Source organism: Planctomycetaceae bacterium, assembly GCA_041398825.1.
In the GTDB taxonomy this organism is placed as follows: Bacteria; Planctomycetota; Planctomycetia; order Planctomycetales; family Planctomycetaceae; genus F1-80-MAGs062.
In genome coordinates this window covers 115,343-173,013 of record JAWKTX010000004.1, presented here as the reverse complement: position 1 = coordinate 173,013, position 57,671 = coordinate 115,343, and the positions used below count along the sequence as shown (strand labels likewise).

The window sequence follows — 57,671 nt, the reverse complement described above, 5'->3', positions numbered from 1 at the left end:
TTCAAGGTTCTTATTCACGACCGGGCTACCGGAGTTGCCACCAATAATGTCTGCGGTGCTCACAAAGTTCAGCCGAGTGTTTGGATTCAGGCTTGGCCTGGCTTTCTTCCACGATTCGGGGAGCGTGTAGTCGGCCTGTCCCGCATGCTTTTCTTCGTGTTCGTAAGCACCGCCAATGGTCGTCATGGGGGCAATCGTCTTTCCGTCCTGTTCATAACTCCTGACCGGGCCAAATGAAAGCCGCAGGGTGAAGGTGGCATCCGGATAGTTCGAGGTGCCTTCGGTTGCAAATCGGGCTTCTGCAATCTTTGCATAGGCCTGTTTTTCTTTCTCAGCGATCTCATCGTTGATCTTTCGCACACGATGGATTTCAGGCAACACAGTGCGTGCCAGTTGAATCAGGGGATCCTCGCTCGCCTGCAGGCCATTGATTCCAGCGGATACAGCCGCCTTCCTCTGAGCAACATCTTTCAGTTTTGTTCCACGCACCAATTCCGCCGCTCGATCCGCGGGACTCTTGCCAGCCAGAATTTGCTGACAAAGCTCGTCATCAGCACCACGCAGTTCCAGCGTTCGAGCGATGGAATCGGCCAGCAAGACCTGCTCGAGGTCTTCATAAATGGGGGCTTCTGAATACAGTTGCTGCAACAGAGATTCTCGACCAGCATCTGCATACTCCGGTAGACGCTTCGCCGACGGTTTCTGATCTTCCTCAATCATTTCAACGAGCGTCTCGGCAATGCCAAACAACTGCGAACGCAGAGAGATTTCCTGACCAAGCAGTTTTGCTCTTTGTGCTGACGTTTCTTCGATCGTCTTCCAGGCTTCTGCTAGTGGTTTCAGTTGATCATCTGAGTTAATCTTTTCCAGAAGCGCTTTCTCGGCAGCGGTTTTCATTGCGAACGTTGCCGGGTCCTGCAGACCACCCAGCATGCCCAGTCGGGCCTTCCTGGAATTCTGGATTCCAAACAGATCTTCTCTGGCACGACGGGCATTCTCGGTGCTGCGGAGTCCAAATTGTTGCAGGACAATTTCTGTGCGACGCAAACTGTTCAGCACATATGGCATGTAGTGATCTCGCTGATAACGAAGTGCAGCGGTTGTGTAGATGCGATTTGTGCGGGCCGGGTTTCCGGACACGAAGACCAGTTCATTTTCTTCGGGGCCATTGGCGGACCATTTGAGAAAGTGGCTGGTCGTCGCTGGTTTTCCATTGTCGTAGACACGAAAAATACACGCGTCCAGGCAAAAACGAGGATATTCGAAATTGTCTGCGTCGCCGCCAAAGAATGCGGCAGAGGTTTCAGGAGCCCAGACAAGTCGCACGTCCGTGTACTTCCGGTACTGGTAAAGATGGTACCGAGCACCGCCAAACAGCGTGACCACGTTGCTGCGAAGCCCGGAGGCATCCAGCGCATTCTTTTCGATGTCGGCGATCACGGCTCGGCGCGCCGCAACCGCATCTTCGGTCGACATGTCTGTGGTCACAGACGCGTTGACTTCTGCAGTCACGTCTTTGATGGCCACCAGTTGATTGAGCTCCAGGTCCGGCGCCTTGAGCTCTTCTTCGGTCGTTTTCGCAAGAAACCCGTTTTCCATGATGTTTCGTTCAGGGGTCGACAATTTGTACAGAGTGTCAGAACCCACGTGATGATTGGTCAGCACAAGCCCGTTGCTCGAGACAAACGAGCCCGATCCACCGATGTTGAATCGCACACACGACATCATCAGCTCCTTCGCCCACTCATCGCTGGGCTCGAAACCGTATGTTGTTTTCAGGTACTCTTTGGGAAGGTCCGTAAACAACCACATGCCCTCGTCTGCCACTGCGGGGGCGTGATGCGAAGGGCACACGGACGCCAGGAAGAGGACGACGATCCCGGCAAAAGTGAGAATGCGTCGGCACTCTGAGACTATGTTTTTCATGCGATGTCCTGAGCTGCTGATCATCGATTTCGGTGGACATGAGATTGTCATGGAACGTCCTTCAGGAAGAATCACAAACGGAAGTCAAAATCGAAAACCGTCGCGAGTGGAGATGTTTCAACAGTCTGAATCAGGGAGTTCTTTCTGAGGCTGCCATGCAAAACCCGCATCGTGAATTGTTCGACAGCCATGCGGGCATTTTCTGCGATTGCCGCAGAAACTCAATCGAAGTGACCCGTTGATGGAAAAAGATGCCGCCTGATCGGCTGGCGAGCACTGCACGAAAGTGCCGATGGTGTCCAGAAGACCGGCATTTCGGGTCGTCCGAGTTCTCAGGTTTCACTGCGATCACCGTGAATTGCATTGAACTGTTGAACAATGTCTTCAGAATACGACCTGCGCAAGTACCCAGACTTCCATCATGGTGCCACGCAGGCTGAGAGATTTTGCGATGCCTGAACGAAATACACCGCCCCAGTCAGAATCCGGCGATCCAGCAAATTGTTCGTGGGCTACGTACAGCGACGAGCGTTTACTGAAGATGCGCATGTGCAATCTGGGGATCCGCCTCCAGGGAACCGTTCTTGAGCCACGTATCGAACGGCTTTATGAGGAATTGGAGTCTCGGGGAATTGATTTTCGGCCACACTGCTGGGTCTCTGATGAATGGTTTTCCCCGGATGGAATCCCGGGAATTGCGATCCCGTTCTATCTGTTGCATCCGCGACTGTCTCGACTCGAAAAAAAACAAATGCTCGAGGTCGAGGGCGGCACCGAAGAAACCTGTATGCGTATTCTGCGCCACGAGGCAGGGCATACGATTGATACTGCCTACCGCCTGTCTCGCCGGAAACGCTGGCAGCAGCTCTTTGGGAAACGGTCGGCTCCCTATCCAAAACTCTACCAGCCGCGTCCTTACAGCCGCAGCTATGTCCGGCATTTCGACAAATGGTACGCTCAAAGTCATCCTGCGGAAGATTTTGCCGAAACCTTTGCCGTCTGGCTCAAGCCCAGATCGGGCTGGAAACAAAGATATAAGGGCTGGCCCGCACTGAAAAAGCTGCAGTATGTAGATGATCTGATGCAGGAAATTGGGCATTCGAAGCCCCAGCTTTCATCACGACAACAGATTGATCCCATCAAGACCATTCGCAAGACTCTGGGCGAACACTACTCCGCGCGGCGGGATTACTACGGGATTGAGCAGAATACGTTTTACGACTGCGAGCTGCTTCGATTGTTCTCGAACGCACCCCGTCATCGTAACAAGCCGTCGGCCGCAGTCTTTCTGCAACAGAATCGCGCGGAGTTCCGTCGTCACATCGCCGACTGGACGGGGCAGTATCAGTACACGGTCGACGAAATCCTTCGAGAGATCATTCAGCGTTGCCGCGAATTAGGCCTGCGAGTTGATAAGTCACCAACGAAGACCCGTCAGGAAGCGCTCGTTATGCTGACAGTTCAGATCATGAACTGCCTCAAGGATGGCTACCACAAGGTGGCGTTATGAGACCGTTGCGGATTGTCGTTCTGGTCCATGCCGATCTGGTTCCGCCTGATTCCATGGAAGGCTACACGGACGAAGAAATCCTGGAATGGAAGACCGAGTTCGATGTTCTGCATACGCTTCGCGAAATGGGCCATGATGCACATCCGGTCGGCGTTAGTGACGATCTGGGCGTCATGCGCCGAAGTATCACCGAACAAAAGCCGCACATCGTGTTCAATCTGCTTGAGGAATTCCGCGGTGTGCCGGTGTTTGACTCTCACATCGTAAGCTACCTGGTGCTGATCCAGCAAAAGTTCACAGGCTGCAATCCGCGCGGACTGATGCTGGCACACGACAAGGTTCTCAGCAAACAGATCTTAAGTTACCACCGAATTCCGACTCCCCGATTCTGCGTGTTCCCCATCGGGCGGGAGGTTCGAAAACCCGCCAAACTCCACTATCCCCTGTTTATTAAGTCGGCCACAGAAGACGCCTCACACGGACTTTCTCAGTCTTCAATCGTTCGTACCGAAGAAGAGCTTCGGGAACGTGTTCGGTATATCCACGAAGAAGTTCATACGGCCGCACTTTGCGAAGAGTTCATCGAAGGTCGCGAGCTGTACGTTGGGATCATTGGGAATTCCAAATTGAAAACGTTTCCCATCTGGGAACTCAAGTTCGACAAGAACAAAGAAAAGATACCTCTCATCGCGACGCGCGAGGCCAAATGGGATCCGGACTTCCAGAAGAAGTACGGCGTCATGACGTACGAAGCGACGGACCTCACACCGGCCTTGGCGCGGCGAATTGAACAGATCTGCAAACGCACTTACCGCGGGTTGTTTCAATCCGGGTATTCTCGCATCGACCTGCGAGTGACGGATGATGAACGTGTCTATGTGCTGGAGGCCAACCCAAATCCGAATCTGTCGTTTGGTGAAGACTTCGCGGAATCCGGCGAAGCTGCAGGCCTGAAGTACGACGCATTACTCGCACGCATCATTCGGCTGGGACTCAGCTATGATCCGGGAAAACCTCAGTAAAGCTTTCTCCTCGGTTTGAGCCGCCTGTAAAACGGACGGAGTCGCTCAAATCCTCGAGTTGCCTTCACCACGCGGGTGGAAGGTTCGCAGAGCCAGCGAGGCCCGGTTAAACTGACGCCTGATTTTCAGGCAAACCATTGATCGACTTGCGGCACCTTTTCCAGCGGATCGATGGTCAGTGCTGTTTCCAACCCTTCGTGGCTTCTTATGTCCGATCAACTTTCAAACCGTGACCAGATTCCCGCATCGACGAGTTCGGATGCGGGACAGGCGCATGGACAATCTGTGTTTCAGTCGTGCGCTGTGACGGTCCAGCTGCTGTTGTCGGCGCTGACGAAACTGGAATCCAGCGCACAGTTTCTTCAGGCGAAACCTCTTGATACGCGTGAATGGTTTGACCTGCTGAGGCAAAAGCTGGCACCGCAACTGGGCGAACAGGCCTGGTTGGTCGTGGCAGTTGTTGGTGGTACCAATATTGGCAAGAGTGTCGTCTTCAATCACCTGGCTGGCTGCAAAGCCAGTGCCAGTAGTCCACTGGCTTCAGGAACAAAGCATCCCGTCTGCCTGGTTCCGCAGAATTTTTCGGAGCAGCATTCGCTGCAATCCGTCTTTCCTGATTTCGACCTGCGATCGTGGCATGACGCAGATGAAGCATTGCAGGAAACGGACGCCAATCTTTTGTTCTGGCGAACAGCTCCGGAACTACCACCATCGCTGCTGGTGCTGGATACGCCCGATATCGACAGCGATGCGCGAGTCAACTGGCTGCGCGCTGACGCTGTGCGTCGCAGCGCGGATGTCCTCATCGCAGTGCTCACCCAGCAGAAATACAACGATGCTGCGGTCAAAGAATTCTTTCGAAAGGCGGGTTCTGAAGACAAGGCGGTCATCGTCGTCTTCAATCAGTGTCTGATCCCGGAAGACGAAGAATACTGGCCGATCTGGGTGAAGACTTTCTGTGACGAAACTGGTATTCAACCTGACGCATTGTTCATTGCACCAGGCGATCGTCGGGCAGCTGACGAACTTCGGCTTCCGTTTTTCGAACGTCCCTGGCCCGTGCCGGATGGCTGGGGCGCAGACCAGGTACCGGTCGATGATGTGCCCCACGATCTATCGGCGGAATTGGCGAGGCTCCGTTTTCGTGAAATCCGTATGCGGACATTGAAAGGATCGCTGCACGAGATCCTGAATGAATCCCGGGGCTTGCCGAACTGGCTGCGCGAACTTAGCGCGGCAAGTCGCGAGCTGGCGACGACGTCGGAACGTCTGACATCCGAAACCGCCCTGAAGATCAGGAACTGGCCCGCGCCAGCCAACAGTGAAATCGTTCGTCACATTCGCGATTGGTGGCAACATCGCCAGCACGGCTGGGCTCGCCGAGTGAATGGGTTTTACAACACGATCGGTGCAGGGATCCTCTGGCCACTCAGGGCAGCCAGAAATGCAATTTCAGGAGAGCCTGTTCCTCCCATGCAGGAATATCGGCAGCGCGAGTGGTCGGCCGTTCTGGAAGTTGTGGAAGAACTGTTCGACAAACTTCAGTGGATGGCGGAGTCGGGGAATCATTTGATTCGTCCGAGAATCGAATCCGTTCTCGAAGGCGCCTCAAGATCGGACCTGATTCGTCAGTTGAAATCCATGCATGAACAGATTGATTTCGACAGCGAGCTGTCCACAGTTGTCGAAAATCAGATGACTCGTTTTCGTGAAGACAGCCCTGAAGTTTTTAAGCTTTACGGGCAGCTCAACAATGTTAGTGCCGCGGTGAGACCCGTCACGAGCGTAGTGATGTTCACAATTGGATTCGGTCCCGCCGGGGAAGTCGTTGCTCCATTCGTTGCGGACGCAGCAGCTCAGGCCGTTGTTCATGTGGTTGCGGATGTGGCTGGTGGGGCCACAGCGGCCCTGGCGGGTGAAGCCGCTGTTTCAAACGCTGCAAGTACAGGATCTGGTTTACTTCAGGCGTGGTTTAATCAGTTACATTCGGCGTTCATGGCTCGGCGGGCAGAGTGGCTGACTCAACTGATCCATTCCGAACTGCTGGGAACGTTGCCTGAAGAGCTGCGGGCTGCCGCCACCCTGACGCAATCAGACGAATACAGAACTGTTGTTGGATTGAAGGATCAACTTGCAACCATTGTCAGAGAGCTGTAAAGAGCCGTGTGGACAAGTTGGAGAGAGCCGATACCCTTGCGCACGCGAACAACCTGGCATCGGAGTGTCACACTTCAGGAATCCTTGCCCAGGAATTGGCCTTCGGAAACGAACCGGGAATTATCCGGCACTTCCTCGTGACTTCGAGAGTTGATACCGTCATCCACGCTCTGCTCGAAATCCAGCGATCGTCCGTCAAGCAATCAGGAGTGTTTTGTGACTACAGAATCTGCTGCCCATCAAGCCCGAAAAGACAATCCCGGTCTGGCTTTGGGGCTCCTGGGCGTGATGATTTTACTGGCTCTGCCGGCAACCGTTTACTCTGCCGCTGGTGCAACGGACGAATTGTCAACCAGGGGCAGGCCACTGCTGGAACGGTTTCAGCGGCTGGATGCCAATCGCGATGGCAAACTTACTCCGGCGGAATTGCCCCGCCCCGATATTTTTGGTCGGCTTGATGCAGATAAGAATGGGGAAGTGACTCTGGAGGAAGCTCGCGCTGGCGTTGTTGCCGGTGTCTTGAAGCGAATGGAGATGAAAGAGCAAATTCCAGGTCCTTCCGTGAAACCGTCACCGAGGCCGGACAGTGTCGGGGCCACTGTCGATGCAGCAGATTCGGTTCGCAAAGGGCCTGATCTCTTATCCCCCGGAGAACATGGTGTAGGCGATCTGGTTGCTGATCTCCAGATTGAGGACATCGATGGTTCTTCGCAAAAATTGAGTCAGCTTCTGAGTGATCCGCGGGAACCGCACAGCCTTGTCGTGTTCGCAATGACCAGTACCAGCTGTCCTTTAAGCAGGAAATACCTGCCGACACTTGCCCGGTTGTCCCATGAATACTCTTCGCGCGGCGTTCAGTTTGTCTGCGTGAATCCGATGGCAAGCGATAAACGCTCCGATATTGATACTGCTCGTAAGACTCTGGCAGAAGGTTGCCTTTATCTGATTGACCCGGATGAAGCCGTGGCCGAAGCCATTGGGGCGGCATCTACCACCGATGTCATTGTCGTTGACCGTTCACGAACAGTGGTATTCCATGGCGCAGTTGATGATCAGTATGGTCTGGGATATTCGCATGACGCCCCGCGAAAGAGCTTTCTGTCGGACGCCCTGGAGGCTTTGTTGGCAGATCGTCAGCCTCTGGTCACGGCGACAGATGCTCCGGGGTGCCTGCTGAATTGGGTGCTTGAACCATCGGATGCGAATCATTTGCATCCGAATGAGTCTGTCGTCACCTGGCACGGAAGAATCTCGCGGCTCATGCAGCGGCACTGTGTTGAATGTCACCGCGATGGTGGCGTGGCTCCATTTTCGCTTGAAAGTTACGCGGATGTCGTGGCTCATGCTCCCATGATCCGTGACGTTGTCGCTCGCGGTGTGATGCCACCATGGTTTGCTGCACGTTCGGACAACGATGCAGGGGATTCTGCTTCGGGTGAACTTCTCCCAGGTTCCCGGCAACATAGTCCGTGGATCAATGATCGATCGCTGTCTGCGTCTGAACGTCAGGATTTGCTTGCCTGGATTTCCGGCAATCGAGCCGAAGGAAACCCAATGGATGCCGTGATCCCAAAAACTTATCCGAACGAATGGGCGATTGGTGAGCCGGACGCAATCTTTGAATTTAAGTATCCGGTTGCCGTGAAGGCTACGGGGACCATGCCATATCAGAATGTTGTTGTGGAAACAAATCTCCCGGAAGACAAGTGGGTGAAGGCAATCGAAGTTCGTCCGGGAGCACCTGAAGTCGTTCATCACGTTCTCGTGTTCGTTCAGGATGGCGATGGCAGTACTCGCGATTCCATTGCGGACGAAAGTCGTGGTTACTGGGGTATCTACGTCCCCGGCAACAGTACTCTGACGTATCCGGACGGATACGGAAAAAAGTTGCCTCGCCATGCACGGTTGCGGTTTCAAATGCATTACACCCCTAACGGTGCGGCTACGACCGACCAGACTCGGATCGGTCTTGTCTATGCTGAACATCCTCCGAAGCATGAAGTGAAAGTGACCGGCATCGTCAATCCCCGCTTACGAATTCCCCCAGGCGCGGACAATCATCGTGAAGTGGCGAAGCTACTGGTGCCCGCGGATGCAAAAGTGCTTGCATTTCTGCCACACATGCATCTGCGTGGAAAGGCTGCGCGATTTGAATTGGTATCGAACCGATCCACGACGACGCTTCTGGATATCCCCCGATACGATTTCAACTGGCAATTGCTTTACCGGTACGCGGAACCATTGCAGGTCCATCGCGGCGATCAGATCGTATTTACGGCATGGTTCGACAATAGTTCCGACAATCCCGCGAATCCTGATCCGAACAGGACTGTTCGTTGGGGGCCGCAAACGACTGACGAAATGCACCTGGGTTATGTTGAATATATCCTGGACTAAGAAATCTCTGACGATTACGGTCGCGCTTGCTTTGAAGTGTCAGGCCCGTTCCATTCGTACGGCCGCCTGAAAAGCTCCTTCGATTCCTGGGTTCATGACGCCCGGGCCATCAGAATTCTCCGACTTCAGGTCGCTTCTCGGCGGGAAAACAGTACTCGTCATGAGATTTCACAGACGTCGTCTGCTGCGTGAGATTTCAATCTTAAGACAAGCCGACTAACATCCGTTTCCGTACGTTTCTGTTTCGCGCTGCACACGCTGCAGTGTTTCGTTCATCAGTGAAATCGTCCAGTCATGACCGAGCAAGTTCGACGGGAAGGCCCCGTTACTCAGTTCATCAATCACCACTACCGTCACTTCAACGCGGCGTCTCTTGTGGACGCTGCCAACGGCTATCGGAAACATCTTGAATCCGTTGGAAGTATGATGGTGTGCCTTGCAGGCGCGATGAGTACCGCTGAACTGGGATTGTCACTTGCGGAAATGATCCGGCAGGACAAGATTCAATTGATCTGTTGTACGGGGGCGAATCTTGAAGAAGACGTCTTCAATCTGGTGGCGCACGACTACTACGAGCGAGTCCCGCACTATCGCGAACTGACTCCACAGGACGAACAAGCTCTGCTGGATCGCCACATGAATCGTGTGACAGACACCTGCATTCCTGAAGCCGAGGCCATGCGGCGGATGGAATCGGCGATGCTGGAAGTCTGGACAGCTGCAGATCAGGCCGGCGAAAGATATTTTCCTCATGAATTCTTCTGGCAGGTCCTCCGCAGTGGCAAGTATGCGGAGTTCTACCAGATCGACCCAAAGGATTCGTGGATGCTGGCCGCGGCCGAAAAGAACATTCCCATCGTTGTTCCTGGCTGGGAAGATTCCACGCTTGGAAACATGTATGCAGCGGCAGTAATTCGCGGCGATGTCAGGAATGTCCATACCGTGCGAACAGGCATTGAGTACATGACCTGGCTGGCAGAGTTCTACTCGAAAACATCTGAAACAAGCCAGATCGGCATGTTTCAGATTGGCGGCGGGATTGCCGGTGACTTTCCGATTTGCGTTGTTCCGATGCTCCATCAGGATCTGGAACGAACCAATGTTCCGTTGTGGGGTTACTTCTGTCAGATCAGCGATTCGACAACCAGTTACGGCAGCTATTCAGGCGCAGTCCCCAATGAAAAAATCACCTGGGGAAAACTTGGAGTGGAAACACCGAAGTACATCATCGAATCGGACGCGACCATTGTCGCACCTTTGATTTTTGCACATGTGCTGGGATGGTGATCCATGGCAAAAAGGAAATCACAGACGGACGCCTCAAAAGCGGAAGACCCTGCCAGCGGCTCAGTCTCTATTGAAGCTGCCATGGAGGAACTGGGGGAGATTGTTGCGCGTCTTGAATCAGGCAAAGAATCGCTCGACGATTCGCTGCAGTCGTTTGAACGCGGTATGACGTTGCTGCGCCAATGTCACCGTCGGCTCGATGGGGCTGCCCAGCGAATTGAGATTGTGACGCGACTGGGGGATTCACCGGAGGAAATAGAAACCGAATCGTTTGACGGAAGTTCATCGCTCAATCGCACGGAGACCGGGACTGCGAGCTCTTCAAACCCAAAGTCGGGGGCCAAAAAGAACAAAAGTTCGGAAGATGCGAATATCGATGACGATCCGCTGGATTCCGCGGGACGGCGCCTGTTTTGAAAGCTGCGAAGGGATTGGGGAGCCATTCTGCACGCATTGAGAGTGACCGTTCAAAACTCATGTCTTGCCGCATTCCTCAGCGCACCCTATGATTCGGCATGCAATTCGCTGAAGAGTGTTCAGTATGTCAAACTGTCAGTGTGACGGGGCGATTGGGTTGTGTGGAAAATGACAATTGACGGTAATTCGCGGGCTTGATGGGGGCAATCCTCCGGTGGACTGGTAGTGTCAGAATCGACATGTCAGGTCTCGGGTGGACTCGGTTTGAAAGAGATCCGGAAAAATGTCCGAGCGGTCAGCATTTGACCGCTAAAGTTGTCAAATGGCCGGAAAGCGATTTCTTGATGATATGTAACCGGCAAACGCGTGGTTGAAGGTCGAAAGCCAAAAGCCGCGAAGGGTTCTGAATTTGTTCGACCGGCATGACTGGTCAGAAACCAAAGCGAAGAGGAAGTCGAATGTACGAACGCTTTACCGACCGTGCACGAAAAGTGATGCAACTGGCCAACCAGGAGGCGCAGCGGTTCAATCACGAATACATCGGAACAGAACACATTTTGCTGGGCCTCGTCAAAGAAGGGTCCGGGGTTGCTGCCAACGTCCTGAAGAATCTGGACGTCGATCTGCGCAAAATTCGAATCGAAGTCGAAAAGATCGTTCAAACTGGCCCCGACATGGTCACGATGGGCAAGCTTCCTCAAACACCTCGCGCGAAGAAGGTGATTGAGTACGCGATGGACGAAGCCCGCAACCTGAATCACAACTACGTCGGCACAGAACACCTTTTGCTGGGCCTGCTTCGGGAGCAGGAAGGCGTCGCTGCACAGGTTCTGATGAACCTTGGCATGAAGCTCGAAGATGTTCGCGATGAAGTACTGAATCTGCTTGGCCACGGGATGGAAGCCGCCGAAGCAGGGTCGGAAGAACGTGGTGGTGCGGCCGGACCACAAAAAGGTGGCTCACGAAGCAAAACGCCCGCACTGGACAGTTTTGGCCGTGACCTCACCGAACTAGCCCGTCAAAAGAAACTTGACCCGGTCATCGGGCGTGAACGCGAAATTGAACGAGTCATTCAGATCCTTTGCCGTCGCCAGAAAAACAACCCTGTCCTCCTCGGTGAAGCAGGTGTTGGAAAAACGGCGATCGTCGAAGGTTTTGCTCAGATGGTGGTCGATGGCAACGTGCCGGACATCCTCGCGGATCGTCGCATCATTGTGCTCGACCTGGCAATGATGGTTGCCGGAACAAAGTATCGAGGCCAATTCGAAGAGCGGATCAAGGCTGTGATGAACGAAGTTCGTCGCGCTCGTAACACAATCCTGTTCATCGATGAATTGCACACTCTGGTGGGAGCAGGCGGAGCTGAAGGCGCCATTGATGCGTCCAATGTGCTGAAACCTGCCCTCAGCCGCGGCGAGCTGCAGTGTATCGGTGCGACCACGCTGGATGAGTACCGCAAATACATCGAAAAAGACGGTGCTCTGGAACGCCGTTTCCAGACCGTAATGGTCGAACCTCCAACACCGGATCAGGCGGTCGAAATTCTAAAGGGACTTCGCGATCGTTACGAAGAGCACCATCGCGTCCAGATCACGGACGACGCCCTGGAAACAGCCGTCGAAATGTCGTCGCGCTACATCACAGCTCGCTGCCTGCCCGACAAAGCTATCGACGTGATAGACGAGGCAGGTGCTCGCGTCCGTCTCAAGTCTATGGTGCGTCCACCAGATCTGAAGGAACTGGAAGAAGAGATTCAGCGTCTGAATCAATCGAAAGAAGATGCGGTCGCAGAACAGAAGTTTGAAAAGGCTGCGTCCTTCCGTGATCAGGCCGACAAGCTGCGACGCAAGAAAGATCAACTCACCGAAGAATGGCGGGAAAAGTCCCGCCAGACCGATGGTGTCGTGGACGCAGAAGTCGTTGCGGAAGTGGTTGCAAAAATGACCGGCATTCCGCTGACACGCCTGTCCAGCGAAGACGCCGTGCGGCTGCTCCAGATGGAGCAGGAGCTGCACAAACGCGTCATCAGCCAGGAAGAAGCCATCAAGCAGGTTTGTCGAGCTGTCCGTCGCAGTCGCAGCGGCTTGAAAGATCCAAAACGCCCAACGGGAGCGTTCCTGTTTTCGGGCCCAACAGGTGTGGGTAAGACGCTTCTTGCGAAAACTCTTGCCGAATTTATGTTTGGGAATGAAGACAGCCTGATCCAGATTGACATGTCGGAATACATGGAAAAGCACAATGTCAGTCGACTCATCGGTGCTCCTCCGGGGTACGTCGGATTTGAAGAAGGCGGTCAGCTGACTGAGAAGATTCGCCGTCGTCCCTACGCCGTCGTGCTGCTGGACGAAATCGAAAAGGCACATCCAGACGTCTTCAACATGCTTCTTCAGATTATGGAAGAAGGCCATCTGACAGATAGTTTTGGTCGCCGAGTCGACTTCAAGAACGTCGTGCTGATCATGACTACCAACGCTGGTGCCAGCAAAATGGCACACGGTGGAAGCATGGGGCTGCATACGCTTCGGGAAAAGGACACCGAGAAAACGTATGACGAAATGAAAACTCACCTGATGCATGAACTGCAGCGTCAGTTCAAGCCGGAGTTCCTGGGGCGACTCGACGAAGTCGTTGTCTTCCGCAAGCTGACTCGCGTTGAACTCATGGAGATCGTCGATATCGAGCTCAAGAAGGTCTACGACCGATTGAGAGAACGAGGCAAACGTCTCGAACTCTCCGACGAGGCTCGTGGCTTTATCATCGACAAGGGCGAAGCAGACGACGGGCTCGACTATGGTGCCCGCCCGTTGCGACGAAGCGTCGAACGATTTATCGAAGATCCGTTGTCCGAAGAATTGCTGCGTGGCACGTTCGATGGTCAAAACGTCATCCGCGTTTCTGTTAAAGAGGTCGGCGATCAGAAACAGTTGAATTTCGACGGCGCCAGTGAAGACGAGACACCTGCAGAGACGGTTGCTGCTGCTGCCGAAGAGTAGCCAGGTGGTCTTTAGTTCTTAAACGTTCAGGGCTTCGTGGCAGTCGCTATGAAGCCCTTTGCTTTTCCATGACCGACTGTTGATTACAATTCACAGGTCACCTGTCGTCCTCGGGTCGTCAGCGATCTACCCGGACGGCTTCACCCAAAAGAGTTCACGCAAGGAATGTCTATCAATGACGGGCTACACCGTACATACCGGTACCAGTAAGAAGTTTGTCAGTGGTTGGGATCGAGTCTTCGGCAGCAGCGAAGAAGCCTCCAGCCAGCCGAAGGCTGCAAAGTCAAAAACAAAAAAGCAGCCGGATAAGTCCACGTCTGCCAAGGCGACCGGGAAATCACCGACGAGGAAAAAGTAGTTGCAGCAGGTCTCCAGAATGGAAGACGGAGAGTCTCTATGTTAACTGATGCCAGTCGTGCACGCGATTTCCCCTCCCTCGCCGATCGCGTGTACCTGAATACCGCCGCGGAAGGCATACCACCACTGGTGGTTCGCGATGCATTGACGCAGTACTTCGCGGACAAGCAGCTGGGGATGGATGGGCGCGAACCCCATTTCGAGCAGTTATCACAGCTCAAGAGTCTGATCGGGGAGTTCTACGGACTTAGTCCGAGCGAAACCGCTGTCTGCTCCTGTTCATCCGAGGCCTACAATCTGGCAGCGATCGCGATGCAACTTCAGGAGGGAGACGAGGTCGTTGTGAACGATCTTGATTTCCCCGCAGGCGTAACCCCCTGGATGCAGGCTTCAAATCCAGCCACCGTGAAGGTCTGGCGATCCCGAAATGGGGCTCTGTTTGTTGATGATCTCAAACCATTGCTCTCCTCAAGGACCAGGCTTGTCACGACGTCTCTGGTCAGCTTCTTCAATGGATTCCTGCTGCCTCTGGATCAGGTGAGGGAAGTTGTTCGGTCATCCTCCGATGCGCTCTTAAGTGTTGACGTCACACAAGCGCTCGGTCGAATTCCACTTGAGCTGTCCGACGTCGACTTGATCGTGAGTTCCACACACAAATGGATTCTTGCGAGTCACGGTGGAGGGCTGGTGGGCGTTCCTTCGTCCCGATCGAGTCAGCTAACGGTACCCGCCGGTGGCTGGCTGCATCTTCAGGATGCATTCGCGGCGGATCGGTTCGAACGGCCGGCAACCAGCCTGCCCGGCGCTGCTGGCTTCGCCGTTGGGATGCCAAACTTTCCCGCAGTCTATGCCATTCGCGCAGCGCTCGACTACATTCGTTCGGTGGGTGTTCAGGCAATCGCAGATGCCTCAGCACCGCTAGTGCAGCATTGCATCACCGAACTGAGTCGAATGCCAATCGATTTATTGACACCCGTCGACCAACCGATCGCTGGTATCATCGCGTTCCGACATCCAGATGCAGACCAAATTCACAAGCAGTTGCTTCAAAAGAATATCCATGTCATGGCCCACGCCGGTCGGCTACGGATTGCAATCCATGGATATAACACCCATTCGGATATCGAGTTTCTGTTGGGATCCCTCAGAGAACTTGTCTGAGCGAATGGCTCTGAACGGCGACACCCGGAATTTCAGAGCTGATGGCTGTCACTCCTTTCGGACTATGTGAGAGTGCCAGACTCCTTTCATCTGTGTTGCCTCTTTCCCGATGGCCTGCCATCATCCAACAAGTTCCTGTCAACAAACGGCATGATAAGTTCGTCGCACACACACTCTGCCCTCTCATCGACTGCACCGCGGATCAACATGTTCAGAATATCTCAGGCTGTTTTTTTCCTCGTTCTGTTTCTGACACCCAGGGTCGATGCTGACATCATCTATCAGGTTGTTCCGTATTCGGGCTTTGCACCCGGCTACGGACTGGAAAGCGGCTTCATCACAACCGATGGCACAATCGGGCAAATTGATGCCTCACACATTGTTGCTTTTGAATTTCGGTTTCACACTCCTTCGAACAACTACGTCGTGGACTCGACTAATCATGCTCTGGTTTATTTTGACAACTCCGATGCAGAGCTGGTGGCCACACCAACAAGCCTCGACTTCCATGCAGCCACCAGTGGTTCTCTAGGGGATGACCTTGTATTTGGCGACATCTTTCAATCCATCACATTTGGCTCCAGTAGCCAGTCGACGCATGGATTTGTGGAACTGTTTGGTGATTTCGATATTTCGACATCTCACCCCGCAGGCCCCGGACAAATATTGAATATCGCGAATGCCGCTGTCCCTGAACCATCGTTTGCCGTGGCTCTTGCCGCGATTCTCGTCATTCTTCGCAGAGGACTTGACCGCACGGCGACGGAGCTGTCCTGACAATTCTCAGCCCCTCATCGGTTTCCTGAAAATCAACATCCTCGCTGCCTCGAAGCAAGCCCATTCGCTTGAAGCGGGCTCTATGGGAACACAATTACGGACACGCCTTGCCCCGGAAACTTGTCCAGCTGTGTGAGCATGACAGCCCCCTGCTCCAGGGTGACGGTGTCACTGATCAGTTTCTGAGGTGCCAACTGCCCCGAAGTGATCATTCCAAGCATACGCCCGTACTCATACGACTGCATTCCATGGCTTCCCAGCAATTCCAGCTCATTGGCGATCACAGCGGACATCGGAATGGGTGGGTCACTTTCTTCACCAAGCATCAAACCCACCTGAACATGTCGCCCGCGTTTCGCCAGACTTCTCACTGAATTCCAGCATGTTTGTCGGCTGCCAAACGCGTCGATTGAAACATTTGCTCCGGCTCCTGTAATTGAACGCACGCGTTGTACAACGTCATGTTTCGTTGAGTCAATCAGTTCTTCTGCTCCACAGGACCTGGCCATCTGCAATCGTGATTGCTGGACATCGATCGCGATGACCCGCGCACCCATGGCTGTTGCAATCATCACAGCAGAAAGTCCGACACCACCGCAACCGTGAATCGCCACCCAGTCTCCGGGTTTGGTACGGCCCTGATGCACAACTGCCCGGAAGGAAGTTGCAAATCGACAGCCCAGACTTGCAGCTGTCACAAAATCAATAGACGGGGGCAATGCAACAAGGTTGACATCGGCATGACGTATCAAAACGAACTCAGCAAAGGCTCCCCACTGAGTGAAACCTGGTTGCGTGTATTGGTCACAAATGTGCTGATGTCCGGATTCACACTGAGAGCAGATGCCGCATCCGCAACAAAACGGAACAGTCACTCGATCTCCTGGCTTCCAGCGAGTTACAGCGGAACCTGTGGTGTGAATCACTCCGGCAAGTTCATGTCCGGGCACATGGGGCAGCTGGACGTCACTGTCATGCCCCATCCATCCATGCCAGTCGCTTCGACAAATGCCGCATGCTGCGACTCGAATGATAACCCCATCCGGTCCCGGTGAAGGAACTGCGACGTCGCGGATCTGTAGCGCCGTTTGATACTGTTCGAAAACAGCGGCCTTCATAATTGTCTCCTGATTTCAGTCGTCTGATGCCGTTGTTGAAACGACTTTAGTCAACTTTTGATTTCAAAGTAATTGCACGCGGTTTCCGGCACATCTCTTCCCAAATACGGACGCTACTTTGGCACACCAACACCGTTGGACACTAACATAATCGTTCCCCGGCCCGTTCCACTCCGCCGGATATTGCCCAATACGGACCTTATCGATTGAAATTCGCAGGAAATAATCATGCCCCAATTTGTTCTACCCATCTTGAACGCCTGCCGTCGTCGCGTCTCCTGCCGACCGGTTGTTGTGTGCCTGGCGATGATCACATGGTCGACGGCTCAAGCGCAGACGAACCGGGCCGGAACTCAGGAGAATACATCGGCTCCGGGCGGGGTTTTTCACGAAGCCACTCGCACGGATCTTTTCATCAGCGGAATCTATCCGCACCTGACCACCTACGGCGTGTACAGCGAAAACGGTGGCCATTTCAAGCCGGGACACAATGAATGCGGCATCGGAGGCATCGTTCCATGGGCTGGAAAACTGTGGATGGTGAACTATGCACCTCACATGCCCAGAGGCAGCGAGCACAAGCTGTTTTCGGTTGATCCCGATTTGTCAAAGCCGATGACCATCCATCCAGAAAGTGTGGGCGGAACTCCGGCAGGACGCATGATTCACGAAGAATCGCAGCAACTGCTGATCGCTCATTACCTGATCGATGCCCAGGGCCATGTCAGAACAATTTCACCGGCGGACATGCCGATTCGAGTCACCGCGATTGCACGGCACCTGACCGATCCGGCCAATATGGTCTACTACATCGACATGGAAGGCAGCATCTGGGAAGCCAACGTGCAAACTCTGGCCGTTCAGCGACTGTTCAAAAAGCCGGTTCCGGGCTGGCACGGCAAAGGCGGGTATACGTCTCAGGGCCGCCTGGTTATTTCCAACAACGGTGAACTGCATGTCGGCGATTACAAGGATGTGTTGGTCGGTGGAAAAGCGACGAATGCGGAAGAACGAGGAGTGCTGGCGGAATTCAACGGCACGAACTGGAAAATCATCGAACGTCGTCAGTTTACGGAAGTGACCGGCCCGAAAGGAATCACCGGCGGCAGCGATGGCAATGACCCGCTGTGGACCATGGGCTGGGATCGTCGCAGTGTGAGACTCAAAGTGCTCGACAACGGTCAGTGGCACACGTACCTGTTGCCGAAAGCTGCCTACTGCAACGATGCCAGTCACGGCTGGTACACCGAATGGCCTCGTATTCGTGAAATCACCGATGGTCGCTGGATGATGGATATGCACGGCATGTTCTACAACTTTCCGCCGACATTCAGTGCACAGAATTCTGCGGGGATCACACCCATTGGCAGCCATCTCCGATACGTTCCGGACTTCTGCAACTGGAATGGCCGACTTGTGCTGGCGACCGACGAAACAAGCATTCAGGAAAACAAACTGGCCGGACAGCCTCAGTCCAATCTTTGGTTTGGCCGTTTCGAAGACCTGAAAACGTGGGGCCCCGCCAGTGGCTACGGCGGACCGTGGGTTGAAGACGACGTGAAAGCCGGTGTTCCTTCCGATCCGTTTCTGGTGGCCGGATTTCAGCGACGAGTTCTCCATCTGGCCACGGGCCGTCGCAGTCCATTGGTGCCAGCAGACATGCTGCGAGCGACCGATCAACAGCAGATTCACCGCCTGTCGGACGAACTGGCCACGCTGCCGCGCGTCACCGTGGATCGAGGTGACTGGCATCAGGCGGCTCATGGTTTTTCGTTTGAGATCGATCAGCCTGTGACCGTGTACCTGGCGGTTGATCGACGAGGATCACCAAAGCTGAATCCAGAATGGAAGCTGACGGAACTTAGTCTGACTTGGGGAGCGAAACACGAGACCGACGTGGTGTATTCGCAAAGCTTCCCCAAAGGCACTGTGCACATTCCCGGGAACCCGACGGAGCATTCCCGGAATGCCTTCGGCATGCCTCACATGGCGTTTGTGAAAGGCACATTGCCAACCGTCGATATCACACCATCCAAAGGGGCGACTGTCACAAGACCGCAGACCGTGTCCACAAAAACTGACGCCACTGTTCCGGTGGCATTCACCGTGCAGATTGACCATGCAGGAAACGGGCTGTGGACCGACTTCAAAACGATTGCCGTTGAGAACGATGGTTACGTGGCCGAATTGCTACCGGCAGATCTGGATGCCGTCTGGCTGCGAATTGTTGCTGACCGCGACTGCACTGCGACGGCTCAACTGCATCAGACGTCGGATTACCCCGCCGCGAAATCATTATCGTCGGATGCCGACCTGTTTGCCGGACTGGCTGATGCAGCTTCTACAGACAGCCATAGTGCTGTGATCTACGCCGCCAAACGCAACCGCAATCTGCGAGTCATCACTGACAAGGGAAAGTTCTTCGAATTCACCAAAGCCGGTTTTGAATTCAAGGTCGATGAATCTGACGCCAAACTGGCCGAACTGATTAGAACAGAAACGGAATTCGCCGTGGACGACGCGTCCGTTATTCTCATGCATAAGGGTGTGCGTCGGCGACTGCCCAAAGGGGGCTCAGCTTTCGATCGGCCTTTCGCCGTCGCCGGCAGCATCACTGGCGCGTGGCCGCGAGCGACTCGCGAAGTAGAATCGGAACGCCATCTTGCCAATATCCACGGCACGTTTTACGAAGTACCTCTGGTCATCAATGGCCAGCCTCCCGCCTTCGATCAGATGCGTCCTGTTGCCAGCCACAACAAACGCATTATGGACTACTGCACATGGAATGGGCTGCTGGTGCTTGCCGGTGTCAGCAAATCCGCCACAGCGAATCCGCACATCTTTGCGTCGTCTGATGACAAAACCGCACTGTGGTTTGGAGGAATCGACGACCTCTGGAAACTCGGCAAACCCGTGGGCATCGGCGGTCCATGGAAGAACTCCGCCGTAATCGCAGGCGAACCTTCGGACCCTTACCTGATGACCGGCTACGATCACAAACAGTTGACGCTGACCGCCTCGACTGACACGACGATAACCATCGAAGTCGACATCGACCACCAAAGTGGCTGGCACACCTATCGCACCGTTTCGCTAATAGCCGACGAAACATTCACGTTCATATTCCCGCCCGAATTCAGTGCTCACTGGGTACGCTTCGTTTCCAGCAAAAGCTGCACCGCGACGGCCACCCTGGAATATAAGTAACGAGACCCGTTTGATTGGCTGAAACGACCTCGGTTGCGATTGAGGAAATCTGCGCGTCCAGCACGTTCTGAAGATTGTTGAACAAGGTTCTGTGATGCCGTCTGCTGTACTCAGAGCAGTCGAAATAGCGAGGCGGTGCCGGAAAGGCTGCCGCAGATGTGCCCCGGTCTTCGAAGTGACCAGCTTTCTTGAACGCCGATTTGGACTCGACGAACCCCGGTTTAGAGGTCGCACAAGATGGCTCAACCACAAGCAGCGGATCCTGATTTGGTCGCCGCAGGATCACAGGATGGTGAATCTGTTCGCCGGGATACAACCCTTTGGGAACGTGCTGGTGCACCGTGACGCGATCGTCAAATAAGCCCTGTTGATGCTGCCGTTTCCGGCACCGCTGAAAATCCTGCTGCAGGCCAATCCCCGATCTCCGGCGAGGGTGCATCCTGGTGACTCAGAATCCTCGCGGCGTTGTCGCATTGAGCACTCACATTCAACACCATGCCTCGATTTTGCTCACCGGGGGATGGCTGGCACGCATCGCCCGGCTCTGAAGAAGACGCGTCGGTATCTGCGGCGAACTTGCGGGTGATAGCCTCGATCAGGTGGTGCGATTCATCGCTGAGCCGAGGTACGCATTCGAGTCTGATCAGTCGCTCGTCAGCGTGTTTCGTTTCGGAGCCGATGGATTGCCGACGACTGATCGCAACGAGCAGCTTTCGACTTTCGAAACGCCCGATTGCCCCAGCTAATTGGAGACGTTAACCGGGATTTGGTAGTGGACTATTTCTTTCTTGATTCGTTCAGTTCCTTCATTGCAGCACTCAGCTGATCCATCGAATACTTGTTGGCGGGCTTAAAGAAAGCCAGCATTTTCTGAGATTGCTCAGAGTCGTTGTACCCAAGGCCGACAATCGTGATTTTTGTTTTCGTATCTGAAACCGGTGTGAAGTAGAAGATCGACCACGTATCTTTCGCAGCTTCCGCAAATGGAAATCCTCTGGGAAAACCAGTGGCCTTCAGAGAGATCATGCGTTTTGGGTCGTAACAAAGAATCGTGTTTTCAATTGTATTCTCATCGCCAAGTTCACCGTTCTCACTGTAGTTGGCCCTCCACTTCCCACCTACTTTGAAGTTTATGTCGGCAAGTGGTGCAACCCATGATTGAAGCCCCTCGGTGGTTGTGAATGCATTCCAGATGTCGTCCACGCCTGCATCAATTTCCACTTCAAACACCTCACGCGTTTCCTGAGCGACAACTGCAGAGGAAATTGCCAGCGTTGCCGTCACTGCCAAAATCAGACGTTGAATCATGAGTAATTCTTCTCTTGTATTGAAAGTCGTTGAACCGGGGCATGCCCTGGACGATTTCCCTGTGCTGTCCCAATGCTGGCAGGAAACAGCTCTAGTTCAGCTTCAGGTTATCAGCCTCGGACATACTCAGAGGCATGGGAGACTACGAACGAAATATACTCGCCGCTGATACCGGATGGCACTGTGGATACAACTTCCATTGCGGATCCCGGCAGTTTCGAAGTTCTCCACAACCGGAGTCCACTTGAACGGCCAGCTTCTTCGCGATGACTGCCGCCTGATCTCAGGAAATAAACATGTTGCGAAGACCGATATTCACATATTGCGAATCCCATTCGCCACCACGCTGCTTCTCAGTCAACGCCTGACGTTTTCTGATGGTGGTCTGCTGATAAAAGCCAGTAGACGCGGGATCACGGCTGGGTCGTGTGGCCATTCTGAAATCACTTGAATCCAACGGGCCGCATCTAGTCTCGAACAATGGTCGCCGCCGGTGCTGACTCGTGTACCAGACAACGGTCTTCGCTGTCCGGTCTTCGATCATCCATTGCAGTTCGAATGCTTCATCCGCATCCAACCACCGCCGCTGGAATGGCGTCTGTCATCAACGCCCGCCCCGCTGCCTCGTCGCGAATCCACTCACAACTGAGCCCATTACCGATCCCCGCTCACTCGGAAGAACTCGTCCCAAAGCGACCTAATGCCAGCCGACACCCCACTGAAAGCAGTGCTCTGATATTCAATCCACCAAATCGCGCAAAAGAAAAGCCCGAACATCGCTCCGGGCTCCTTGAACAAAAGATTAGAACTCGGCTTCGCGATTTTCTAATCCACTATGGTTACCCTGCGAATAAGGCTATTGACCAGCTTGGATCGCTGCAATCATTCGATGTCCAACAGGGTCAAGCTAACAATTGCCACGCCACTACCGCGGTGGACACGACAAGAGCGGCAACGAAAAAGAGTTTCCATATCGCGTTGGATATGGGGCTGCAACGTTTCTCGCGGCAGACCCGTTTGCCAATGGGCCAATCGCAGATTCCGCATTCTTGCACAAGACACTCGACATCGTTACCACAGCAATAACATTCGCTCATTCTAGATCATCCAATGAATTAGTGTGTGAAACAATTTCTGTTCGCCTGTTCCGAACAATTCTTGGCGATTTCTTGTAAGAACGGATCACAACCTCTTCAATGCAATTCGCACCGGAACCCGCTATGCGTCAAAGCCAGAGGCTGGCGTGCGAAGCCGATGCAACACCCCAGGTAGTATAACGACTTGCGATCTATGCAACGCAGGATGCTGGTGTATAGATCGAGCGTTGAACTTTGCCGCTTGGCGAGTGCTTGCGGCTCGGTTGTTTGCTTGCGGGATTCATCACGATAATGGATCCGCTGCGGAGCAGTTTACCGAAGGGGCAACGGGTTGTCACCCTGGGAATGGCGATTTAACGGTGGTTCGGTTCCGGCGGATTTTGGGATTGATTCGGATGCGACAGTTGTTCGAGCAACGATTGAGGCTGCATCCTCGAAGTGGCGTAGCGGCGAAGAGATCGGTTTCTGTTTTGAAACGATCTGAACATCGATTTGTGTTGTTCGAGACGCTGTCATTCATCCGGCTCCCGCGATCGAAACGATGCTGGTCTCGCATCGCTTCGAAAGATGTCTCGCTGTCTGCATGGCCCGTTTGTCGAAGTGCGGGCTGGCTGGAGCCTGTGAATATTGCGCAAACGGAGGCGGGGCCGACTGCAATTCGTTGTAGAGTGAATCGCCGTTCGCTACTTGGCGATGAAACCTGGGCAAACGGAGCAACTGCAAAACGCGTCCTAATGAAAACGGTGCCTGACACCTCTTGTGTCTCTTCGTACCGAAGTCATCGAAGCAACAGATGACCGCCCGCTGCGAATGAAAGTAGCACGCACCGAGGCTTCGCGGCAAGTGCATCCGCCGGATCGCAACTTCGTCAGTGGTGTGTTATGGACGACGAAATTCGATCGCCTGGCTCCACTTCGACTGATAGAGGCTGCCTGCTTCTCCACGGATGGCACGAACCCAGGCTTTGTAACGCCCGCCTGGCAGCGTCCAAGGAAGCTGCCAATCAGTATCTACCAGAAATTTTTCGTGGACAATACGTTTTCGCGCGGCCGAATGATCACCCCAATAATCGATCCACAATTCGTAATGCGTCGCCCCTTTGACGGGAGCCCAGCTCAGGGTTCCCGCCACCAGACGGGCAACTGTTGGCGGACCGATAGTCAGTTGTTGCGCATTGCTCCAGAACGACTGACTGCCATCGGAATAATGCGCACGGACCCGGATCTCGTACGTCCCAACGGAAAGCTGTGAATCAACGCGGTGACTGATGGTTGTGATCCCATCTGCCTGATAGATCGGCGTGGTGTGCCCTGCCTCTGTCACCTGGATTTCATAGGCGACCGGCGAATTGCCTGAGGCAGCCGGTGTCCATGTGATGAAGGGGGTCGCATCCGCTGTTGGCTCGGCGGACGATGTGATCGTCGGGGCCGGGTGTGGAATCATGAGGTCCACCGGGGTCGACCAACCGGACGTTCTTCCGTCTGTGAAGCTCGATCGCAGTCGAACGTCGTACATCCCGGGCGTCAGGTTGGTACGTGTGGCGATCTGCGTTCTGGTGAGTTTCCCCCAGCGATTGATGAACTGACCGGAATCTCTCCGCCAGATTTCTATTGTGTACAATGCCGGAAGCGCGGAAGAGTCCCACGCGATTGTTTCTCGGTCTGCGCGAACGTTGGTTGGAGCCACCAGCATCTTAAGATTCGTCCCGGAACCCCATTCCGTCAGCACTCGGTTTCCTCGGTATGCGCGAACAAAAACCTTGTAATCATTGGCCCGCAGGGCCGTTGCAATCTGATGATGAACGTTGGGGATATTGACAGCACGATACGTCGAGGTGGATTGGCCGGCAGCAACAATTCGCACTTCGTAGGACGTCGCATGCTCCACGGCTGGCCAGAGAATCTCAAAGTGCTGCGATGTCTGCTCGCCTGAACCACTGGTCAATTCAATGGGAGCTCCGACCACATCAAAATTGACACCCTGGCTCCAGGCACTGAATTCTCCGTTCTTCAGTCGTGAGCGAACCCAAACAGTATGATGACCGTGCCCAAGTGGCGATTCAGCCGTGAATAAACTGGAAGTCAGGTGTGTTTCGTACAGGACTCGCGTTTTTGAATCTCGGTTGGTAACCCAGATCTCGTCGTAAAGTGCGTCTGCGGGACGAGACCATGCGAAGGAAGGAATGGCGGACGTTGTTTTGGCCGCATGCCAGTAGACAATCGGTGTTTCGCCGACGGACACATCAACCGCCTTGCTCCATCGGGACAATTCTCCAAACAATGTGATGACTCGGACGGATACGCGATAAGCCGTGCTGGTCAGCTCTTCGTCCAGTTCCAGTGATGCTTTCTCAACACGCCGTTGAATGGTCGGAGCAGCCGGATTGGAAAGATCTTTCAGCCACACGTCGTACTGCACAGCCGCCCCCGTTTCCTGCCAGGTCACAATGGATTTGCCGTTCTGCACATTGATGGAAACATCGTTCAGGACGGGGGTCTGGGTATCCGTGCGAATTCGAAACAACTCGTATCCGGTTTCCGGCAGGGCGGCATTGAACACAATGCTGTCTTCGTGCTGAACGAATTCTGCGTCAGGCGGAATCAGCAGCTTGTCCGCAAACCGAGGCAGCACCGAGTAAGTACCTTCCGGTGTCCCGTCGGTCTTCCAAAGTCGACGATACCCAGTGTTCGGGTCGGTTTTCGTGAGATACAGAAAACGATCTCCGTTCGGACCGGAAATCCGCTGCAGTCGTTCTTCGGACCGTCCGAGCGAGTAGCCATTATTTCCGTGCCAAATCGTTGGTCCTTCGTGGAGCAGTGTTACGTCTGCGGTTGTGATGTCGTATGACTGTAGGGAAAAAGTGGCGGTTCCATCATCATACCGTGCAGTCGTGAAGAGTATCCTGTCATCCGCAAGTTTCAGATCCACCACTTGCTGGAACTGCAGCTCATACGGAGACACCACGATCTCTGCTTCAAGCTTGTCGTTGATCCGAAAAACAGCCTGTGCCATTGTTTTGACATCAGGTTCCTGCGACACAGAAATATAGGCTGTAAAGTAGATCTCGTTGGTGGGGAGGTCATGCTCGACGATTGACGGCCAATTGAGTTCCCGACCTTTCATATCATGACGAATCCACACTGGCGACTCAGAAGTTTCTGTGACAGCAAACAACCGGCTATTTGTTCCGGAACCGTTAACCTCAGTCCAGGCCGTTGTTGTCCTTGACGCAATCAGTTGGCTGCCCCAGTCAGGTTCGGCAGTGTCCCAGATGCGAATCGTCCCTTCCTTCGTACCGTCGGTTTTCCAAATCTCCGCTTTCTCGGCGGACCGGGAACGGAATGTAAACAGCACTTCACCCTTGAAATTATGCATTGACGTTTGGGCGTATCCGAACGTGTCGCCCGAGGGCAGTTCTTTGACCAGCTGTGTCCCGCGAGGTGTTCCGTCTGTCACCCACAATCCCGGCGTTTGGCCGCCGTCCAGCAGATAGAATTGCCCATTTGGTGCGGCAATAGCCGTCATGCCACCGGAATTGATTCCTTCAGCCAACTCACCCAGGAACTGAAAAGTACCCGCGTCGATACTCCAGAATTCATAACCAAGCAACCGATCGCTGTTGTTCAGATGCTCGTAATAATGTGTCCATAGCATGCCCAATGCTTTGTCGGTGCCAGAAAAGAGCTGAATTCCACCAAAACCGTAGGCACCAAATCTGTCGTCCGCAGAGACAACCTGCTGTACTCCGTCCTCAGGATCAATACTGACCAGACCAAGATCGAAATCCCAGCCGTACAGCGTGTCGCCAATCGTAGTCAAAGGCCGAATCTGTGGAGAATTCGGTCCGGTCCCGGTTCCGAAATTGAACAGTTCTACCTCCTGACTGGTTGTGAGCGAGATTGCGTTCAGACTTACGGGTTGTTGATCGTTTCCCGACAGATGCAGCAGTTGACCATTCACGAAACCAGCAACCAATGGATGTCTCCCATTATACGGTGATGGGCTCCTGGTCCATGTTGCTCCCTTGTCTGTGGAATATTGAATGATGGCAGAACCGTAGTGTCTGCCCCAGGTCTCTTCGAACCCAAACAGCACGATGGCACGGTCATTGTCGATCTCCACGCCGCTGAACCAGAAATCCTTTTCGCGATAAAGAACTGAAACTTCTTTTGTCGAATTACTGAATCTCAACAGATCATTGCCACTTGAAAACAGCACGCCATCGTCGCTTAGGGCGAGGGCCGAATACGAGATCGGCCAGTCTCCAAACATGATTGCACTTGCCGCCCCCGTTCTCCTGTCCACGTACCAGGCCTCGCGAATTTCACCGTTCCACACCCGAAGAATGACTCCATTCTTCGTCTGCCCATAGACCCTGTCGACCACGATGGGATTTCTGGTTTCATGATTAACAACTCTGTACGTCCCTTTGGCCGTGCCATCGGTGATCAGCACCTCTAACCGATCATTGCCGTACGGCGGATACCTGGCGGAATACGTGAATGTCGCGAGCCCTGCTTTTTCATTCGCAAACTTGAGTGACTCATCTGTGGTCGCAAGCAGCGTCATCGGACTTCTGCCAGCCAGGTCGATGGAATACAACTGTTGCGAGAATGACTCAGGGTCCGGAAATGTCAGAAGCAGGTGCGTTTGAGTGGCGATCAGCATGGTTGGTTGTGACTGCAGAAGTGCCTCTGCCCTGAACAGCCTTGTTCCCGAGGCTGTTCCGTCGGACTCCCAAATCCGCTCCTGAAAATCTTCGTCCGGTGCAACGAAGAAGAACCTGCCATTCGCCTGCGTTAAGTGCTGTATCCGGTGAGTTCTTTGCCCCGTGGATTCTCCGAACACAACTTGTGTTGTGTTGCCATCCGTTCGGTACAGCTGCTCGCTCCCACGATCGTCTGTAGCAACAAAGTAGGCAGCTCCATCAAACTCAATCAGATCGTGAACTTTGGACGACAACGGCCCCGGGCGATCGGTGACCTTCACAGTTCCGGATTGTGTTCCGTCGGTCATCCATAATTCACTTCCATCTTCAATGCGGTCCACAGCGAAGAAAAGACGATCATCGACTTCCACAAAGTTGAAACCACTTGTGTCCTGCGACACTTCATCGTATAGCCGCGACGTGTCTGTTTCTGTGACCAATTCTATCAGCGAGTTGGTCAATAGCTGACGGACCTGCAAGGGCATCACGAATGGAATCGATGACATCTTTACCGCCTAACGCCCGCCATCACCGGGTGGCGGGAGTAAAGCTTCCATTTCAAATCCGCTGGCCACCGCCACTCCGGTGCATGGCATGGTTCGTCAGCTTTGGGGAGCACCGACGACCGCTGCGATGGCGTCAGCGAGTTCGGCGTTGGTGGTTACCAAAGTAATAGTATCGACATTCAAATACGGTCTAGCAATCAGAGTTTCTATTGATTCGATGAAGTTTGCGATTGAGCACCGACCGTACCCACACGCCAAGCACGCAGCAGCAATCGTTCGGCACGATGCGGCAGCCAGCTGACGGATGGCGTTTTCATAAGCGGATCGAATGAAGTCGCAGTTGGTGTCGTAGAACGCATCGATTGCGACCGCATTCGCGATGGCCTTGTACGTCGATCCACATGGAGGCGCCAACACCGCACTGCCGGGCTCGATGAATCTTTGACCTGTTGATCGCAAGTGACGATGGAGAAAATCTTGCATCTCAGTGCCGTAGCGAAGAAGGAATGCACCGCCAACGCCGCCGGACAGGTTGAGATTCGGATTGGCAGAGCAGATCAACCCATCGGCTTTTGCGTCGAGGATGTCAGCAATGGATACGTGCCATCGAGTCATTAGATTTTGCTGACGAACGTTTCGCATCAGCGGGTCGGCGCGAGCGACGTTGATTTCAAAAATCGACCCGACCGCCGACTCCGTTGCATGGTACGCCCAACATGGGCGCGGACTTGTGGGGTGAAAGTCCCCTGTACGAAAACGGGACTCATTGAGGAAGTAGTTTGCCAAATGTTTCTTTGTGGGTGAAGGATGAGGCGAGGGCAACTGCGGTGAGGTGACGATCCGTGGGGAGGAAGCCTGCGAAGGGGTGCGGCCTCGTTGCTCTTCTTTGGGGCCGGGTTTGACAATCGCCACCTTGGAGTGCGGAGACTTGTCGCCGCTTTGGATTCTTCTGACAAACGATCTTCGAAAGGGGGGGCTATTCCGGAAGCATTTACGACAACACGCGAGGCACCCAATCTTCGTTGAATCTGGCGATCGGCAGAAGCGAAGGTCCCTGGGCGTGTCACGGAACTGACAGGAATTCTGGCCGAGGTCTGCCGCGTCAGTCAATTTTAACCTGCCGCTCGCGGAAACTCGACGTGGTGAATCAAAGCCAAAGCTGCGACAAGTCGCCGCACTCCAAACGACAAGCTGGCGCTGCCCCGTTGGCGATCCTCGGCATAAGAAGTCTTCACCGCGTCAAGCAGATCACACGTCGCAACCGCGGCGTGTCGATGTCTCATCGTTTCACGGAACTGCGTCGCTACTTTCAGGGTTGAGTGGGTTACTTTCGTCTCGTGCCGAACAAAACGTACTTCGCGGAACTCGACAAGTGGATTCGCCGCCGCATCCGGGCTTGCTACTGGAAGCAATGGCGAGGCGTCCGCACGAGGATCGCGAACCTGCGTCAACTCGGCGTGACAGAAGACGAAGCCGTGACTCACGGCTGCAGTCGCAAAGGTCCGTGGACGCTGTCGTCCAGCAAAGCCGTGCACGAAGCACTGTCGCTGGACTATCTCGCTCAGGAAGGATTAGTCAGCCTGTTCACAATCTGGCAGACACTCACTGCGAAAGATCTGAACCGCCCGGTGCGGACCCGCATGTCGGGTGGTGTGGGAGGGGCTCAGCCCCAAGGCTGACCCCTATGCCGATTTTGGTTCTGTCGCGTTCAGTAACGGTTCGCATTCAGCTTTGCATTCCGCGGTTGTTGCGGTTGGATTATAGCTTGGAATTCGACCAACAAGTTCCGGAAACGCGGAATTCAAGGCCGCCCACCCTGCGGTGCGACGATGCATTTCATCGGATGCCAACAGTGATTGGACGAATGGTAGTTCGCGTCGAATGTCGAAGCCACGTCGGTTGAGTTCAAGCAATAGTATGTTGGGAGTCAGGCAGGCAGGATCATGGAGTTCGCCTTCCAATTGTTCATCGGTCATGCGATCAAATCGTCGTGACATCCACTTGAGGCAGACGATGAGAGGCATCTGTCCAATCATCGCACCCACTACGAGTCCAACTGGGGCACCCACAACACAACCGAGTATGCCAAGCGTGTTCCAGCCAGTTGATCCGAAAACGACCGCGCCAACCAAAGCGCCAATCAATCGAATTAGGTCAAACAGGGTTAACATACCATTGACGGTAAAGCGGTCTTAGCGACAGAACGCCCGCCATCAGCGGATGGCGGGAGAAAAGGATCCAGGTCAAGACGCGAACTACCGCCATTCCGCTGCATGGCTTGGTTAGTGCGATTCTTCTTGTTCTTTAACCAAGCTCTGAATTGCTGGCCGAGCGTATGCAACGCTACACGTCGAAGGCCAATTTATGAAGTTAAAACATTCTGTTGTGACTGCCAAAGATGAACTGCTCTGGAGTCAGTCCCCAATAATCTTGGTCATATCCGACGCAAGTCGATCCGTTACCAACATTTTCTGAAACTGTAACGTAACACTTGGCCCCGGAGGACGGATCATTGAACTGCCAGATCCAATAGAATGCTTCATTGTAAATCTCTGCTGTACGCAGGAACTTTAGGTGAGAGGCCTTAATCTTTGCTCCGTCGCCAACCTCCATGTTGAGGTACTCGAGTATGTCGAACATAGGTCGAGGCGCGGACGCCGCAGTGTTGTTGGGCAGTGGAGGAAAATCTATTTCCAACTCCGCCAACTCTTCGTTTGATTCCGGCAGTTTCATTTCAAATGTGGCTCCGACCAATCGCTGAAGAACAATGGTTTTGCACTAACTCTTCATTATCTTCCTACTGCGCGTGATATCCTGATATTGGAGGGGAAAAACGCGCGATAGGCAGTAATATCCAATATCACGCGCAGTAGGCAGATATTGTGCGATTGACACCCAATCGACTGGTATCACAATACCCACACAGCTTACGGGTGTCAATGTGTCGCCGCTTGAGGCCACACAAGGTTCGTGCAAAAAGGTGGGGCGATGTTGCTGCAGCGCATGGAACATGCCGTCAGCGCAGCTCACCTGAACGAGGGAGACGCACGCTGGTTTCCACACTGGTTGAGTCGATGCTCACAATGGACTCATTAGCCGCCCGAAGAAACCATCGAAGTCAACGCGTCGATGCTGATCCGTCGCTGGAGCTTGCGATCGCATAAAGGCGTTCATCCTCTGATGCAGATCGTCGTACGAAAGGTGTAAGTATGCGTCAAGCTGGCCTACCCTTTGGGTCAGGTTAAACGAGCGGCAGGCACAGTTCTGGAATGGAACGGACATATGCACTGGCACCACCGAGACGGATGGGCAGGGCGGTTCATCCCTCGCTCACGCTTCGGGTTTCCTCTTGCCGCAGTTTTGCAACGCAACTGTTGGAATCAGGCAGCGATACTCGGTGCAGGCCGTGAAGAACTACTGTCGCGAAATAATGTGTCAGACCCACTTGTGCTCAGTACCCTTCGGGCTGGCCCGGCAATTGGGGATAGACACCTCGCGTGGCTTAGCCTCCCCGTTGGGTCGGGTTAAACGAGCGGCAGGCATAGTTCTGGAATGGAACGGACATATGCTCTGGCACGACGGCGACGGATGGTCAGGGCGGTTCATCCCTCGCTCACGCTTCGGGTTTCCTCTTGGCATGTGCGGGGTGATGTCTCTTGCAAAGACGCCAAGGCGCAAAGGCGGGCAGTAAATCTTCGGGAAGTTGAGGGGGCTGGTCCAGACGGATGCTTCGAGCCCGCAGTTATTCTTCTGGCGTCTCGTCTTCGCGTCGTGGCGACTGTGCGTGCCCCGTTCTTCGGGCCCTCGCTAACGCTTCGGGTTTCCTGTTGGGCCGTCTGGCTGAGAATGCTGCTCTGGCATCGGGTCGACTTCGTTGGGGCCAAGTCTGATCGCCCGTCAACAATTTTCGGTGACTGGTGACTGAAGGCAGGTCGATCATACGGCTCAGTGAACTTTTGATGTTCAAAAAGAGTCAGCAGAGTTCAACAGGTTTTCGACTGCAAGCCAACGACGTCGGAATCAGCGTTGGTGCCACATTCCGCTCTCACTGTCAGTTTCGTTTTGTCCTGGGCATTGATACCTGTCATGATCGTCGAAGCTTCCCCGGTTGTTTCCAGTTACCGCCTGACAATAGAATGCAGAGCCCGCCTGGTGTTAATATTCGATGTCCCTGTAGTCAGTGCTGTCGCTCGGAGCGTCGTCCCTGTTCTGCATTTCGTTGTTTGATCCGTTTTGGTCGAGCGGGTGTTCGGCACCAGGTTTCCATGAAAAACGAGGGCGTGTTTTTCCTCTGTTGGGCAGATGGCTTCGCAGCATTTGGGTGAAGCAGAATGACCGTCCACTCTCTCTTTCAATGTACAGGTCCGACTTTAATGTTGCCTCTTTCCGCAAGTTTCGTGCAGCCTCTGAGTGTCATCGCCCTCTGCATCCTTTCCCTGCCTGATACCGCAATCGCGAATCCTTCAACACCTTCGGGAAAGGCGACATCCCGCCCGAATATCATTGTGATTCTGAGCGACGATATGGGCTTTTCTGACATTGGATGTTATGGGGGAGAAGCTCATACCCCGGTGTTGGATTCGCTGGCCGATGGAGGTCTGCGGTTCACTCAGTTTTACAACACGGCTCGATGTTGTCCGACACGGGCTTCCCTGCTGACGGGATTGTATCCCCACCAGGCTGGCGTTGGCTGGATGATGAATGACAACGGGCACGATGGCTATCGCGGGGAGCTGAACCAGCAGTGCCGTACTTTGGGCGAGGTAATGCGATCAGCAGGTTATGGGACGTACGCTGTTGGGAAATGGCATGTTACAAAATCCGTCAGTCCGGATGGCCCCAAATCCAACTGGCCGGTTCAGAGAGGGTTCGATCGGTTCTATGGCACGATTCATGGAGCTGGTAGTTTCTTCGACCCGAATTCATTGACTCGCGACAACGAACAAATTTCGCCATACGCAGATCCTGAGTATCAGCCAAAGGAATATTACTACACGGATGCAATCAGCGATCATGCGGTGCGATTCATCGATGAACATGTGCAGGCTACACCGAAGCGACCTTTCATGATGTACGTTGCTTACACCGCAGCACACTGGCCGATGCATGCATTGCCTGAGGATATTGCAAAGTACAGGGGCCGTTTTGATGCCGGCTATCAAAAGCTGCGCGAGGAACGGCTCCGGCGAATGAAAGAACTGGGCGTAGTGAACGCCGATACGGAATTGTCAGACACTGCTGAAGACTGGGAGACCGTCGAGCATCGTGACTGGGAATTGCGATGTATGGAAGTTTACGCCGCCATGATCGATCGGATGGATCAGGGAATCGGTCGAATTGTTCATCAACTGAAAGAATCAGGCCAGTGGGACAACACGCTGATTCTGTTTATGCAGGACAATGGGGGATGCGCCGAGACGCTTGGCCGGCAGTCCCGCAACGGCAGCCCATCAGAAAGAGCCAAGGGGCCGACGCTGGATTCAATGGCGGCCGAAGCCCTGCAACGCGACATGATTCCGAAGCAGAGTCGCGATGGTTATCCCGTGATTCAGGGACCTGGCGTCATGCCAGGGCCGGCGGATACCTACATTGCTTACGGGCGTGGCTGGGCCAATGTTTCGAACACTCCGTTTCGTGAATATAAGCACTGGGTCCACGAAGGTGGTATCAGCACGCCATTGATCGCCCACTGGCCAGCCGGAATCAAGCGAGACGGCGAACTGGAACCGCAGCCGGGGCACCTGATCGACGTGATGGCGACATGCGTTGACGTTTCAGGTGCAAGCTATCCTGATGAGCTTGACGGAAGGCGAATGAAATCGCTGGAAGGTAAGAGCCTGGTCCCGGCGTTTAACGGAAAGCAGATCGAACGAGAAGCCATTTTCTGGGAGCACGAAGGCAATCGAGCTGTCCGACAAGGGAACTGGAAACTGGTTGCCAAAAATGCGGACGGTCCATGGGAACTTTACGACATTTCCAGCGACCGGGCAGAGCTTCACGATCTGGCAGCCATGCAGCCCGACCGAGTCGCCTCGTTAGCAAGGCTTTGGCAAGCATGGGCCGAACGCGCAAATGTGTTGCCGTTGACTCCGTACTGGGAGAAGAAAACGAACGCGTTAAGTTCGAAGAAACGTTTTCGATTGAAGCAGGGGGACAACCTGGCTCGATCTGCATCGCCTGATTATGCAAACAAGTCATTCACAATCACGGTGAACATCACCAGTCCTGGCGACAATGGGGTGATTGTCGCGCAGGGTGGTTCGGCGGCGGGCTACGCCCTGTACCTGAAAAACGGAAAGGTCATTTTTGCCGTCCGCGAAAAAGGGTCGCTGCATGAGTCCGACTGCCATTTTAAAGCCGAATGCACCGGACTGAAGGTTCACTGGGATGCTTCTGAGCAGATGGTTTCCATCCAGCAGGATGATTCAGCCGTGTTTGAAACGCGTCTGCCATTGTCGCTGTCCACGATGCCACAGGATGGCTTGCAGGTGGGGACTGACGAATCCGGGCTGGTTGGGGACTATACGTCCGAGAATCACTTTAACGGCATTATCGGCAGTTGCGTCATACAGCTTCACTAGATGCCTGAGCCTGTTTGCCGGACAGCCACCGCAATCTGATTCGGGTGGCAAACGATTTGCCCCGTGAACTGCGGTCGACTGCTTGGACGGTTCCGTGAGAATCTGCGAGACTGCACGGATCGTTAAACGGTGCCATTGCACACGTCGGTACGCTGGATTCTGAGGAGTTTTGAATGCGACGCCGGTCTCGAACCATCGCAATCGTGTTTCTTTTTGGGCTGCGGGTTCTCTGTCAGCCCGATGTCGTATTCGCTCAGGTACCGGGAATCTTTCCTCAGCGACAATTTGAAGCCCCTGTCCAGGCAATGCGGGACAATGTTCAGCAGCGGCAACTGCAACAGGCGCTTTCTGAGATCACCGAAGCGCTGGAAGGTAACAATTGGGTGCAGGCGGCGAGTCTCTTTGACTCGGCATGGAGTCGGATTTGTTCCGGAGAGGATCCGATACTCGAAGAGAATTCGACCGATGGACAGCCGATCGTCAGAGAAGGCACGCGAACCGATGCTGGCGGCCGTTCGCGAATGGAAGACGTTTATCAGACTGCTCCTGCTGAGTTCCGCAAAGAATATCTGACACAGTTTTCTTCAGTGGCAAATCAGGCTTTGACGGATGCGACAGTTCACGGAGGTCCGCCCGCTTTGCGTCAGGTGGCGGCAAGGTATCGATTCACAAACGCCGGCGCAGTTGCGACTCGGCAACTTGCTCGCCTGGCCATCGAACGAGCCGATTATCTGGACGCAGCTTTACAGCTGGACCTGCTGAAACGGATGTCGGCCGGAGAATCCCAACCTGGCGGGCAACAGACGCTGCAAATTCAACTTGCCGTCGCGCAATGGATGGCTGGTTTGGAATTCGATGCGATCAGCGAATTGAAAACGCTGGCCAGCACATCGGATGATCAGCCTGTCAGAATGGCTTTCGCCGGGAGAGACATCCTGCTGCCGCCCGTGGATGGTGATTACCGCGGACTTCTGGAGCGGATCTCTGCTGGGCGGATTTCGTCACGGCCACGGCCATCCGCTGCTGAAACCAGCTGGCTGCAACCGGGAGGTGATTATCGTCGATCGGCAATTCAATCAACGGGGCCCATTGATCTGAAGCCACGCTGGACGGCCTCGCTGTCTGAAGTCGCCGATGTGCTGTTCGCAGATCGCCTGAATCCACTTCTCGGCAGAGTCCGTGAGTATATTGATCAGTTTGTCGTGCGTTTTCAGCAGGGCAATGCCACCGTACCGCCGAATTCATTGCCTTTGCTGGCAGATGACTTGCTGGTGTTTCGGACCATGGCCGGACTGCGTGCGGTGGATGTCACGACGGGAGAACTGATCTGGGAGTCCTCTTTGCCGGACGGACGTATTCGGGCAGCGATGGATCGACTGCAGGAAACGTCCGAGGTTGCGGGGGAAGAAATTACTCCGACACCGCGTAGTCTCTTTGTTCCGAATGCCTCACGTTTCGAATCAAGCGACAGCACCATCGAGAGCATGGCCGGGGGCCTGGCATTTCAGCTGTTTAGTCAGATGGTACGGACCAATACCGCAACCCAGCTGAGCTCGGACGGTTCAACTGTCTATGCCATCGAAGATTCCGGCTGGTTGACCTGGCCGGGACAATTGGACTTCGATGGAACATCCGGCGAAACCCAAACGAATTATCTTCGTGCCTACGATTTGAAGTCCGGCGTGCGCCGGTGGGAGGCGGGAGGGCAGGCAGCGGGATCGGGGCGAGCTAACGTTCTGGCCGGATATTACTTTCTGGGTGCCCCGCTGGTGCTTGGTTCCCGCATTTATGTGATCGCTGAAAACAGTGAAGGCATCTTTCTGCTTCAGCTGGGGGAACCTGAATTCCAGTCCTCATCGCCTGCCAGTGCGAACCCGCGAATTATTCGGTCTCAGTTGCTGACAATCCCGGAATTTCCACTGACGCGACATCCTGTCCGCAAGCATGCAGGAATGACTCCTTCATTTGCCCAGGGACTTTTGATTTGCCCCACAACCGACCAGCAGGTGATTGCGGTTTCCGTCGCGGATCATTCGATTCGGTGGGTCTACCGGTATCAGGACATTATCCGAATGCCGGAGCTCGGTTATCAGGTACCCGTGCTGGCGGGATCACTGTCGCCACAGCACTCCGACCAACTGGACTTTGACAGTCGGTGGACCGACACCCTGCCGCGCATTCATGGCGACACCGTCGTCTTGACGCCACGCGACGACGACAAAATGTATTGCCTGGATCTGCAGACAGGTCGGGAGCTCTGGCGAACTGGTCGTGGGCTGGTCCGATCTGTTGTCGCAATCACAGACGACCTGATCATTGCCACGGGCAACCGTGTGGTGATGGGCATTGCCCGGAATACCGGTAAACTGGTGTGGGTACAGGAAATTCACGACGCTGTTGTTTCCGGAATTGCGTCCACTGATGGTTCCGTTGTCCATGTGCCAACGACGTCCCCATCGATTATCAGCTACGAAATCAGCACCGGTCGTCGACTGCTGACTCGCCGACTGCGAAGTAGTCAGCCTGTCGGGAATCTGCTGGTCCGGAAGGACCGAATTATTGACCAGACGTTAACTTCAGTTCGGTGTTTTTCGTCCGATCCTGCGGACGCCGACGCACCGTTGCTGGAGGCTCAGGCCGCGTTGCTGGATGGTGATTTTGAAAAAGGGATTCAGATACTGGACCAGCTGGTCCTTCAATTCGAATCGAATCAGGCACTGACGACTGAGGACGCTGAATCAGTGCGACGCGCGAAAGTTACTGCGCAGTCGGCTCAAACCGTGCTTACCGATGTCTTGATGGAATCGCTTCGGGTCGACTTCATTCGTAACCGTCAGCACATTCCCCGGCTGCGGCAATTGATCCAGCAGACATCGATCGATCAGGTTCAGGCAATGTCTGTCCTGGCCACGATGCTGAATATGGATTTGACCGATGCGGCGGTATTGCCGGATCAGCTGAAAGACCTTGACAAAGCTGGTTCGCAGATGGACCAGTTGTTTGAACTGATGGTAGACGGTCTCCTGGAGATGAAGGAGCGACCAGTATCGGAACTGGTTGATGCTGTCGCGGAGCTACTGCCGGAACTCAGATCCGGCAGTAATCACGTTTATGTTCAGGGTTATCTGACGCGACAGAATTCGCAGGTCCTTGCCGCTGGAATCAAACGTGTGCTCATGTCGCGCACGGAACAGGATCGACACATCATCGAAGCTCGACTGGTCGAACGAACAAAGCAGATTCTCGATCAATCTGCCCTTTCGACGACCGAGACGCTGCAGATGATTCGAGACTGTGACGCTTCCGGACTTCACGCAGTCGCCAGGCAGTTGCTGGATTCGCTGGATTCGTCGCCTGCAGATCCTGTTGTCTTTGCAGCTGTCAATGCGACGCGAGAGCAGATGAATCTCCGGTCGATCACGACGGGCAACGGTGAAGCGGCCCGGGCTCTGGTTGATCTTTTGCAGACATGGAACCAGAACGGAAACTTTTCAGCTCTGGGAGCGCTGATCGCGGACCTGAAGTCTGCTGACGGATTCAACAACAACGCAGCATTAAAGTTTCACGCTCATCAGGAAGCACAGGTCACTTTCGATCAGTGGGTCACGCAGCATTCCCTGCCAGGTAGTCCATCGATCTGGCCGCCTGGTACCGACGGTGTGCCAAAGGTTGTGGCATCGGATGAAAGATCAATGCTCCCGCAGCCTTCGCCTGTGCTGGACGGGCCGCAACTGATGATCCCTATCTTCGGTGCTCCAGGAATCTATCGAGGCTGTAGTTTGTTTCAGGAGGCCAACAGCACGGAGGTGAAAGCGGTCAATGCAGACGGACAGCTGCTCTGGAGCTTTTCACCTGGAAAAACTTTGCCGACCGGAATGCACCAGATTTCCGATTGTTACGCAATGGTGACCGGACACATTGTTGTGTTGAAAACCTTCGAACAAATGTTTGTTCTGGACACGTCCTCTCCGGATCCTGAAATCAGCCCTCAGGTACTCTGGCAACTGGATTTATCGGATCTTACAGATTCGCAGGGAAACAGCCTGACACGGCAGTTCGTCCCTGGCTGGCAGAGAATCGTCAGCTATTCACCGCAGCCATCCGGCATGTACCCTGCAGGACCGGTCACGCCGGAAGCGTTGCCAGTGATTTCCGGTCGACAGTTAGTGGTTTTTGATACTGTCACCGGCAAGCAAAAGTGGCAACTCTCGCGGATCGCTCCCGACAGCAGACTCATGTCGAACAATGATTCTTTGTTGATACTTTCTGAAGGTGAACGTCGCATCGAACACCGGAGTCTGACAGATGGTCAGCTGCATGGAGTGTCTCCGATTCCCGACTGGTGGATGGACGCCAACGAGAATGTCGGTTCATCCGTTCGCGATGTGGATCAGGAACCCGGCCAGAATCTCTACTGGCGTATTGCAGTGATCCAGGACTGCTGCATCGTGTTTCGACAGGGGTTCACGTCAGCTTCCATCCAGTGTCGGCAGATGCTGACGGATGAGTTGGTCTGGGAAGTCAGTCTTCCGCAGGATTCTGTTTTTTCAAATATCTCGGAAGACATGATGGCGGTCATCTGCGAGGGAAAGACTCTGAAACTGTTGCGCGTGGATACAGGTACGGAGCTGGCTTCGATTGATGTGACTGCGGTTCCTGAGCCTCGCAATCTGTACCTGCGGCCATATCGTGACCAACTGGTCGTCTTACCGGAGGCCGTCGAAGATCCCTCTCTGGACCTGGACCCTGTGTCGGAGGGGCTTCATGTCTTTGGCAGGATGTATGCAATCAACCGCAACGGTTTTCAACTTGCATGGGATGAGCCTCTGGGGCACTATTTTCTACGCTCTTTGAAGGCAATGCCGGGGCCAATTCTTCCCAGCGGCCCAGTGATGGTTTTGCTGGCACGAGCAAGTCAGCTTCGGGAAGATGGTTTCGCCCGAGTGTCAGTTTATTCTGCAAAGGTTGTGGATGTTCGTACCGGAAAAGACGTCGACCTTGGTCCGGAAGCATCGAATGTTGGTCGTGCACTGAATTATCACTGGATGAAGATTTTCGCGTCAGAGAAGCGAGTGGAGCTGAGTTTCGAGAACCGATTCTTCACGCTCGATTATTCCCGGGAGGCGAATTCTGATGCTTCGACGCAGACAGAGTAGCCGTTTGCGAATTCAATAGTCTCTTTCCGGAAGCCGTCACAAGACCAGCCAGGCTCTGTTGGTAGCTCGATGGGTAGCTCGATGGATAGGCAGGGGACCGCAGAAGCCGTGGTTGACTACCGTCGCTGGCCGACTCATTGGGTTGCTCAGGTTTATGGAAACGACTTCTGGTCATGATTGCGATCATGGCCATCCTGATGGCTTGACTGCTGCTCGCTCTTTGCTGATGTGCTGCTGCTACTGCGCAGAAGGCTCGCGAGGAGACTCGGCAAACGCAGTCCAAAAACAATCTGAAAGCAGATTGGACTGGCGATTCAGAGCGATGAATCTACCATTCCCCGCGAACAGTACCTGAGACGATTGGTGCATGCCGCCATATTGCCGTTTCTGGAACAGACAAATCCGGCTCACGTGATTGCCAATGATGTTCTCTGCCCACCGCCAAAGGCTCCCACTCACGGGAAACTCTGACCGCAGGCAACGCTCACCCACATGAAACGACATCTGAGCCGCTAGCATGATCCCTGTGGAGAGCGAATCGGTGAGCTTCCCAGTCCTTGCTGGCTGGCAGAAAGCAGTCATGTTCCATTGGATTCGCATCATTCGAAGATCGAGAGGCCGCGGGCTGGTTTGCCTGACGGTCTTGTTTTCGTTGATGGCTCTGATGCTGCCCCTCCCATTCAGCCTGTCCCGACCAACCGAGCTCGCGCGCGGCGGCAACACCAAAGATACGTCCCGGCCATTTCCCTGTGCGAATCGCGCCTGCGGTTGCATGTCGGCCGATCAATGCTGGAAGGAATGCTGTTGTTTTTCGAATCAGGAAAAGGTGGCCTGGGCCAAAAAACACGGAGTTACAGTTCCAGGCTTTGTCATTGAGGCTGCGAATGCGGAGAGGCTGTCGGAAGGGTTAAGCGAGGATTGCTCTGCCGCCACAACGTCCTCCTGCTGCCGCGCTGAGGAGAATAGAGCCGCACAGCAGGCCTGCAGCAGATGCGCCACAAAGAATACAGGGGCACATGCGGAAGTCTGTTGTCAACGTCACAACGACCTCAGAAGAATCGAGTGTGCTCTTAAGTCCGAGTCACAGATCTCCGCTACCGGGGGCATCCCGATAATGAACACCGCGGCAAAGCGTGCATGCATCTCCCGGCAATCTTCGAGCTGCTGCTCACGCAGGAGGCCAGAGCATGCTGTAAAGATCACATCGACCGATGGCCGAAAGTCGCTGCGTTCAAAGAAATCACGCACCAAATGGGTGACTGCCATTGAAGCTGCCAGGTGCCATGGGAACATGATGTTCTGGATGTCGGTACTGACGCCCGCCTTCGTTCGGGATCTCCGCTCCGAAATTCAGTCCACGGACCCTATTCACTGTGTGAATCCCATTGAGTCAGAACGGCAGCCGGAATTCAGTGTTCCCGCACCGCTTCCTCCCCCGCGCCTTTGCTGACCTCCCTTCGGATTCAGAGCATTCATTCCTGGAGCGTCGGACGCTGCGCGGACAACTTCCGGGGGGCCATGCCCGCTCGCATGACGCCCAAGCCGAGGCGCTGTACGCGGCCCAATGGCTTTGCCTGCGACTCTGTGGCGTTTCGCCGCCCAGATCGAAGATTTGTTGTGTCTGAATCCTTTTCCCCTGGGTCCTGACCGATTCGGGCAGCCTGCGTTGGTGCGCTCGCTCAAGCCTGCCACGGTTCGCTCTCCACACAGCTTCCGCTGCGCTTGTGGCGAGCGTGCCAACCCCGGCTGCTTCGAATCCAGGATCTCAGTGCGCGATGATTTCACAGCTGACTTTGCATTTCAAAAACCAACGTTCTGTCATCGAAAGCGACATTCGCCGTTCGGAATCGACAGACAGACGGGAGTCTATTCTTATGCCTTTTCTTCATTCAGAAATCCGCAAACGCGGTTTCACCCTCATTGAACTTCTGGTCGTGATTGCGATCATTGCCATCCTGATTGCATTGCTGCTGCCTGCCGTACAGCAGGCGCGGGAGGCGGCTCGGCGAACGCAATGCAAAAACAATCTGAAGCAGATTGGGTTGGCGATTCACAACTATGAATCAACCTACTCATTGTTCCCTGGAATGGCTGCCAGCAGCACCTGGGGGCGATCAGTACATGCGGCCATTCTGCCGTTTGTAGAACAGGCCAACCTGGCCAATCTGATTGCCAATGATGCTCCGTTGATGCTGGGGTCCGGCGGCAGCCAGACGCTGAATCCGGTTCACACCATGGCGGCGAAGACCATCATCCCGTTCTACATGTGTCCCAGCGATAACGGAATGGAAGTATTCGATGGCATTCCGAACCTGCCGCTGCCCGATCAGGCGTTTGCAGGAACAAATTATCGTTATTGTACGGGTTCCGGGACGAATACGAACTACGATTTTCGAGCTCGCACGGACGGCCTGTTCTGGTGGGCCTCGGCGTCGAAGTTTCGTGACGTGACGGACGGAACATCCAACACGGTGATGTTTTCGGAATCGCGTCGAGGCAACGGTATCGACAGTACGAATGCCACGCCCGATGATCCTCAGATTCAGATGGCTCGTTATGGGGGCGGTGGACTACTGGCCGCTGGTCAGGGCTTTTCCGGAGCCCCCGGCCATAACCCGGATCTGGCGGTCGCCGCGGCAGCCGCCAACGGCAGTCCTCGCTGGGACGGGCGACGCGGTATGTCGTGGATCTGGTCTCACGGTCACACGGGTTCCTTCAACACCTATGTGCCGCCGAACTGGAAAGATCCCGACGTTCATCGCAATGGCATCGGCTGGTTTGCCGCTCGCAGCCTGCACACAGGTGGAGCACAAGCGCTGCTGACTGACGGTTCAGCGCGCTTCATCAGCGACAACATCGATCGATCCACCTGGCAGGCGCTGGGAACTCGCGGCGGCGGCGAAGTGATTGGCGAGTACTGATCGATGGGAAGTCTCATTGACACGCAATGGCCATCTTTTCACGCCGCATAAGTCTCATGAAATGACGAATTGCGTTCGGCCACGGGGGCAACGGTTCGATGCTGACCGCCCAGCGTTTCCATAACCTCACAAATATTCAGAAGAAAGAACTGACCATGAAGAATTTGTTTACGTTGATTTGCGCATCCGTGATTGCTGTTCCGGCCTTGGCTCACGATACGTGGGTCGAAGTCAATACTCCGGAGGTTCGTGAAGGCAATGTCGTTCACGTGGATCTGAAACTAGGCAATCACGGCAATGGTCATCGCGACTTCAAGCTGCACAGCTTGATTACGCTCGATCATGCATCCCTGGCGGTGAAAGCGCCCTGCGGCTGCACCACCGATCTCAAGCCGAATCTGATCGGCACGGCCTACGAACCAAAGCAGGGCTACTGGACCACGCCTTACATCACTACGAAGCCCGGCTTGCATGTGGTGTCTCATGAACTGGACACGCTGCACGGAAAGATTCGAGCGATCAAGAGTGCCAAAACCTACTTCGTGGTTGGTCCCGATCCGTCCGCCACCAAAGGGCCTCTGATGCGTTGCGACCGAGCACTCGGCCATCCCCTGGAACTGGTGCCGCTGACGAATCCCGTAACCGAAAGTGGTCCGGGCAAACCAATTCGCGTTCGCGTGCTGTTCGAAGACAAGCCGCTGGTGGATGCCAGAGTCACGTTTATCCCCCGAGGCCAGGCATTGGCGGAAGAATTTGATGACAAATTTGAACGCCGCACCGATGCCAATGGCGAAGCAGAATTCACGCCGACCGAAGCCAACATGGTGCTGGCCGTCATTCATCACCAGGAACCCGAACGCAGCGGCGAAGGGTATGACAGCACCTACTATTCGGCCACTTTAACGGTTGCCGTTCCTCAGGTGCCCTTTCCAGCGCCCGCCGCACCGGCGACAGCAAGCCGATAACGAGTGTTGTGGGGATGGAGATTCGAACAGACCAAAGTGATCCACTGATTGGCGATTCGTCCAACGTTCTGAACACAGCGCTGGCACAAAGATATTTCCAGAGCTGCTGACGGACGTGGCGTTGTTCGATGGCGTCATCCTGACAGCTGACATGCCAGACAGCTGACATGCCAGACAGCTGACATGCCTGACTACACTCGTCAGAGGGAACAGGAATTGGGCGGCTTTAGTTTTCCGGTGTTGTCTGATCCGGCTTACATCGTTTCAGAAACCTGGGGCGTTTACGTTCGAGCATCCGACCCACAGCAGGAAGACATGCAGCACGGCACGTTTGTGATCGATCGTGATGGCACGGTTGTCTTCTGCCAATCGAGGTTATGAACCCTTTGTTGACAAGCGTTCGCTGCTGCACTGGCTGAAGGACGCCCACTTGGCCGCAGCATCCAGCACTCAGATTGCCGTTTCGACATCCAGCCAGTTGAAGACTTCGAACTGATTTTGCGGCTACTTTTCAGGGCGTCCCGGCAGGGCACAACCACGGCAAGTGTCCTGCTTCCGGACGCCACGCGATAACGAATATTTCGCAGTACCATTACGGAAAACAATTCAATGAAAACACAATATCCCATATGGGGACACACATTCATGCGAGACACACTGATCGGCATGGGCTTCATTCTGTTCACCTTCTGTGCGTGTCTGGCTGGCGAGGAATCCGCCAGTCCCGAACGCTGGCCCGGCTTTCTGGGAATCGGCGCGACGGCGATTGATCCGGCAACGCTGCCTTTGGAATGGTCGCCGACCAGCAATGTGAGCTGGCAGACCGAGCTGGTTGGCACCGGTCAGTCGAGCCCGCTGATCTGGGACGACAAAGTGTTCGTCACGTCCATTGACGGAACCATGAAGGAAGATTGCCACGTCACGGCGATGGCTTTGGCCGACGGCACGAAGCTGTGGGATTACAAGACGGAGTCGGCTCAACCGGTTCGCAGCAACTATTTCCAAAGCCGGTCTGCTCCGACGCCTGCAGTGGATGGTGATCGAGTATACGCGTTCTTCGAAACCGGCAAGCTTGTCGCACTCAACCATGATGGCAGCGAAGCGTGGGTGCGCAATCTGGTGGATGAATTCGGTGAATTCGAAGTTCGCATCGGACTGGCATCTTCGGTGGCACAAACGGCCGACAGCGTTTTCGTGCTGGTGGATCACGAAGGACCATCGTACCTGCTGGCGGTCGACAAAGTCACCGGTGAAACCAAATGGCAAACCGAACGCTTCAGCCGCCAAAGCTATGCTTCACCGATCGTTCTGAAAATCGCAGGGCAGCCTCAGATTGTCGTCAGTTCAGCGGGCAGTGTGGATGGATACGATCCGGCTACCGGAGAACAGTTGTGGACGATGGAAGGTGTTGGAGGCAATCGCAGTACAACTCCGCTGCCGTTTGGTGAAAGTCGTTTTCTGGTCAGTGCGTCACCCGGCATGCACGACGAACAACTGGACGAAGCCAAAGAATCCAACTTTGCGATGCAGGTGGTGAAGACCGACAGCGGTTACGAAACCAAAGTTTTGTGGAAGGCTGCCAAGGCGATGCCATCATTTGGTTCGCCGATGGTTCATCAGGGGCTGGCATACTGGGTGAACAATGTCGGAGTGCTGTATTGCTTTGACGCGGAAACGGGCGAATCCGTTTACACCAAACGGTCCGGACAGCTGTGCTGGGCAACTCCGCTGGGACTTGGCGATCACATTTATCTCTTCGGCAAAGACGGACTGACAACGGTCATCGCTGCCGGCCGCGACTTCAACATCATTGCGAAGAACGAGCTGATCGAAGGCGCTGTGGAGGCGGGCGAAGCCGATGTGAAGCGTCGCGAAGAACGAGACCATCAGCACGGCGGAGCTTCCGATGATCCGTCTAAAGAATCCAAACGAGCTGGCGACGCCACCGCTGACAACGGCAGCAACGAAGAACAGCCCGTGCGGCGCGGTGGCCGACCGGGAGGTGATTCGAACGAGACTGGCGGCGGTCGGCCGACTCGTCCTGCTGCGGGCGGCGATTCTTCGGAAGACGGAGGTCGTCCGTCGACTCGGGACGGACGCACGTTTGCGGATCCGGTTCAGTACGGTTACGCGGCTGTGAACGGTTCACTGGTGAGTCGCACGGGAGGCAAAGTGAATAGCCTACGCAAAGCCACAGGTGATGTCGGCGAAGTGAAAGCTGTGAAGGTTTCTGCTGTGGAAGGAGACGACAAATGACATCCTTCTTATCGGCTCCACCACGCAGAATTCAGCGTCCGCGCCTTGCGACCGAAGATCGCATGCGAACGTTTGCGAACATTACGTTCTGCCTGTGTTCACTGTTCACGTTCGGCAGTGCGTTCGCAGCGCCGCCGCTCGACTTTGAGAGCGAGCCCATCAACTACACCAACGCGAAGCCCGACAACGTGGTGTCAAAGCTGCAGACGTTGATCGACAGCGGTGAAAAGTCGCTCACGTTTGAAGACCAGTTTGGATATCTGCGATCGGTTTTGAAGGAACTGGATATTCCCGAGTCGTCTCAGATGCTGACGTTTCTGAAGAGCAGCCTGCAGCGACCGTTGATCGGTCCGCAGAATGCTCGAGCCTTATATTTCGGAGACGATGCGTATGTGGGTTACGTGCCGGATGGCATGCTGGAAATCATCGTGCCGGACGACAAGCTGGGCATGGTGTTTTACACACTTGACCAGGATCCCACCGCACCGAAGTTCGAACGCCAGGTGGCTCGCTGCATGACGTGCCACGCGTCGTCGCGCACCAAAAGCATTCCCGGCCTGCAGGTGCGATCGATGATGACGAATCCAGAGGGCGAACCTGTGATTTCCGCCGGAAGTTTTCGTACCGACCACGGTTCGCCGCTGAACAAACGCTGGGGCGGCTGGTTCGTGACGGGAACTCACGGAGATGCTCGCCACCTGGGCAATTTTCAGCTTCCGGACAACAAGCGTCCAAAGCAACCGGTCGACAATTCCGCCGGGGCCAACATCACCGAACTGTCGGCATTGACGGACCTTTCGAAACAACTGACGCCGCACAGCGACATCGTGGCTCTGATGGTTTTCGAACATCAGATTGACGCTCACAACCTGATGGTGCGCACCAACTACGCGTGGCAGATTGACCAGCATCATCAGCGAGAAGCCGCTGACGATGCGGTTTGGAAACAGGAAGCCGACAAGCTGATTGATCACCTGCTGTTCAGGAATGAACTGCAACTGGAGCACCCGATTCAGGGAACCAGTGAATTCGCCATTGAGTTCTCTCAGCGCGGTTCAGGCACCGACGAGCACCGGTCACGGCGTCGGTTCAATCTGAAGACTCGACTTTTTGAAGCTTCGTCCAGCTATACCACCGATTCCCGGTTCTTTGGTGCTCTCTCGGAATCGGTGCGAAGCTATGTCGCCGAACAATTGAGGATGAGTCAGGAAAACGTGTCGGTGCGTTGATGCCACAGGTCAGATTCGCCGCTCTTCATCGGGCAATTGACATCTAACTATCCGTTAAAAAGCGGGCCAGGGACGCAGGACGACTGGAAACCGTCGTGTTTTAAGGTCTCCTGCTTGAGCCAGTGCGGTTTTTCAAGAGGCTGTTAGCGACGATTTGAGTTTCTTTCTAAAATGGCCAGACAAGATTTGGCCCGCAAATGGATCGGAACGTCAGGGCGAAATCGGTTTGGAGCTTAATGATGGAAATTCTGACCGCATGTTGAAAACCGTGTTGAATCTTCTGGTCTTCTGTCTGCTGATTGGATGTTCCGGATCGGGGCGTACTTCGCCAGAAGAAGAACGATCGTCGAGTCTTGATGGTTCGCCTCCGGTTTCGGCTGCGGACGATGTCGGCCACAATGGATCGTCCGAAGCTTTTTTGCCAGTGAAGCTGAACAGCCAGTATCTGCCCAATTCTGTGCAATTGCATCCAAAGGTTATCTCAGGGGGATTACCCGAGGGGGATGCAGCATTTCAGGAGCTTGCAGATCTGGGAGTCAAAACCGTCATCAGTGTCGATGGCATGACGCCTGACGTGGCGATGGCTGCGAGGCATGGTCTGCGATACGTTCACCTGCCGCATGGCTACGATGGCATTCCGGAACAGAGAATCAAAGAACTCGCCAGGGCTGTGCGAGATCTACCCGGTCCCATCTACATCCACTGTCACCATGGCAAACATCGCAGTCCGACGGCTGCCAGCGTGGCTTGCGTGGGCGCCGGTCTGATTTCAGGGGAACTGGCCGTTCCAATCCTGAAACTCGCGGGAACCGACCCGGGATATCGGGGTTTGTTTGAGGCAGCTGAGCAGGCCACTTCGTTCGAAGACTCCTTTCTTAATGAACTACAAGTGGAGTTCAAAGAGGTTCAGGAGATTCCGCCGATGGCAGAAGCAATGGTGGATGTCAGTCATATCAGTGATCATTTGAAACAAATTGCCGAAGCGGGCTGGATTTCGCCCTCCAGTCACCCGGACCTGAAACCAGCACACCAACTGCTTCTGCTGCGAGAACTCTTCACCGAAATGCTGCGTACAGAAGAAGTCAAAGAACAGCCGGATGATTTTCAGGAATTACTGCGAGATTCTGAAGCGGCCACCCGGACGCTGGAAACAGAACTGGGCGAATGGAAGAGCCTGCAGCAATCTTCGCCGTCGCCCACTTCGCCGCCATCTGTTCTTACGGGGCATCTGGACCGCATTCTTGCCAACTGCAAGGCCTGTCACTCGCAATACCGTGACGTACCGTTAAATGAGAAAAAAGTTCATACCCGAATGGTCGATGATCAGAAATAATCCGCATCGATACACCATTCATTCTCGCAGTATGAACACAGCTGATGATGTCACAGTTGTTGATGTCACAGTTGTTGATGTCACAGTTGATGATGTCACATTGTTGCAATCTTCACTGATGAGATAGAAACAAACGCAGGAGCCCCAGATGTCGGCGGATCAACGTCCGAATGCCAACCCGGAAACTGAAAATGAGGAACCGCTCGATGATCGAATTGTCGGCCGGGCACTTACAGGCTCGATTCTTTCGGTTGTTGTTCTGCTGGCTATTGGGGGGATCATTTGGTGGTTGAATCGTCCCGAGCCTGAAGTTGTCGTGGAATCGATTGATCAGTCCGCCCTTCCCGAACGGCGCGTACTTCCTGAACTGGAAGTTCCAGAGATCCCATTTGCTGACATTACTCAGAAAGCAGGCATTGACTTTGTCCACGAGAATGGTGCCGATGGAGAAAAACTGCTGCCGGAAACAATGGGCGGGGGGACGGCGTTCTTTGACTTCGATTCCGACGGTGATGCGGACTTGCTGTGTGTGAATTCAACCGTCTGGGACTGGGCCAGACAAAAACCTCAAGAGCCGCCGACTTCTGCTCTTTACGAAAATGATGGGACAGGCAGGTTTACCAATATCACCGCCGGTTCCGGCTTCGACGTCCCGCTGTTCGGCAATGGCGTTGCTTGTGGCGACTTTGATAACGACGGTCTTGTCGATGTCTACCTGACTGCAGTGGGTCCCAATCGTCTGATGAAGAACATCGGAAACGGTCGATTCACCGATGTCACTTCCCGTATGAATGCAGCGGCTGGAAATACATGGAGCACGGCTGCCGGCTGGTTCGACATGGAAAACGATGGTGATCTGGATCTCTTTGTGTGCAACTACGTGCAGTGGTCCAGAGAAACGGACCTTTCGATGGCATTCACTCTGGATGGAAATCTTCGGGCGTACGGACGTCCCACGGACTTCACCGGGGTCTATCCCGTTCTGCTTCGTAACGACGGAGACCGCTTCACTGATGTTTCGCGAGAAGCCGGAATTCAAACACAAAGTCCGGACAATGGAACACCACTGGCGAAATCACTGGGGTTGACATTCTTTGATGCGAACGGTGATCAGCGGCTTGATATTCTTGTCGCCAATGACACCGTGCAGAACCTGCTTTACCTGAGTCAGCCAGATGGCACATTTTCAGAAAGCGGCGCAAGTGCGGGAATTGCATTTGACAATGCCGGCGGTGCCCGAGGGGCGATGGGAGTGGATTCTGGTTGCTTTCGCAACAGCAGTGCAATTGGCGTCGCGATCGGAAATTTCGCGAATGAAATGACGGCGCTCTACGTCTGCCAGAATCCCGGGGAGCCGTTTCCTGTCTTTCGGGATGAAGCAGTTTCGAACGGTATCGGCCCTGTCACTCGCGTCGAGCTCACCTTTGGAATTCTGTTTGTCGATGTGGACCTCGACGGCAGACAGGACATCTTTGCATCGAATGGACATCTCGAAGAAGACATCAGCAAAGTTCAGAGCAGTCAACAGTACGAACAGCCTCCACAGTTGCTCTGGAATTGCGGCCCGGACTACGAAAATGAATTCATAGTGGTCAATCCGGAAAAAACGGGTACGGAATTCTCCGCGCGCATGGTGGGTCGAAGTGCGACAATGGCAGACATTGATGGTGATGGCGATCCGGATTTATTCGTGACTTCGTCCGGTGGCAGGCCTCGCCTGCTTCGAAATGATCAAAAGTCGGGGAACCACTGGCTTCGATTTCGGTTACAGGGGAAGACATGCAACCGGGATGCGATCGGAGCAACCGTGCGTGTGACTCTGCCCGACGATTCTGTGATTTGTCGCACCGTGATGCCGACGCGAAGCTACCTGGCCCAGGTGGAATTACCGCTGCTCTTTGGCCTCGGCAAACATGAATCCATTACCGGGGCAGAAGTGATCTGGCCAGGTGGAGAGCGTCTCAATGTTCCCGTTGATCGTGTCGACCAGGAGATCGTGGTTGAACAACAATAACGAGTGCCAGCATCCGGTCGGCCGTCCGCGAATGCGACCGACCTGTTTCGTTGGCTGGTCCCGGACCGTTCCGACTTGAGCCTCGCATCATACGCGTGTTTGGCAGCGCTGCGAGCCCCCCTCCTCACGCCTGTCCGATCGGGATACCGTCGGCCTGTGACCCTTCCAGGTGCAAGCCATCAACAGCCTGCCGGCACCGTACGCGAAGCCACTTGAAAGGAACATGTGGTAAGCGGCTGTTTCGCCTTGCGGGTATCCGTTAACATCGGTGGGTGTTCGCTCGCAATCGCGTCGCCAGATTCTCCTCCGATGCTCACTTTTCACCCGACGATTGAATGTGATGGCTTCCAATCAGATCATGCTGCGATGTAGTGCCGTTCTTCGCTGCACAGCCCTGTGGCATTTTGGCGTTCTGTGGATAGCTCTGTTCCTGATGCCGGAGTCAATTGCGGCTGCCGAGCAGGTCCGTCCTCACGTGCTGTTCATTGCACTGGACGATCTTAACGACTGGATCGGCGTCCTCGGGGGCCATCCGCAAACGATCACTCCCAATCTGGATCGCCTGGCAGCGTCGAGCGTGGTCTTTACCAATGCCCACTGCGCCGCTCCTGCCTGTAATCCTTCGCGAACCGCGATTTTCACGGGAATCTCGCCTCATCACAGCGGCATCTACAGCAACGCCCAAAAGATGCGTGAGGTGCTACCGGACGTCGAGTTGCTGCCGAAGACACTGTCGCGACACGGATACTATTCGACAGGTTCCGGAAAGATGCTGCATTACGTTATCGATGCCCCCTCCTGGGACAGCTATTATCCCGCCGCGGAAACGGAGAACCCTTTTCCGAGGACGTTTCTTCCAAAGGATCGTCCCGTCAATCTTCCCGTCGGTGGACCGTGGCAGTATGTCGATACGGACTGGGGTGCTCTCGACGTGACCGATGAGCAGGGCGGTGGTGACTATCTGGTCACAGACTACATCATCGAACAACTGGCGGAATCTCATGAAGACAAGCCTGTTTTCCTGGCCTGCGGGATTTATCGTCCCCATGAACCATGGTTTGTACCGCAGAAATACTTTGAGCCTTTTCCGCTTGATTCCATTCAACTACCGCCCGGGTACCGCGAAGAGGATTTGAATGATGTTCCCGAGACTGGTCAACGGCTGGCTCGCAATCGCTACTTTCCCCACATTCTGCGAGAGGGGAAATGGAAGGAAGGCATTCAGGCTTACCTGGCGTCAATCCACTACGCCGATGCCATGGTAGGAAGGGTGCTGGACGCCCTCGACAACAGTGAGCATGCAGATAACACGATCGTTGTGTTGTGGTCTGACCACGGTTGGCATTTAGGTGAAAAAGAACATTGGCAAAAGTACACGGGTTGGCGAGCATCGACTCGAGTGCCTCTGATGATTCGCGTTCCTGAGGGTGTCCCGGGAATTCCTGCCGGGACGCAGCCGGGCAAATGTGGACGCCCCGTCAATCTGCTCAGCCTGGCTCCCACGCTGCTGGAGCTATGCGGTCTGCCCTCTGAAGCTCAACATGACGGCCCCAGTCTGGTTCCACTTCTGAAAGAACCGCAGGCCGATTGGCCTCATGTGTCCGTGACGTATCTTCACGTACCCGAAAGCTACGGCCTGAGTGCGGAGCGCTGGAGGTTGGTTCACTATCAGGATGGAACCGAGGAACTGTACGACATTCAGACCGACCCCTATGAATGGACAAACCTCATCGAGGATGGCCAGTATGCGGAACAGCGAGAGCAGCTGCGAGCCCTGGCACCGAAACAATTTGCTCCAGGTCCGCGTCCCAGCGTTGCTTCATTACCCTCCCTGAAGTGGAATCCTCTGCTACAGGAAAATGTACCGGCGTCGGCACCGGACGGAAACACTCTCGACGTCGTGTTTATCAATCAAACCGAGGCCGTGGTCAAACTTTGGTCGGTCAATCAGCAGGGCATACCTCTTCTGACGTCTGAGATTCAACCGAGCCAGGAGTACCGGCAACCCACACGTCCGGGCGAAGTCTGGCTGATCACTGACCGCGACGATCGCGGTGTCGGTTACTTTCGCGTCGGTGACCGTTCGGCCAGGGCGGTCGTTCCTGCAAACAAATAGTCCGTTCACTTCGTGGAAGCTCCGTGGCATCCTAAGCAGCGTTTCTCATTTCTGTCGACGCCAGTCTACCACGACTGTTGGGGCGCGATTGTGGAGTCTGAGTGTCGTCAACAATCTCCGATCGCTGAAGTGCGATTCAACGCCTTGTGAAGTCGAAATGTGTGACGATTCTGCAGATGGGATGGGCTTCGTGACCGTTTTTCATCCGTCCGAACCTGCAACGGGCACTATCGGCGGACGGAGCAATCCGCATGATTGATGGAGGTACAATGATCCTCGCCACAAGACGTGGAGCCAAATTCTGTAATGCGTTTTCGGCAAACAGGTTGCGGTGGTTCCCGGAATTCGTCAAAATTGGGAGGATGAGTCAGCCTTCGGATTGACAAAGAATTCCCGCCATTGAGCGTTACGAAGCTCGTCCCACCACCAGAACATCCTGGCATCGCCGCTCACCATTGTCGTTGCGGGCATGCTCCCACTCGGAAAGAATGAATCATGCAGAATCGCAGAAGTCTGCTTCAGGGAATGGCGGCGGGTGCCGGCGCGGCACTGGGGTTGTCATTGTTGCCGCAACAACTGATGGCCTCGCCGCTGTCAGCTGCGTTGCCTTTCACCAAAGCGACGTCGCCCAAACGGATTATCTTTTTTCTGCAGAATCAGGGCTTTGATCCGGCAACTTGTCTTCCGGAAGGCATGAAACGCAGCGGATCGCTTGCCGGTGTGAAACTACCGGAACCCATCAGTCCGCTGGAGCCCTTCAAGGAAAGGATGCACATCATCAACGGGCTGCATGGTCTGCATACCAGCCCGTCTCACAGCGCGTTCTTTGGAGCTCTGGGCGGATATCGGGGTAGTGATGGCGTGCCGCCAAGTGGCCCTACAATCGATTACGAGCTCAGCAAGGTGCTGCCGCAGACTCTGCTGCCCCATCTTTGCATCGGCATGGATTCCATTGAAAACATGACGACCAAGCCTACTCTGGCAACGCTTTCGGCCAGCGGTGCCGGTCAGCCCATCTTTATGCATTCGAATCCAAATCACCTGTATCAGATGCTGTATGGCGGCATCTCCACAGGCGACATTCGTCGCCAGCACGAAGCCAGATCGAACCTGTTGAATCAGATCGAATCGATGGCCGCGGCTAAAGGAGAATCGCTTCCTGCACAGGATCGTCAGCGGTACGGGCAATACGTTCAGGGGTTTCGCGACGTGAATGGCCTGCGAGGTCGACTCGAAACGGTTTCGGACCATCTGCGGAAATTCGCTCCGGAAGTTGACCGCCGGTACACCAAGCCGGAATTCGAAACGGACTGGCATGACGTACTGCTGGATCTGGGCATTTCGTCGCTGTCGTCGGGCATCACCAATACGCTGACGATCGGTTCTGGACGAGGCGAAATCTTCGGCGCATGGAAGGGGCTGGGGATCGCAGAGCAGGGCCACAACCTTGGTCACATGGATCAGCCGGGCAATCCCATCTGGATCAAGATTCGCCAGTACAACAGCCGGATGCTGGTGCGAATTATGGAGAAGCTCGAAAGCGTGCCCGAAGGCAGTGGCACGATGATGGACAACACGCTGATCGTCTACACCAGCAATAACGCCGACAAACAACACACCAGCGGAGCTAACTGGCCGGTGATGCTGCTGGGCAATTTCGACGGTGCTTTCAAAACCGGTTGCTTCACTCAGCTGGACGGCAAACGCCCGATCAACTCGCTTTATGCGTCCCTGCTGCACGCCGCGGGGGCTCCGTGTGATCGCTTCAACATGAATGAGCAACTCGCGAAGAAGTTCGACAGTGGCAACGGACCGCTGACGGAAGTTTTGACATGATCAGATTCGTTCTGACCCGATTCGCGCTGGCCCGAGTCGCGCTGACGTGGAGCGTTCTGCTTGTCATGGGGGGAGTTGCGGCAACCAGTCCTTGCCGAGCGTGCGCGGAGGAATTTACGCCGGGAGAACCGGTCGTTGGCGACTACGAAAGTTTCGCGCGAGGCTTTCTGCAGAGTCATTGCATTGATTGCCACGGCGAGACGGATCCCGAAGCGGGCCTCTCACTACATGACCTCGGTCCGGTCGACGAAATCAATGCTGGCACATGGCGCAGCATCTGGGCTCAGGTTGCTCTGAAGGAAATGCCGCCTGCCGATGCCGAACAGCCATCTGTGATTCAGCGGTTGAAGTTTTCGGAGTGGATTGTGGGCCAGCTGACGCAGGCCATGAGCGATAAAGGTGGTTTCCGTGATCATCTTGATCCCGGCAAAGGCAACTTTGTGGACCACGAGCTGCTGTTTGGTTCTCTGCCGGAAGGGATCAGGCTGACGCCAACTTCAAGCCCCGCCCGGATCTGGCGAGTCACCCGTGAAGAACACATTACTCGGCTGAATGAACTGATCAACACCGAACCGGAATACGATCCGACGAAGCCCGGCCTGCGGACTCACGGCGACGCGGTTCCCACCAACCATGGTGGCGAACTGAAACTGTACTTCGGTACTGATCGAATCATTCAATGGCAGGGCGGCACGGTGGCCTATGCGACAGCCGTCAAGAGCGTTCCCGCGGTGCTGTCGACGGCACGGGACCATGGACTGGAGAATTACCCGGATTTCTACACCGTCAACAGTGCCGAAGCCACACAGATTATGGACGTGGCGGACGACATCATTCGGTACATGGCTTATGGTCCGTTGAGTATCGCTGAGCCGTGGCAGATTACCGACGATCCCAAGTCCGTGGCCGAAAAGATGAAGGGCGATATTCGCGGGCTGCCCACCAGCATTGTTTACAACACCAAAGTGGTTCGCCCACTGACGCCCATCTACGAGCTCATGAACCAGGAGGGTGTTTCGGACGAACGATTGCGAGCAGCGGTTGATTTTCTGTTTGAGGCGTTGACGTTTCGCCCACCCGCCGAGTCAGAATCCGAAAACTATCTGGCGGTTGTGAAGGAGTCGATTGATAAGCTCGGCAAAGAAGACGGCGTTGTGCTGGGTCTGTCATCGATCTTCCTTGATCGCGACGCCCTGTTTCGACCAGAACTAGTGCGACAGGGACAGCCCGATCAGTACGGGCGCGTCATGCTTCAGGACTGGGAACTGGGGCTCGCTGTCAATCACGCGTTCCGTTACATCAAACCGGATGAAACGCTGCGAACAGCCGTTCTCGATGGTCGGATGCGAACGCGGGACGACGTCCAGCGTGAAGTGGAAAGAATTCTGGCGGACGAAACGATCCGCAAGCCGCGAATTCTGCAGTTCTTCCGTGACTATTTCGACTATGACCGTGGTGGCTACATCTGCAAGGATGCCAAAGCTTTGGCCGACACCGGTGTCAGCAATCGCGGAACTTCGCACTACAACGCCATGTTTGATGCAACCGCCAGCACCGATCGACTTGTGGAACTTATCCTGCAGGAAGATCGTGACGTGCTGCGGCAACTGCTGACAACCGACAAGGTCGTGGCAACTCGCGACGACCGTGTCTATTTTGGCCGACGAAATTCGAAAGAAGAAACTCAGGCATCCGTTGCCGCGTCCAGAAAGGCGGAAGCCGAATCGTTGAAGTCAGAGCTGGCCACCCTGGAGTCGGCACAGCAGGCGCTGGCCGAACTTGAGAGATTTGTGGAGCAGAACCCTGACGAAAGCCGGGCGAAGCGAAAGGAAATCGCCGATGCCAAACGAGCCGTTGCTGCGGCCGAAAAAGCTCTGGAGGCACAGAAGAAAAAACGAGGTGCTGTCAATCACAACGTAACGGAAGCGAAGCTCAACGGCCCGCAGATTTTTGCTCGTGTGACTCGACGCAGCTTCGGTGCCGGGTCCATGAAGCCGGAACGCATTCTCGCGACTGTCCCGGAAGGTCAGCGGATGGGAATACTGACGCATCCCAGCTGGCTGGTTTCTCATTCGGACGCCATGGACAATCATGCAATTCGTCGTGGGCGATGGATTCGCGAACGGTTACTGGGCGGTGGCATTCCGGATGTCCCTATTACCGTTGATGCCATGCTGCCGGATGAACCCCAGAACACTCTTCGCGAACGCATGCGAGTGACTCGAGAATCCTATTGCTGGACATGTCATCGCAAAATGGATCCCCTGGGTCTGCCGTTCGAAATGTTCAACCATGCCGGACTGTACCGTGAAACGGAACTCGGCAAGCCGGTTGACGCCAGCGGTGAAGTCATCGATTCAGGCGACCCGGCTCTGGATGGCAAGGTTGCCAACGCGATCGAACTGATCGAAAGGGTCTCTGCGAGCGAACGGGCGGAACAGGTCTTCGTGCGTCATGCGTTCCGATTCTGGATGGGACGTAATGAAACGCTCAACGATGCTCCCGTGCTTCAGGCCGCACATCAGGCGTACAAAGAAAACGGCGGCAGTATGAAATCGCTGCTTGTGTCCCTGTTGACTTCCGACGCTTTTCTTTATCGCAGACAAACTGAGCAGGTAGCGGCTGAGTAAGTCTTCCAGTGCCATTGTCGGATTCAATTTCTCGGTGGCGGTTTGCAGTTCATCGATCGCGTCAGCATGTCGTCGGGAGTTTCAGGTCGCGCCGGAATTGGTCCTCGCTGAAATCGGACCGCAGGATTTCTACCCAACGCCGGAATCAGGCCGAAGGTGTTGATAACATTTGCTCCGTAACAATGGAACCTTTGATCGCGAGTCACCATGTCCAGACAATTTCTGCTGTTGCTATGGGTCTTACTCTCCGTGGACTGCATGGCCTTTGCTGATGATCGGCCGAATATTCTGTTCATTCTGGCCGATGATGTGGGGCAGGAAGTTCTGAGTTGTTACGGTGGTCAGTCGTACGACACACCTCATCTGGATGAACTTGCTCGCACCGGCATGAAGTTTCGCCATGCTTTCAGCATGCCGGTCTGCCATCCCACACGCCTGACACTGATGACGGGCAAGTATCCATTTCGGCACGGGCCGGTGACGTGGGGCGATTTTCCCGTGGTCGAAGAACCTCATACCTGGGCAAACCTGGTTGCCGAATCCGGCTATACGACATCCATTGCGGGCAAGTGGCAACTATGTCTGCTGAAAGATGATCCGCTTCATCCACATCGAATGGGTTTCAAACACTTTGACCTGTTTGGCTGGCACGAAGGGCCTCGATACTACGAGCCCATGATTTATCG

General features: G+C 54.6%; 34 protein-coding genes (2 of these 34 running past the window's edge). 25 read left to right on the top strand and 9 right to left on the bottom strand.

Annotated elements, in window-relative coordinates:
- Nucleotides 1–1,926, bottom strand: the 5' portion of a protein-coding gene (locus tag R3C20_09030; protein ID MEZ6040638.1) for a S46 family peptidase. It extends 162 nt beyond the left edge of the window; the window shows 1,926 of its 2,088 coding nt (coding positions 1–1,926); it begins with the start codon at nucleotides 1,924–1,926; the stop codon falls past the left edge of the window.
- Between the two features lie 451 nt (nucleotides 1,927–2,377).
- On the opposite strand from R3C20_09030, the gene R3C20_09025 reads away from it, so the two are divergent.
- The 10 genes from R3C20_09025 to R3C20_08980 all read left to right on the top strand — a co-directional run bounded on the left by R3C20_09025 (nucleotide 2,378) and on the right by R3C20_08980 (nucleotide 16,004).
- Entirely contained in the window at nucleotides 2,378–3,436 is a 1,059-nt protein-coding gene (locus R3C20_09025; protein MEZ6040637.1) for a putative zinc-binding metallopeptidase, read from the top strand.
- On the top strand, nucleotides 3,433–4,458 hold the full coding sequence (locus tag R3C20_09020) for an ATP-grasp domain-containing protein (GenBank protein MEZ6040636.1): 1,026 nt from the start codon (nucleotides 3,433–3,435) through the stop codon (nucleotides 4,456–4,458). The genes R3C20_09025 and R3C20_09020 overlap by 4 nt, the downstream gene beginning before the upstream one ends.
- Before the next feature lie 207 nt (nucleotides 4,459–4,665).
- Nucleotides 4,666–6,615: a GTPase domain-containing protein gene (locus R3C20_09015; GenBank protein ID MEZ6040635.1), complete on the top strand. Its 1,950-nt coding sequence runs from the start codon at nucleotides 4,666–4,668 to the stop codon at nucleotides 6,613–6,615.
- Nucleotides 6,616–6,831: 216 nt separating this feature from the next.
- On the top strand, nucleotides 6,832–9,012 hold the full coding sequence (locus R3C20_09010) for a redoxin family protein (GenBank protein ID MEZ6040634.1): 2,181 nt from the start codon (nucleotides 6,832–6,834) through the stop codon (nucleotides 9,010–9,012).
- Between the two features lie 294 nt (nucleotides 9,013–9,306).
- Nucleotides 9,307–10,299: a deoxyhypusine synthase family protein gene (locus R3C20_09005; protein MEZ6040633.1), complete on the top strand. Its 993-nt coding sequence runs from the start codon at nucleotides 9,307–9,309 to the stop codon at nucleotides 10,297–10,299.
- 3 nt (nucleotides 10,300–10,302) lie between these two features.
- Nucleotides 10,303–10,716, top strand: a complete 414-nt coding sequence (gene xseB / locus R3C20_09000) for an exodeoxyribonuclease VII small subunit (protein ID MEZ6040632.1) — start codon at nucleotides 10,303–10,305, stop codon at nucleotides 10,714–10,716.
- A 458-nt stretch (nucleotides 10,717–11,174) separates the two neighbouring features.
- Nucleotides 11,175–13,709, top strand: a complete 2,535-nt coding sequence (locus tag R3C20_08995; GenBank protein ID MEZ6040631.1) for an ATP-dependent Clp protease ATP-binding subunit — start codon at nucleotides 11,175–11,177, stop codon at nucleotides 13,707–13,709.
- A gap of 175 nt (nucleotides 13,710–13,884) precedes the next feature.
- Complete coding sequence (locus R3C20_08990; protein MEZ6040630.1) at nucleotides 13,885–14,067, top strand: hypothetical protein; 183 nt, start codon at nucleotides 13,885–13,887, stop codon at nucleotides 14,065–14,067.
- A 38-nt stretch (nucleotides 14,068–14,105) separates the two neighbouring features.
- Nucleotides 14,106–15,227 carry an aminotransferase class V-fold PLP-dependent enzyme gene (locus R3C20_08985; GenBank protein MEZ6040629.1) on the top strand — a complete coding sequence of 374 codons (1,122 nt, stop codon included), beginning with the start codon at nucleotides 14,106–14,108 and terminating at the stop codon, nucleotides 15,225–15,227.
- 207 nt (nucleotides 15,228–15,434) lie between these two features.
- Nucleotides 15,435–16,004 carry a hypothetical protein gene (locus R3C20_08980; protein MEZ6040628.1) on the top strand — a complete coding sequence of 190 codons (570 nt, stop codon included), beginning with the start codon at nucleotides 15,435–15,437 and terminating at the stop codon, nucleotides 16,002–16,004.
- Between the two features lie 80 nt (nucleotides 16,005–16,084).
- On the opposite strand, the gene R3C20_08975 is transcribed toward R3C20_08980, so the two are convergent.
- Complete coding sequence (locus tag R3C20_08975; protein MEZ6040627.1) at nucleotides 16,085–17,122, bottom strand: zinc-dependent alcohol dehydrogenase family protein; 1,038 nt, start codon at nucleotides 17,120–17,122, stop codon at nucleotides 16,085–16,087.
- Between the two features lie 228 nt (nucleotides 17,123–17,350).
- Here R3C20_08975 and R3C20_08970 point away from each other — a divergent pair, with 228 nt between their 5' ends.
- Nucleotides 17,351–20,329, top strand: coding sequence for a hypothetical protein (locus tag R3C20_08970; GenBank protein ID MEZ6040626.1), 2,979 nt, complete (start codon nucleotides 17,351–17,353; stop codon nucleotides 20,327–20,329).
- Nucleotides 20,330–21,106: 777 nt separating this feature from the next.
- Here R3C20_08970 and R3C20_08965 read toward each other — a convergent pair.
- The 5 genes from R3C20_08965 to R3C20_08945 all read right to left on the bottom strand — a co-directional run bounded on the left by R3C20_08965 (nucleotide 21,107) and on the right by R3C20_08945 (nucleotide 29,231).
- On the bottom strand, nucleotides 21,107–21,637 hold the full coding sequence (locus tag R3C20_08965; protein MEZ6040625.1) for an SRPBCC domain-containing protein: 531 nt from the start codon (nucleotides 21,635–21,637) through the stop codon (nucleotides 21,107–21,109).
- A gap of 283 nt (nucleotides 21,638–21,920) precedes the next feature.
- Nucleotides 21,921–22,073: a hypothetical protein gene (locus R3C20_08960; protein MEZ6040624.1), complete on the bottom strand. Its 153-nt coding sequence runs from the start codon at nucleotides 22,071–22,073 to the stop codon at nucleotides 21,921–21,923.
- A 1,540-nt stretch (nucleotides 22,074–23,613) separates the two neighbouring features.
- Nucleotides 23,614–27,948, bottom strand: coding sequence for a hypothetical protein (locus R3C20_08955; protein ID MEZ6040623.1), 4,335 nt, complete (start codon nucleotides 27,946–27,948; stop codon nucleotides 23,614–23,616).
- A 96-nt stretch (nucleotides 27,949–28,044) separates the two neighbouring features.
- Complete coding sequence (locus tag R3C20_08950; GenBank protein MEZ6040622.1) at nucleotides 28,045–28,563, bottom strand: macro domain-containing protein; 519 nt, start codon at nucleotides 28,561–28,563, stop codon at nucleotides 28,045–28,047.
- Between the two features lie 497 nt (nucleotides 28,564–29,060).
- Nucleotides 29,061–29,231 (bottom strand): hypothetical protein, encoded by a 171-nt coding sequence (locus tag R3C20_08945; GenBank protein ID MEZ6040621.1) that lies wholly within the window; start codon nucleotides 29,229–29,231, stop codon nucleotides 29,061–29,063.
- Nucleotides 29,232–29,267: 36 nt separating this feature from the next.
- Between R3C20_08945 and R3C20_08940 the strand changes: the two genes are divergently transcribed.
- On the top strand, nucleotides 29,268–29,627 hold the full coding sequence (locus tag R3C20_08940; GenBank protein MEZ6040620.1) for a group II intron maturase-specific domain-containing protein: 360 nt from the start codon (nucleotides 29,268–29,270) through the stop codon (nucleotides 29,625–29,627).
- A gap of 3 nt (nucleotides 29,628–29,630) precedes the next feature.
- On the opposite strand, the gene R3C20_08935 is transcribed toward R3C20_08940, so the two are convergent.
- Nucleotides 29,631–30,119, bottom strand: a complete 489-nt coding sequence (locus R3C20_08935; GenBank protein MEZ6040619.1) for a glycine zipper domain-containing protein — start codon at nucleotides 30,117–30,119, stop codon at nucleotides 29,631–29,633.
- Nucleotides 30,120–30,318: 199 nt separating this feature from the next.
- Nucleotides 30,319–30,681, bottom strand: coding sequence for a hypothetical protein (locus R3C20_08930; GenBank protein ID MEZ6040618.1), 363 nt, complete (start codon nucleotides 30,679–30,681; stop codon nucleotides 30,319–30,321).
- 1,640 nt (nucleotides 30,682–32,321) lie between these two features.
- Between R3C20_08930 and R3C20_08925 the strand changes: the two genes are divergently transcribed.
- The 13 genes from R3C20_08925 to R3C20_08865 form a co-directional block, all read left to right on the top strand.
- Entirely contained in the window at nucleotides 32,322–34,529 is a 2,208-nt protein-coding gene (locus R3C20_08925) for an arylsulfatase (protein ID MEZ6040617.1), read from the top strand.
- Nucleotides 34,530–34,702: 173 nt separating this feature from the next.
- Nucleotides 34,703–39,685: a PQQ-binding-like beta-propeller repeat protein gene (locus R3C20_08920; GenBank protein MEZ6040616.1), complete on the top strand. Its 4,983-nt coding sequence runs from the start codon at nucleotides 34,703–34,705 to the stop codon at nucleotides 39,683–39,685.
- Nucleotides 39,686–41,559: 1,874 nt separating this feature from the next.
- Nucleotides 41,560–42,606, top strand: a complete 1,047-nt coding sequence (locus R3C20_08915) for a DUF1559 domain-containing protein (protein MEZ6040615.1) — start codon at nucleotides 41,560–41,562, stop codon at nucleotides 42,604–42,606.
- 155 nt (nucleotides 42,607–42,761) lie between these two features.
- A complete protein-coding gene (locus R3C20_08910) occupies nucleotides 42,762–43,571 on the top strand; it encodes a DUF4198 domain-containing protein (protein MEZ6040614.1) in 810 nt (269 codons plus the stop codon).
- 183 nt (nucleotides 43,572–43,754) lie between these two features.
- Nucleotides 43,755–43,952: a hypothetical protein gene (locus tag R3C20_08905; protein ID MEZ6040613.1), complete on the top strand. Its 198-nt coding sequence runs from the start codon at nucleotides 43,755–43,757 to the stop codon at nucleotides 43,950–43,952.
- 228 nt (nucleotides 43,953–44,180) lie between these two features.
- Complete coding sequence (locus R3C20_08900) at nucleotides 44,181–45,827, top strand: PQQ-binding-like beta-propeller repeat protein (GenBank protein ID MEZ6040612.1); 1,647 nt, start codon at nucleotides 44,181–44,183, stop codon at nucleotides 45,825–45,827.
- Complete coding sequence (locus tag R3C20_08895; GenBank protein MEZ6040611.1) at nucleotides 45,824–47,056, top strand: hypothetical protein; 1,233 nt, start codon at nucleotides 45,824–45,826, stop codon at nucleotides 47,054–47,056. Before R3C20_08900 ends, R3C20_08895 begins: the two co-directional genes overlap by 4 nt.
- A gap of 256 nt (nucleotides 47,057–47,312) precedes the next feature.
- Nucleotides 47,313–48,389, top strand: a complete 1,077-nt coding sequence (locus tag R3C20_08890; GenBank protein MEZ6040610.1) for a hypothetical protein — start codon at nucleotides 47,313–47,315, stop codon at nucleotides 48,387–48,389.
- 148 nt (nucleotides 48,390–48,537) lie between these two features.
- Entirely contained in the window at nucleotides 48,538–50,403 is a 1,866-nt protein-coding gene (locus tag R3C20_08885) for a CRTAC1 family protein (protein ID MEZ6040609.1), read from the top strand.
- Nucleotides 50,404–50,743: 340 nt separating this feature from the next.
- A complete protein-coding gene (locus tag R3C20_08880; GenBank protein MEZ6040608.1) occupies nucleotides 50,744–52,519 on the top strand; it encodes a sulfatase-like hydrolase/transferase in 1,776 nt (591 codons plus the stop codon).
- A 495-nt stretch (nucleotides 52,520–53,014) separates the two neighbouring features.
- Nucleotides 53,015–54,355 (top strand): DUF1552 domain-containing protein, encoded by a 1,341-nt coding sequence (locus R3C20_08875; GenBank protein ID MEZ6040607.1) that lies wholly within the window; start codon nucleotides 53,015–53,017, stop codon nucleotides 54,353–54,355.
- A complete protein-coding gene (locus R3C20_08870; GenBank protein ID MEZ6040606.1) occupies nucleotides 54,352–56,985 on the top strand; it encodes a DUF1588 domain-containing protein in 2,634 nt (877 codons plus the stop codon). Before R3C20_08875 ends, R3C20_08870 begins: the two co-directional genes overlap by 4 nt.
- A 207-nt stretch (nucleotides 56,986–57,192) precedes the next feature.
- Nucleotides 57,193–57,671 carry the beginning of a sulfatase-like hydrolase/transferase gene (locus tag R3C20_08865; GenBank protein ID MEZ6040605.1) on the top strand. It continues 868 nt past the right edge of the window, so only the first 479 of its 1,347 coding nucleotides appear in the window; the start codon lies at nucleotides 57,193–57,195; the stop codon falls past the right edge of the window.

Coding starts and splice junctions, on each gene's coding strand:
- R3C20_09025 (MEZ6040637.1), top strand. CDS start 2,378: ATGCCTGAACGAAATACACCGCCCCAGTCAGAATCCGGCGATCCAGCA.
- R3C20_09020 (MEZ6040636.1), top strand. CDS start 3,433: ATGAGACCGTTGCGGATTGTCGTTCTGGTCCATGCCGATCTGGTTCCG.
- R3C20_09015 (MEZ6040635.1), top strand. CDS start 4,666: ATGTCCGATCAACTTTCAAACCGTGACCAGATTCCCGCATCGACGAGT.
- R3C20_09005 (MEZ6040633.1), top strand. CDS start 9,307: ATGACCGAGCAAGTTCGACGGGAAGGCCCCGTTACTCAGTTCATCAAT.
- xseB (MEZ6040632.1), top strand. CDS start 10,303: ATGGCAAAAAGGAAATCACAGACGGACGCCTCAAAAGCGGAAGACCCT.
- R3C20_08995 (MEZ6040631.1), top strand. CDS start 11,175: ATGTACGAACGCTTTACCGACCGTGCACGAAAAGTGATGCAACTGGCC.
- R3C20_08990 (MEZ6040630.1), top strand. CDS start 13,885: ATGACGGGCTACACCGTACATACCGGTACCAGTAAGAAGTTTGTCAGT.
- R3C20_08985 (MEZ6040629.1), top strand. CDS start 14,106: ATGTTAACTGATGCCAGTCGTGCACGCGATTTCCCCTCCCTCGCCGAT.
- R3C20_08980 (MEZ6040628.1), top strand. CDS start 15,435: ATGTTCAGAATATCTCAGGCTGTTTTTTTCCTCGTTCTGTTTCTGACA.
- R3C20_08975 (MEZ6040627.1), bottom strand. CDS start 17,122: ATGAAGGCCGCTGTTTTCGAACAGTATCAAACGGCGCTACAGATCCGC.
- R3C20_08970 (MEZ6040626.1), top strand. CDS start 17,351: ATGCCCCAATTTGTTCTACCCATCTTGAACGCCTGCCGTCGTCGCGTC.
- R3C20_08965 (MEZ6040625.1), bottom strand. CDS start 21,637: ATGATTCAACGTCTGATTTTGGCAGTGACGGCAACGCTGGCAATTTCC.
- R3C20_08960 (MEZ6040624.1), bottom strand. CDS start 22,073: ATGGCCACACGACCCAGCCGTGATCCCGCGTCTACTGGCTTTTATCAG.
- R3C20_08955 (MEZ6040623.1), bottom strand. CDS start 27,948: ATGTCATCGATTCCATTCGTGATGCCCTTGCAGGTCCGTCAGCTATTG.
- R3C20_08950 (MEZ6040622.1), bottom strand. CDS start 28,563: ATGACTCGATGGCACGTATCCATTGCTGACATCCTCGACGCAAAAGCC.
- R3C20_08945 (MEZ6040621.1), bottom strand. CDS start 29,231: ATGAGACATCGACACGCCGCGGTTGCGACGTGTGATCTGCTTGACGCG.
- R3C20_08935 (MEZ6040619.1), bottom strand. CDS start 30,119: ATGTTAACCCTGTTTGACCTAATTCGATTGATTGGCGCTTTGGTTGGC.
- R3C20_08930 (MEZ6040618.1), bottom strand. CDS start 30,681: ATGAAACTGCCGGAATCAAACGAAGAGTTGGCGGAGTTGGAAATAGAT.
- R3C20_08925 (MEZ6040617.1), top strand. CDS start 32,322: ATGTTGCCTCTTTCCGCAAGTTTCGTGCAGCCTCTGAGTGTCATCGCC.
- R3C20_08920 (MEZ6040616.1), top strand. CDS start 34,703: ATGCGACGCCGGTCTCGAACCATCGCAATCGTGTTTCTTTTTGGGCTG.
- R3C20_08915 (MEZ6040615.1), top strand. CDS start 41,560: ATGCCTTTTCTTCATTCAGAAATCCGCAAACGCGGTTTCACCCTCATT.
- R3C20_08910 (MEZ6040614.1), top strand. CDS start 42,762: ATGAAGAATTTGTTTACGTTGATTTGCGCATCCGTGATTGCTGTTCCG.
- R3C20_08905 (MEZ6040613.1), top strand. CDS start 43,755: ATGCCTGACTACACTCGTCAGAGGGAACAGGAATTGGGCGGCTTTAGT.
- R3C20_08900 (MEZ6040612.1), top strand. CDS start 44,181: ATGAAAACACAATATCCCATATGGGGACACACATTCATGCGAGACACA.
- R3C20_08895 (MEZ6040611.1), top strand. CDS start 45,824: ATGACATCCTTCTTATCGGCTCCACCACGCAGAATTCAGCGTCCGCGC.
- R3C20_08890 (MEZ6040610.1), top strand. CDS start 47,313: ATGTTGAAAACCGTGTTGAATCTTCTGGTCTTCTGTCTGCTGATTGGA.
- R3C20_08885 (MEZ6040609.1), top strand. CDS start 48,538: ATGTCGGCGGATCAACGTCCGAATGCCAACCCGGAAACTGAAAATGAG.
- R3C20_08880 (MEZ6040608.1), top strand. CDS start 50,744: ATGGCTTCCAATCAGATCATGCTGCGATGTAGTGCCGTTCTTCGCTGC.
- R3C20_08875 (MEZ6040607.1), top strand. CDS start 53,015: ATGCAGAATCGCAGAAGTCTGCTTCAGGGAATGGCGGCGGGTGCCGGC.
- R3C20_08870 (MEZ6040606.1), top strand. CDS start 54,352: ATGATCAGATTCGTTCTGACCCGATTCGCGCTGGCCCGAGTCGCGCTG.